42 protein-coding genes and 5 pseudogenes are annotated in these 50846 nt (G+C 67.8%); 41 read left to right on the top strand and 6 right to left on the bottom strand.

Annotated features, from left to right (window positions below):
• A pseudogene (locus KVT45_RS46985) lies at nt 1-467 on the top strand (hypothetical protein); the annotation flags it as partial.
• On the opposite strand, the gene KVT45_RS46990 reads toward KVT45_RS46985, so the two are convergent.
• Nucleotides 425-970 (bottom strand): NUDIX domain-containing protein, encoded by a 546-nt coding sequence (locus KVT45_RS46990; protein WP_254648382.1) that lies wholly within the window; start codon nt 968-970, stop codon nt 425-427. The pseudogene KVT45_RS46985 and the gene KVT45_RS46990 sit on opposite strands and share 43 nt — an antisense overlap.
• Before the next feature lie 943 nt (nt 971-1913).
• Between KVT45_RS46990 and KVT45_RS46995 the strand changes: the two genes are divergently transcribed.
• The 3 genes from KVT45_RS46995 (at nt 1914) to cutA (ending at nt 4163) form a co-directional block, all read left to right on the top strand.
• A complete protein-coding gene (locus KVT45_RS46995) occupies nt 1914-2348 on the top strand; it encodes an NUDIX domain-containing protein (RefSeq protein WP_308311082.1) in 435 nt (144 codons plus the stop codon).
• Between the two features lie 37 nt (nt 2349-2385).
• Nucleotides 2386-3735: a radical SAM protein gene (locus tag KVT45_RS47000; RefSeq protein ID WP_217556684.1), complete on the top strand. Its 1350-nt coding sequence runs from the start codon at nt 2386-2388 to the stop codon at nt 3733-3735.
• A gap of 104 nt (nt 3736-3839) precedes the next feature.
• On the top strand, nt 3840-4163 hold the full coding sequence (gene cutA, locus KVT45_RS47005; RefSeq protein WP_217556692.1) for a divalent-cation tolerance protein CutA: 324 nt from the start codon (nt 3840-3842) through the stop codon (nt 4161-4163).
• Nucleotides 4164-4221: 58 nt separating this feature from the next.
• On the opposite strand, the gene KVT45_RS47010 is transcribed toward cutA, so the two are convergent.
• Complete coding sequence (locus KVT45_RS47010; RefSeq protein WP_217556700.1) at nt 4222-5463, bottom strand: helix-turn-helix transcriptional regulator; 1242 nt, start codon at nt 5461-5463, stop codon at nt 4222-4224.
• A gap of 804 nt (nt 5464-6267) precedes the next feature.
• Between KVT45_RS47010 and KVT45_RS47015 the strand changes: the two genes are divergently transcribed.
• The 32 genes and pseudogenes from KVT45_RS47015 to KVT45_RS47165 all read left to right on the top strand — a co-directional run bounded on the left by KVT45_RS47015 (nt 6268) and on the right by KVT45_RS47165 (nt 39536).
• Complete coding sequence (locus KVT45_RS47015) at nt 6268-6702, top strand: ATP-binding protein (RefSeq protein WP_217556709.1); 435 nt, start codon at nt 6268-6270, stop codon at nt 6700-6702.
• Between the two features lie 572 nt (nt 6703-7274).
• Nucleotides 7275-7940, top strand: a complete 666-nt coding sequence (locus KVT45_RS47020; protein ID WP_217556717.1) for a DUF6415 family natural product biosynthesis protein — start codon at nt 7275-7277, stop codon at nt 7938-7940.
• A 313-nt stretch (nt 7941-8253) separates the two neighbouring features.
• Nucleotides 8254-8742: a response regulator transcription factor gene (locus KVT45_RS47025; protein ID WP_217556725.1), complete on the top strand. Its 489-nt coding sequence runs from the start codon at nt 8254-8256 to the stop codon at nt 8740-8742.
• The gene (locus KVT45_RS47030) at nt 8739-9908 is read left to right on the top strand and encodes a protein-L-isoaspartate O-methyltransferase (protein ID WP_217556727.1); all 1170 of its coding nucleotides are present in this window, start codon (nt 8739-8741) and stop codon (nt 9906-9908) included. The genes KVT45_RS47025 and KVT45_RS47030 overlap by 4 nt, the downstream gene beginning before the upstream one ends.
• Nucleotides 9898-10740 carry an SAM-dependent methyltransferase gene (locus tag KVT45_RS47035; protein WP_217556740.1) on the top strand — a complete coding sequence of 281 codons (843 nt, stop codon included), beginning with the start codon at nt 9898-9900 and terminating at the stop codon, nt 10738-10740. Before KVT45_RS47030 ends, KVT45_RS47035 begins: the two co-directional genes overlap by 11 nt.
• A 264-nt stretch (nt 10741-11004) precedes the next feature.
• Nucleotides 11005-12078, top strand: a complete 1074-nt coding sequence (locus KVT45_RS47040; protein ID WP_217556754.1) for a phosphotransferase — start codon at nt 11005-11007, stop codon at nt 12076-12078.
• Entirely contained in the window at nt 12075-13535 is a 1461-nt protein-coding gene (locus tag KVT45_RS47045) for a phosphotransferase (protein WP_217556762.1), read from the top strand. Before KVT45_RS47040 ends, KVT45_RS47045 begins: the two co-directional genes overlap by 4 nt.
• A complete protein-coding gene (locus KVT45_RS47050; RefSeq protein WP_217556771.1) occupies nt 13532-14755 on the top strand; it encodes an NUDIX domain-containing protein in 1224 nt (407 codons plus the stop codon). Before KVT45_RS47045 ends, KVT45_RS47050 begins: the two co-directional genes overlap by 4 nt.
• A gap of 24 nt (nt 14756-14779) precedes the next feature.
• Nucleotides 14780-15091: a hypothetical protein gene (locus tag KVT45_RS47055; protein ID WP_217556773.1), complete on the top strand. Its 312-nt coding sequence runs from the start codon at nt 14780-14782 to the stop codon at nt 15089-15091.
• A 102-nt stretch (nt 15092-15193) separates the two neighbouring features.
• Nucleotides 15194-16417: a methyltransferase, FxLD system gene (gene fxlM / locus KVT45_RS47060; RefSeq protein ID WP_217556789.1), complete on the top strand. Its 1224-nt coding sequence runs from the start codon at nt 15194-15196 to the stop codon at nt 16415-16417.
• Between the two features lie 58 nt (nt 16418-16475).
• Nucleotides 16476-16682 (top strand): FxLD family lanthipeptide, encoded by a 207-nt coding sequence (locus KVT45_RS47065; protein WP_217556799.1) that lies wholly within the window; start codon nt 16476-16478, stop codon nt 16680-16682.
• An 87-nt stretch (nt 16683-16769) separates the two neighbouring features.
• Nucleotides 16770-19820: a lantibiotic dehydratase gene (locus KVT45_RS47070; protein ID WP_217556807.1), complete on the top strand. Its 3051-nt coding sequence runs from the start codon at nt 16770-16772 to the stop codon at nt 19818-19820.
• Nucleotides 19817-21040, top strand: a complete 1224-nt coding sequence (locus tag KVT45_RS47075; protein ID WP_217556814.1) for a lanthionine synthetase C family protein — start codon at nt 19817-19819, stop codon at nt 21038-21040. Before KVT45_RS47070 ends, KVT45_RS47075 begins: the two co-directional genes overlap by 4 nt.
• A gap of 35 nt (nt 21041-21075) precedes the next feature.
• Nucleotides 21076-22023, top strand: coding sequence for a thiopeptide-type bacteriocin biosynthesis protein (locus KVT45_RS47080; RefSeq protein WP_308311083.1), 948 nt, complete (start codon nt 21076-21078; stop codon nt 22021-22023).
• Nucleotides 22020-23195: a hypothetical protein gene (locus tag KVT45_RS47085; RefSeq protein WP_217556816.1), complete on the top strand. Its 1176-nt coding sequence runs from the start codon at nt 22020-22022 to the stop codon at nt 23193-23195. Before KVT45_RS47080 ends, KVT45_RS47085 begins: the two co-directional genes overlap by 4 nt.
• A 104-nt stretch (nt 23196-23299) precedes the next feature.
• A complete protein-coding gene (gene fxlM, locus KVT45_RS47090; protein ID WP_308311084.1) occupies nt 23300-24634 on the top strand; it encodes a methyltransferase, FxLD system in 1335 nt (444 codons plus the stop codon).
• Between the two features lie 453 nt (nt 24635-25087).
• The gene (locus KVT45_RS47095; RefSeq protein WP_217556818.1) at nt 25088-25282 is read left to right on the top strand and encodes a hypothetical protein; all 195 of its coding nucleotides are present in this window, start codon (nt 25088-25090) and stop codon (nt 25280-25282) included.
• A gap of 207 nt (nt 25283-25489) precedes the next feature.
• Nucleotides 25490-27136: an ATP-binding protein gene (locus KVT45_RS47100; RefSeq protein WP_217556825.1), complete on the top strand. Its 1647-nt coding sequence runs from the start codon at nt 25490-25492 to the stop codon at nt 27134-27136.
• Between the two features lie 90 nt (nt 27137-27226).
• Nucleotides 27227-27703 carry a roadblock/LC7 domain-containing protein gene (locus KVT45_RS47105; RefSeq protein WP_217556833.1) on the top strand — a complete coding sequence of 159 codons (477 nt, stop codon included), beginning with the start codon at nt 27227-27229 and terminating at the stop codon, nt 27701-27703.
• Entirely contained in the window at nt 27690-28070 is a 381-nt protein-coding gene (locus tag KVT45_RS47110; RefSeq protein ID WP_217556861.1) for a DUF742 domain-containing protein, read from the top strand. The genes KVT45_RS47105 and KVT45_RS47110 overlap by 14 nt, the downstream gene beginning before the upstream one ends.
• Complete coding sequence (locus tag KVT45_RS47115; RefSeq protein WP_217556876.1) at nt 28051-28677, top strand: ATP/GTP-binding protein; 627 nt, start codon at nt 28051-28053, stop codon at nt 28675-28677. The genes KVT45_RS47110 and KVT45_RS47115 overlap by 20 nt, the downstream gene beginning before the upstream one ends.
• Nucleotides 28674-29210 carry a GAF domain-containing protein gene (locus KVT45_RS47120; RefSeq protein WP_217556893.1) on the top strand — a complete coding sequence of 179 codons (537 nt, stop codon included), beginning with the start codon at nt 28674-28676 and terminating at the stop codon, nt 29208-29210. The genes KVT45_RS47115 and KVT45_RS47120 overlap by 4 nt, the downstream gene beginning before the upstream one ends.
• A 58-nt stretch (nt 29211-29268) precedes the next feature.
• Nucleotides 29269-30507, top strand: coding sequence for an acyl-CoA dehydrogenase family protein (locus KVT45_RS47125; protein ID WP_217556907.1), 1239 nt, complete (start codon nt 29269-29271; stop codon nt 30505-30507).
• A gap of 389 nt (nt 30508-30896) precedes the next feature.
• A complete protein-coding gene (locus KVT45_RS47130; RefSeq protein WP_217556922.1) occupies nt 30897-31397 on the top strand; it encodes an NUDIX domain-containing protein in 501 nt (166 codons plus the stop codon).
• A 314-nt stretch (nt 31398-31711) separates the two neighbouring features.
• A pseudogene (locus tag KVT45_RS58545) lies at nt 31712-31957 on the top strand (MarR family transcriptional regulator); the annotation flags it as partial.
• 132 nt (nt 31958-32089) lie between these two features.
• A complete protein-coding gene (locus KVT45_RS57070; protein ID WP_254648383.1) occupies nt 32090-32248 on the top strand; it encodes a hypothetical protein in 159 nt (52 codons plus the stop codon).
• A 110-nt stretch (nt 32249-32358) separates the two neighbouring features.
• The gene (locus KVT45_RS47140; RefSeq protein WP_217556953.1) at nt 32359-33165 is read left to right on the top strand and encodes a zinc-dependent metalloprotease; all 807 of its coding nucleotides are present in this window, start codon (nt 32359-32361) and stop codon (nt 33163-33165) included.
• Between the two features lie 486 nt (nt 33166-33651).
• Complete coding sequence (locus KVT45_RS47145; protein ID WP_217556956.1) at nt 33652-34542, top strand: phosphotransferase; 891 nt, start codon at nt 33652-33654, stop codon at nt 34540-34542.
• A gap of 73 nt (nt 34543-34615) precedes the next feature.
• A complete protein-coding gene (locus tag KVT45_RS47150) occupies nt 34616-36517 on the top strand; it encodes an ABC transporter ATP-binding protein (protein ID WP_217556972.1) in 1902 nt (633 codons plus the stop codon).
• An 81-nt stretch (nt 36518-36598) separates the two neighbouring features.
• Nucleotides 36599-37096: an NUDIX domain-containing protein gene (locus KVT45_RS47155; RefSeq protein WP_217556987.1), complete on the top strand. Its 498-nt coding sequence runs from the start codon at nt 36599-36601 to the stop codon at nt 37094-37096.
• A 91-nt stretch (nt 37097-37187) separates the two neighbouring features.
• Complete coding sequence (locus KVT45_RS47160) at nt 37188-38582, top strand: phosphotransferase (protein WP_308311085.1); 1395 nt, start codon at nt 37188-37190, stop codon at nt 38580-38582.
• 27 nt (nt 38583-38609) lie between these two features.
• Nucleotides 38610-39536, top strand: a complete 927-nt coding sequence (locus KVT45_RS47165; protein ID WP_217557004.1) for a methyltransferase domain-containing protein — start codon at nt 38610-38612, stop codon at nt 39534-39536.
• On the opposite strand, the gene KVT45_RS47170 is transcribed toward KVT45_RS47165, so the two are convergent.
• A protein-coding gene (locus KVT45_RS47170; protein WP_217557017.1) for an IS3 family transposase occupies nt 39514-40745 on the bottom strand; the annotation gives its coding sequence in 2 pieces (ribosomal slippage) (nt 39514-40424 and nt 40424-40745; 1233 coding nt in all). The two genes, KVT45_RS47165 and KVT45_RS47170, sit on opposite strands and share 23 nt — an antisense overlap.
• 70 nt (nt 40746-40815) lie before the next feature.
• On the opposite strand from KVT45_RS47170, the pseudogene KVT45_RS47175 reads away from it, so the two are divergent.
• Nucleotides 40816-41022 (top strand): annotated as a pseudogene (locus KVT45_RS47175) (WhiB family transcriptional regulator); the annotation flags it as partial.
• A 342-nt stretch (nt 41023-41364) separates the two neighbouring features.
• Nucleotides 41365-42681 carry a hypothetical protein gene (locus KVT45_RS47180; RefSeq protein WP_217557124.1) on the top strand — a complete coding sequence of 439 codons (1317 nt, stop codon included), beginning with the start codon at nt 41365-41367 and terminating at the stop codon, nt 42679-42681.
• Nucleotides 42682-42852: 171 nt separating this feature from the next.
• Here the strand turns inward: KVT45_RS47180 and KVT45_RS47185 are convergent, their stop codons facing one another.
• From KVT45_RS47185 to KVT45_RS47195, 3 genes are all read right to left on the bottom strand, one after another.
• Complete coding sequence (locus KVT45_RS47185; RefSeq protein ID WP_217557019.1) at nt 42853-43368, bottom strand: hypothetical protein; 516 nt, start codon at nt 43366-43368, stop codon at nt 42853-42855.
• A 223-nt stretch (nt 43369-43591) separates the two neighbouring features.
• Nucleotides 43592-44827, bottom strand: a complete 1236-nt coding sequence (locus tag KVT45_RS47190) for an Nramp family divalent metal transporter (RefSeq protein ID WP_254648384.1) — start codon at nt 44825-44827, stop codon at nt 43592-43594.
• 5 nt (nt 44828-44832) lie between these two features.
• Nucleotides 44833-45549, bottom strand: a complete 717-nt coding sequence (locus KVT45_RS47195) for an SDR family oxidoreductase (protein ID WP_217557030.1) — start codon at nt 45547-45549, stop codon at nt 44833-44835.
• 847 nt (nt 45550-46396) lie between these two features.
• Here KVT45_RS47195 and KVT45_RS47200 point away from each other — a divergent pair.
• The 3 genes and pseudogenes from KVT45_RS47200 to KVT45_RS57075 form a co-directional block, all read left to right on the top strand.
• Nucleotides 46397-47647, top strand: a pseudogene (locus KVT45_RS47200) (ISAs1 family transposase).
• A 593-nt stretch (nt 47648-48240) separates the two neighbouring features.
• A complete protein-coding gene (locus KVT45_RS47205) occupies nt 48241-50361 on the top strand; it encodes a SpoIIE family protein phosphatase (RefSeq protein WP_308311086.1) in 2121 nt (706 codons plus the stop codon).
• A 217-nt stretch (nt 50362-50578) separates the two neighbouring features.
• Nucleotides 50579-50770 (top strand): annotated as a pseudogene (locus tag KVT45_RS57075) (hypothetical protein); the annotation flags it as partial.
• Between the last annotated feature and the right edge of the window lie 76 nt (nt 50771-50846).

Here is a 50846-nt window from a genome sequence, read left to right on the forward strand (position 1 = left end):
AGCCGAGACCAGGCAGCGGCATCAACATACCCTCGCGGCATAACCATCGAGTGTCCGAGATCACGGGCAAACTTCACGGGGAGGCTTTCCCCGAGGTGACCGACACTGTGGTGAAGGAGTGGCTGCCGGCCCACGCCGACCTGACGTGGGCGAACGTGACCGGCCCGGAGTTCTGCATGATCGACTGGGAAGATTGGGGCATGGCGCCACGAGGGCTGGACGCGGCAACGCTATGGGGCCATGCCCTCGCCGTCCCGGCCTTGGCGAAACGCGTGTGGAGCGAGCGTCGGCCAGACTTGGAGACCAGGTCCGGTCGTCTGATGGCACTGTTCGTGTGCGCGAAGATCGCAGGGCCACACGCGCACCCCGAGGATCCCAGGCTGGAGCTGGCCAGGAAGGAAGCCGCGCGGCTCATTGCTGAGCTTCACGACTTCGGGCAACACCCCTGCGGCAGTTGCCCGGACTGACCGTCATCCGGTCCTGGCCAGCCGTCGAACGAAAGGATCGGGCCGCCGTCGAGGTACCGCTTGACAGCGACCAGGGTGGTGCGTGTGAAGGGTTGCGGCAGGTCGTCCGGAGGCACCCAGGCGATGGTGTCGTGTTTGTGCGGCTCCGCATTGTGGGGAGTACCGCTCCACCGATCGGTGTGGAAGACGAAGGCCATGAACATCCCTGGGATTTCCGCTCCCCAGGAGCCATGCACGACGTGGACGAGGCGCAGGTCCGCCTCGGCGGCCACGACGCCCGTCTCCTCCTTCAGTTCCCGTACTGCGGTCGCGGTGATCGGTTCCTGGGGCTCACCTTTCCCGCTGGGGACATCCCACTCGCCAGGCGCGAAGTCCAAGTGGCGGCTGCGCCGCAGGATGAGGAGTCTGCCGCTGTCCGGATCCGTGACGAGAACAGCAGCGATGAGCCGCGTCGTCATCGGTTCGCTCTTCCACCGGGCCGCCAGCTGATCGGACTCAGTCAAATCGCCTTCCTCCAAACGATCTTAAGGCGTGGGAGTGATACATCCAGCGAAGGGGATCAGTCAGTCTGCCGCAGAAGCCGTACGGTTCGCCTCGCCTTTTCGCCGGAGAGCCCGCTGGTCGAAACTGGTACCCCTTTGACGGCGCTTTCGATGCGGCTCTCCGCGAGATGCGCAAGCAGCTGGGCAGCACGTTCAACCCCCGGCCCATCTGACCGCAGGCGCATCTGCGGGGCCAGCGCCAGCTGGCGGTCACCGTGGCCGTGATATTCGGCCTTGGGCTGCTCCGCCCCACAGCATGGCTGCGACCATCGAACAAATGCCTGAATCGCCCGCACGAAAGTGCTCAACACCCTTACGTCACCGGAGATAGACTCACCAACGTCCGGCAACGGGCACCCGAGCGTCGCGGTCACAGACGGCATTGGACAGGATTCGTCGTCCCCAGGAGCGCCGCCTCGTGACGTACACGCCCACGCTTGCGCCAGAGCCGACTCGCAGACGAGCCCACTCGTGCTGGCGTGGAGCACCTCAGCGCGGATCCGGGCCGACTGGAGGCCGCCGCACGCCAACTGTTGGCTGGCCTGTTCCGTCTCGCTGAGCACTCTGCCGCGCGGCCCGACGCCGGGGCCGCGACCCTCGGTCGACGAGCTGAAGCCCCAGCCGCTCCTGCGGGGGAAGCAGATCTGATTCCGACTCAGCGGCAGCGCCTCCGAGGAGGGGCAATGCCGACGCACCGCAAGGGCTGTCGTTTCAGCCCATCTCGCCTATTTCGTAAGCCAGTTCGATCACTCTCGGGCTGTCTTGACGTGCGGTCGCGCGGCCTAGACTCAAGGTCGTTTGCCCGGCGTTGGCCGCCCGTAATCAAGGGGCGCCTGCCGCGCGCCCTAGCTTTGAGGGCCGCCGGGTGCGCGACCGATTCCATCGAATGAAGAAGGGAGTTCTCGTGCCCGAGAAGGTCACCAAGGACAAGGCGCTGTGCTACGTCGTGCGTGACGGGAAGCTGCTGGTCTTCCGGCACACCAACTACAGCTACGAGGAGGTGGGCATCCAGGTCCCAGCCGGCAGCATCCGCGAGGGCGAGACGCCGGAGGCGGCGGCGCTGCGCGAGGCCCGCGAGGAGACGGGCCTGAGGGACTTCAAGATCGTGCGGAAGCTCGGAGAGACCGAGTACGACATCAGCCCCTACCGGTTCGAGCTCCAGCAGCGGCACGTCTTCCACATGGAGCTGACTGAGCCCACCCCGGAGCGCTGGATGAGCCAGGAGGACCACGACGGGGAGCAGGAGCCCACGCACTTCGAGTGCTTCTGGATCCCGCTGGAGGCCGCCCACATCCTGCAGTCCGGCCAGGGCGCCCTGCTGGGACGCCTGTTCGACTGATCCCCCTACCGGTCTCGGCCACCTCGGGAGGCAGCCGATGCACCGCACCACCGAACAGCACGACCCGATAGCCCAGCTGTACAGCGGCCTGGACACCCAGGATACGGACAGCGCCGTATCGGTGATCTTGAAGTTACGCGGTGAGACCTGCGACATCGACTGCCTTTACTGCTACGAGAAACGCAAGGAGGCCCCGGGCGGAGCACGGATCGACGCCAGCCAAGTGCGCCGGCTCGCCGAGCTCTTCCAGGGGCGTCCGCTCGCCGTCGAACTCCACGGAGGCGAACCGCTGACCGCTGGCCGCGACCACGTCGCCGACGTCCTGAGCGAACTCGCCGCCCAGCCCACTGTGGTCCGCGTGTCCATCCAGACCAACGGCCTGCAGCTGGACGAAGAGTGGCTGGACCTCTTCGACGCCCTGTACCTGGGCCTGCAGATCGGCATCTCTCTGGACGGGGACGCGGCTGGCAACGCCTGGCGCGTCGGCTACGACGGTCAGCCGGTTTACCCGCGCGTCGCCGCTGCCCTACGGCTGCTGGCCGCACGCGGCCGGAGGACGGGTGTGATCGCCGCGGTCACCCCGCCCGTGCTCGGCCGCGCCGCGGCTGTTCTGGACCACCTCGCGGGCTTTGAGGCGGTCAACGCCGTCAGCTTCGTGCCCTGCTTCGATGCCTCCGTCCAGCGTTCGACGACCGCTCAGGGGCGGCGCCTCCCTGCGAGCCGACTGCTGCAGGAAGCTGCGGTCCGCGGTTCCGATGGGCCCGCGTGGGCGATCAGCCCGGCCGAGTACGCCGAGTTCGTGCTCGCCGCGGCCGTGTGCTGGATCGGCGCCGGGTATTTCGCCCGGCTGAAACTGGAACCGGCCGTGTCCACCATCCGGCGGCTGCGCGGGCTGGACAGCGGCTTCTGCCACTTCTCCAGCATGAAGTGCGATCACGTTTTCACGCTCTACCCGGACGGACGACTCGGCAGTTGTGACGAACTGCCCTGGCCGGAGGCTCAACTCGGACGCCTGGACCGGATTCCCGACGAGGCCGTGGTCGTCGCCGCTCAGCGGCGGCTTCCGCTGCTCAACAGGAGCAAGGCCCTGATGGACCGATGCACGACGTGCTCGTACCGGTCCGCGTGTGGCGGCGGCTGTGTGGCCACCCGATGGCGCCAGGACCAGGCCGGGGACCAGGACGCCTACTGCGACTACCGGATGCGCCCATGCAGAAGACGACGTGCAAACCGGGCTCGAATGGGTGGAGCTGGAGAAGGTCCCCGGCCTCAACCTGCTGCCCCAGGGCCTGCGGGGTCCGATCGCCGACCTCTCCCACGGCGAGCCTCCCACCCGCTACCTCGGCGACATCACCTGATGGTCCTACACGGGCGACTCCCGGGATGATGAGGACCGCGGCGAAGCCGCAGCCTGAGCACCGTCTGGTACCTGCGCACCCACAGGTAGCCGCTGGATAGGGTCGGGTTACTCCCGGCTTGAAAGGTAGTGGCATGACCGACATCGTGATTGCGCAGACGACCATCGACGACGAGGACCAGGCGAAGGCGCTGGCTCGGGGCGCGGTTGAGAGCAAGCTGGCAGCGGGCGCTCACATCGACGCGCCGTTCACCGCCGTCTACTGGTGGAAAAGTGAGATCGAGACGGCGCGGGAGTGGCGGATCTCGTACATGACGACCGCGGGCCGACTTCCGGAGCTGGAGGCGTGGGTGGCCGAAAAGCACTCGTACGAGGTGCCGCAGTGGGTCACTCTTCCGGTGACAGGCGGATCGGCCGCTTACCTGTCCTGGGTCGTTGACGAGACGACCAAGCGCTGACGCGCTGCGCGACGCGTTCGCGTCCTGAGCAAGCTCCGCGTTGGGTTTGGCGCGAGCCTCAGGACGCGAACTGCCTTAGGTGATCGGCAAGTTCTCGCTCATTGTCTGGAAGCCAGCTCGCGATGGTTCGGGCGCGCTCCTTGCCCATCGTATTGGGCTTGGCCTGACTCGCAGCCGCAAACTGACGTGTTACGTAAACTCCTTGTTCGACATCTCCGCCGCGTAGCAGCGCGGAAGCGAGGTCGCCGAGGACTACAACACCTCCATCCGATAGGCCGTCCCCAAGGCGTTCGACGGCGGTTTCGGCCGTGGCAGTCAGCTCGGATCGCCCTAGCTGTCCGTACACGGAGAGTGCCAGTGAGTCCATGCGGTATGGGGTCACGAATCGGACCCACGCCTGCTCGCTTGTGTGATCCGCAAAGTCGTAGGCGAAACGTGCTCGTTCCAATGCACGCAGTGCCTCTGTGTCGTCGCCGAGCGACGCAGCCTCCTCGGCCTGCCTGCCGAGCACCCAGGCAGCGGCGGTGGCGTTGCCGTGACCTCGAACATCCTGGGCCGCCTGGGAAAGAAGCCTCAGTTTCTCCTTAGGCGTCGGAGCTCCGTAGCTGGCGTAGGTCAGGGCCAGGGCTCTTAGCGGAGGGTGCCCGGCGGCCGATGCACACTCCGACGTGACCTGGTAGTAGGCATCAGCCTTGTTGATCTCCCCTAGGTCCCAGGCCACCCAACCGGCCAGGGCTGCGGTTTCTCCGGCGGCGATAGTGAGAGCCCGCTCGTGCTCGCCGGCACGGGGCAAAGCTGCCGTGATCGCGTCAAGGTGAGACTCGACCGTGCGCTGCAAACGGCGTGCACTGAGGCTGAGTTCTTGGATGTGTAACTCAGCAGCTCGATCGACGAGCGCGGCTGCGGAAGGCGCATCGGTCTTGGAACCTTTACTGAGGGCTAGGGCCAGCCGACCCCAGGGCTCGGCAGCCGTGCTCACGCCGATGGCAGCGCCCCCCAGCAACGTGCGGCGCTTCACGTCCTCCTGGTCCTCCAGTTCACGGGCTTGTCCCTTTCTCCTCCTGGCGCGAGCGGCCTTGGCCTCCCGCCTCAAGTCTTCAAATGAGACGCCGCAGGCCGCCGCGATCTGTTCAAGCGTGTGGTTGGTCGGGACGTTCTCGAACTGCTCGTAGCGGCTGATCTCTCGACGGGTCATGGTGTCCCGGCCGGAGACAGCGTTAATGGCGGCTGCTTGCTGCTCTTGTGTCCGGCCTGCGTCCTTCCGGAGCCGGAGGAGCAGTTCGGCGAACGGATCTGCCATGAGTGTGACCTCTGTCCGGGGGCGGAATCCAATCATGGCCTCAATTCCCCCTCCAGTTTCCCCCCTTGACAGATATTTCCCCCTCGGATTTCCCCTGGTCCGGGGCCCGGACACGCGATGCGATGGACCCATGAAGACGTTCCGCAGGGCGGCGCCGCCCCCGCTCACGAGGAGGACTATCCCGGCGGCCGGCGCTTGGCTGAGGAGAGACCGACTCTGCAATGCGGCCAAGCTGTCGCGGCGAGGCTCTCTCCTTCTTGTCGGAGAGACCGCTGACGTTCTTCCCGAGGACACTCACGGTCTGGTCGGTTTCGTGCGTCCCATGGAGGACGTGCAGGGGATCACCACGCTAAGGCGCCCGTTGAATTGGACGCCGACAACGAGCGCACGCTCGGGCTGGCTCACCACAGCCTCGCCCAGCGCCGAGCTACGGGGCGGCTGTGATGCAGCGGAACCCGCTGTCGTTATCCTTCATCGTGGAGTTGGCGGCGTTCTCAAGCGCCGGCGCGGCCCGCTCGAACGGGCTGGTCAGCGCCAGGGGGAGCAAGTCGTCTACGGACACAGGGTTTCCATCAAGAGTTGCCATGCCACCCACCATGTCAGGGTCGCCTATTCCTCCGGCACCTCAATCGTTATTACTGACGAGTCAACTTCATCGAAACTTCCTTCCCTTTTCGATGCGGCACGCTGTTCGCTTGTCACCGTGCGAACACGCTGGGTGATTGACGGGACGAGGCGTGCCACGCGGCGCAGTGACGCCGCAGGTCGCACACTCCCCCACACCGCCCACCCGGGAGGCCCTCGATGAGCCCCGCTACAGCTGTCGCGCCGGCTGCCACGAACGCGCCGCCGCGGACGCCGCGTGCCTTCGACTTGGCCTTCACCTCTGACCCAGCCCTTGTCAGCCAGGCACGCCTGATCACCCGCGCGTTCCTGGGCCTGTGGAAGGTAACCGGTGAACTGGCCGAGAACATCGTGCTAGCGGTCTCCGAGCTGGTGGCCAACGCCGTCGAGCACGGGACCGGAGACGTGAGACTTCGGCTCCAGTACCCCGACAGTGAAGTGCGGATCGAGGTAACTGACGACAACCCAACGCCCGCCGTACTGCGCCCCGCCGACGACGAGGACGTGTCGGGCCGCGGCCTGTTCCTCATCGCGGTCCTCGCACGGAAGTGGGGCGTCAGCGAAGACGGCGTGACGACGTGGTGCGTCTTCCGCGTCCCTGCGACGAGGTCGTGATGGCCCCAGTCGCACCTGAAGCCGCCGTAGCGCTGAGCCAGCGAAGGTCCACCCACGACGTGAATCCACTACCTGCATCTTTTTCCATGTTCTCAGCAGTGCCGCTTGAGGGTCGGAACAGAACGCCTCAGCCTCAACCGCGTTCTCCCGTTGAGTTCTTTGGCCTCCCGAGCGGCCCAGACAGCGGGACGTCCCAGGACGTCCCGACCGAGTCCTGTGCGGCGGTACCGGCGTCTCCGAGCTCCCTGAACGATGCCCATGTAGCTCGCCGCGCCGTGTCCTCCTTGAACGAACCGCCCTTGTCGGCGAGTGGCGGCTCGAAATGCCTCGGCGGCTCTTCTTGTGGGGCCGCCGAGGCGGCACCCGAGTCGCCAACTTCTGCTCTCACTAATGGAGTTGCCCTTATGCCTCACACCACGACCCCGGCCCACCTGGTCGACGGTCGGCGAGCGGACGGTGTGTCCTGGCCGGAGGGCTCCGTCAGAGAGCTGGGCCGTGGCCTGAGGACCGTTTTGTCGACCCTCGCGCCCGGCCCATCGCCGCTCACAGCACAGGAGGCCCTTCCTCACGAAGTGACCAGACTGGTCTTCGCCGAGACTGCCGCCGTCAGCGATGACCCGGACGAGCGAAACGTGCAACTGCTGCTCATGCGCGGTTACTTGATGCGACTACTCGGAGCAGTCGTACCCGTTGATACGAACAAGCCTCTTCTAGAGAACGATCGGCTGGTCGCACGCGTGCGTGCCCTACTCGACGAGGAGATTCCCGGCGACGCCGTACGTGCGGCGTTCCTGCACCGGCGGATGTCCGAGGTCGGGCGGGAGTTGCTCGCCGTCCACCCTGCTGTCCACGCCTCTGGCGACGTGGTCGACGGCTGGGGCAGGACTGTGTGCACCAGGTTCGATTCGACGCGTATCCGCGAAGCCATTCGTGCGGCGAAGTCCTGGGAGCAGGCGGGGGTGTACCCGCATCCGCACACCCTCGCGGCTGTCACACAAGCACTCAGTGGCTACGTCACGACGCTCGTCCCCTACGTCTCGATCCACTTGGAATCACTCTCCGCCGGGAGTCGAGGATGGTCCGCATGCCGTGAGGCGATCGAGCGCTCGCAGGAGGCCCGCGACGTGGCTCCGGGCGAGGGGCGCATGGCGGCAAGGGAGCACGCATTTCGTCTCGCGGTCCACGCCGAGGTTCTGCTGCGCTACGCCGAACAGGACTGTGAGCGGGACGGTGAGTGACGTGACCGGGTCCTATCGTGCGGCGCACCCTGAGCGGATTCACGGTGCTCCGGCCACGCCGCAGAATTCGGGCCTACCCCGGAGAGACGAGCCGGTGCCAGGGCGCGTTCGACGTGGCTGGCGGCAGGCTCGCGCGCACTGGGGCGCCGTCCTCCTCGCTGCCGCTATCAGCGTGCCCACCGTTTGCGTCCTCGCCGAACTCGCCCTTCAACTCTGCGGCGGTTCGTAGCTCGCGCCCCCAAGGAGCCGACCAGCGAAGTGGGCCGGCCCCGATATGACGACGACTGTGCCACAACACCGAAGGAGTAGGACCATGCCGGCCCCGGACGAGACGATCTCGCCGCCGCTTTCCCCTCAGGAGCGGGAGGCGCTGCTGGGCATCTCTCAGGGAAGGACGACCGCAGAGACAGCCTGCGACATGGGAGTGTCTGACAGCACGGTCAAGACCTACATCCTCCGGATCGGCGGCAAACTCGGAACCTCGGAGCGGGCGGGCATGGTGGACCTCGCCTATCGTCACGGGTACTTGGACGTCCCCAGGCCCGTCGACTGCCTCGTCGAGCTGCCGGAGGAGCAGCACACAGTCCTGGCAGGACTCGCCGGAGGAAGGACCGTCGAGGAGATCGCGGCGAGCGCGAAGCGTCCGCTGGGCGACGTACGCAACGCTCGTAGCCTGCTGCGAGCGCTGGGGGCTTCCTCGGCCGCGCACGCGGTCACGCGAGGGTGGCAGCTCCGTCTCCTGAGCTCCGCGACCGACCGTGAGAGCAACGTAGATGTCGTCGCCATGGCAGGACAGGCATGAACGCCCGCGTCGAGGCCGGCAGTCTGCGACCGGGCAGCGGCCACGTTCACGAGCACGCGGGGGACATGCTCACCTGCGATCGGCGGCAGGACTTCGTGCCCCATGTGATCCGTACACACCGGGGTGGTCGCTGGCGCAGGGTGGACCGGAGTAAGAACGCCGGCGAGTGGGCGAAGTTCGTCCATCGCTCCGAGATGCTCGTCTTCGACGTCGACGACGGTGGGGAGGGCGGCCCCGGCATCGTCACGGGAGTGATCCCGTCCAAAGAAGACGCCACGACGCGCCTGGCCGCGCTCGCTCCGGTACCAGGGGCCGCCATTGCCGAGATCGGCACTGATTGCGGCTGGACGGCAGCCTTGCTGGACCACCTTCTCCAGGACGGACAGGTGGTGACGGTCGCGGACACAGAACGTCTCGCCGAGATCGCCCGGCAGCGCCTACGCCCCTACCCGCGGGTTCGGGTCGTCAGCGGATCGCTGGCCAGGGTCGTGGGACCGGCGGGTTCGTTCCACGGGCTCCTGTCCCATCGTGCGGTACGGCGTGTGCCGTGGGAGTGGGTCACCCGGGTCCGTCCGGGTGGCCGGCTGTGCCTGCCCGTCCGTACCGCGCTGGGCGGATCCAGCACGCTGCTCGTGCTGACCGTGGCGCGGGACGGGGTGTCGGCCAGTGGACGTTTCCACGCCGGACCGGCTCCGCAGACGGCGTGGCTGCGCGAGCACCGGCCTGGTGAGGGCTCCTCCGTGGAGTCCCAGGGCAGCCTGAGGTCGTCCGAAGTTCTGGACGCAAGGGGGGCGCACGTACGGTCAGCGGCCCGGTTGTTCGCCGGGCTGCTTCGCCCTGACCTGCGGATGCAGGTGGTGCGCGGCGTTGCGCAGCTCGAAGGGGACGTTGCCGACCGCCTGCGTATTCATGACCACCAGGCGTCTCGAGCAGTGGTCTTCCTCCACTCCCCCCGGATCTACGAGTGGGGCCCGCGTGATCTCGGCTCCGATCTGTTCGACGCACTCGGTCAGTGGCAAGCGGCTGGAGAACCAGAGGTGGAGCAGCTGGGTGTGACAATCACGGAAACCGAACACACGTTGTGGCTCGGCGCACCGGACGGCCCGTCGTGGCGTCTGCCCGAACTCCGCACGATCACCCGCGGGGTGGAGCGAGATGCGACCTGACCACCCGATGCTCCTCCACCCCTCCGGCGCGGTCGCCGAGTTGCAGTCGCGGCCGTCGAGCGCCCGGATGCAGAACTACCTGCTCGGGGGGCGGGACAACTACATCGTCGACCGTGACGGGGCCCTTCGGGCGGCCGACCGGATGCCGTTCCTGGAGAGCGCCGTCCGCCACGAGCGCCTATATGTCCTTCTGATGGTGCAGGCCCTGGCAATCGCGGGCATCCGGCAGCTGGTCGACTTCGGCTGCGGTCTGCCCCACGACCCCACGCCGGTGGATGTCCTGACCCGCATTCATCCCGACGCCCGCGCCGTCTGCATTGACAACGACGTGCTGGTGCACGCCTACGCCGACGAGATGATGACGGCAAAGGCGCCCGCCATCGTCAAGAGCCTATGCGCCGACGTGCGCGACCCCGAGTCGGTCCTCGCTTCCAGAGAAATCCTGGAGACGATCAACTGGCGAGAACCGGTCATCCTTCTCCTCGGTAGCGTGCTCCATCACATTGAGGACACCACAGCGCAGCCCCTCACCGTCCTCGTCGACCAGTACAAACACGTCGCCGCCACCGGCAGCGCTCTCGTCATAACGCACGCCACCGCCGACCTCTCTGGCAAACCCGTACGCAGATTCGCCAAGACCATGACGGCAGCCGGCTGCCCCGTCCACCTGCGGACGAAGGAACAGATCGCCCAGCTGTTCGACGGCTGGCAACTAACCTCCCCGGGCCTAGCCGCACCACAGACACTGGCACTCGAACATCCGGTCCTGCCCCAGGCCGCCTCGTACGCCGGCACGGCTCGAAAGGAGTCCGCGTATGGCCGAGCTGTCTGATCAGCAGACCGGCGTGATCAAGCCGGTGACCAGCCAACTCCCAGCGCTGTCCCGGCTAGACTCCGTGGCGTCCGGAAACGGGCACCCGGGCGTCGCGGTCACTGACGCTGGACGTCACGTCTGCACCCCGGAGATCCGCATGCCCAACCACCTCGTGTTCCCTCACCTTCCCGTAAACCCCTTCGTGGGGCCGTTGGCCGACGCCACGCCCCGGTGCCCGAACGCGACAGGGCACCGGCCGCAGCCCCATCTGGCAGGCCGGCCGTGAACGGGCAGACAGCCTCGCATCGCGGCGGGGACGACGCGGCGCAGAGCGAGTTCGTACACGCCGCGCTGCTCCACAGCTTCGGGGCGCGGGCAACCTCGGTGATGCGTGTGCGTGCTGGGACGGACACCGTCAACCACCGCGCCATACTCGACGACGAGCGGCAGGTCTTCGTTAAAATCATGCGCCCCGGGCAGGCCGAGGCAGAGGTACGTGCAGCGACGCATCTGGCCTGCTTCACCCGCAGCGGGGGCCTGCCGGTGCCGCGGTTCTGGCTCGGCCGCGACAGCATGCCCTTCGCCCGGCACGGCGGCCGTCTCATCACAGTGCAGGACTACATCGACGGCATCCCGGCCTCCTCCCAGCCCCTGACGATCGCCCTGGCCGAGGAGATCGGGTCCGTCATCGGGCGTCTTCACCGCCAGCTGGCCGCCTACCCCGGCGCCCTGCCGGTCCTGTCCGCCCGCTGGTGGACCGACGCGGGCCAACAGCGCTTCGACAACGACTACCAGCGGCTTCGCGACGTACTCGCCGACCACGAGGGCACGGCAACCGCAGCGCATGCGCAGATGCTGGAAGAGCGGCGGCAGGATCTGCTCGCCCACGCCGATTCTCTGCGGAAGGGATTCCCGGCCGATCCGGTGCGCCAGCCGTTGCACGCCGATCTGACCACACCCAACGTGCTGTTGAGCCCTGCCGGGCGAGTGGCCGCGGTCATCGACTTCTACGCGCGCACGGGGCCGGCGGCGTGGGAGGTGGGCCGGATCGCCCTCGACCCGCGGACCGTGGCGAGCGAGAGCGACTGGGTGCCCGTCGCCCTCGCGATGATCACCGCTTACCGGGAGGAGAACCCGTACCTGCCCCGAGAGGACCTGGTCGCATGCATCCGCATGGCTCTGCTCCACGCGCTGCACTCGCTGTTCGGGCTGTACGAGCACTACGTCGAGCCCAGCACCTACGACGTCGGGGACGTACTGCGCTACTGGGAGCAACGGCACGTCATGACCCGCCGTGTCCTCCCCCAGCTCGGCCTCCTGGAAGACGAAATCCGAGCCGCGGCAGGCGCGCGATGAAGCCCGGCGGACACGATCACGCCAACAGCGAGTCCGGCGTTCGGCACAGCACGGGGCACGGGAACGCCGCCGCCCCCCTGGGACTCTCGGCTGGCTCACGCCACCGCGAACCCGTCGACGTCCATCTCATCCTGCGGCGTAGCGACGGGGTGCTGCTGAGCCGGCGGGCGGGCGACACCTACGCCTCGGGCCTGCTGCACATGCCCTCCGGGCACCTCGACGGCGACTTCGAGGACGTGGTCACCGGAGTGGTCCGGGAAGCCGAGGAGGAGCTGGGCATCATCATCCGACCGGCCGATGTCCGTGTCGCGCTGGTGATGCAGCACCGCAGCCCCCAGGGCCATAACCGCACCGGCTGGTTCTTCGAGGTCACCCGGTGGATCGGCGTCCCACGCATCGCCGAACCGGACCGCTGCTCACAGCTGGACTGGTTTTCCCTCCGTGACCTGCCCGACGACATGGTGGCGTACTGCCGGGCCGGCCTGGAGGCGTACCGGGACGGGCACACATTCGCCCTGCATCTCCAGGAACCCGACGACTCGATCGCCTACGCCCCGAACGGGCCAAACCGCCTGACCCCCTTGCCCCCGCGGGCCCAGAACCCGCGCGCCGTCCTCGGTGAGCAGCTCGGCACGTTCGCCGAACAGACCATCGGCCCGCTGATGGAGGTCACGGACGCCTCCTGGGCGCGGGAAGCCTCCCGCGTGTGGCGGCTGACCGGACGCGACGGCGGGAGCTGGTTCCTGAAGGTTCACCAAGGACCCAAGTTCCACCAGCGTGAGGTGGGTGCCCTGAGAGAGTGGGCCCCGGTCCTCGGAGCCGGCCGCGCCCCACAGCTCGTCGCCGCCGACCCGGAACAGCTCGCCGTGATCGTCAGTGCGCTTCCCGGCCGCATCCTCCACGGCACCGACCTGAGCATGGACGCCTGGCAGTCGGTCTACCGCCAGCTCGGGCAGCTCTTGCGGGCACTTCACCTCGGCGAGCCGCCGATGATGGCGCAGGCCCTGGGCGGGCTGGCCAAGCTGGAGCGGCACCTGGCGGCAGCCGACGGACTCCTTGAGCCTGGAGAGGAGACGCTGGTGCGGTCCCTCGCCCTGCAGCTGCCCCAGGTACCCCCCGTCCCCCATGGCCGTCGCCACGGTGATGTCCAGAAGCGCAACCTGCTACTCGACGACCACGGGAACCTGGCCCTCATCGACTGGGAACGCGCGGAAATCGGGCCCCTCGTCAGCGACTTCGTCCGCATCGCCGACACCTGGACTGACGCGCCCGAACTCAAAGCCGCCCTGTTCGACGGGTACGGCCGCACGCTTTCCCAGGATGAGGTCCAAGCACTCAAGGGTCTGTCGGCCCTCGACGCGGTCAGCGGCATCCAGTACGGCGCCGCGCACGGCGACCCCGAACTCGTCGAGCGCGGGCAGCGCACCCTGCACCGGCTCCGGAAGGAGGCAGCATGACGACATCCGGCAACACGGCATCGGAGCGGGTGAATGAGGATGCCTGGCGTGAGTACGGGCGCAGGCAGCTCGACCGCGGCTACCAGCCCCCGGAAGTCACCAAGATCGACTGGGGGTTCTGGGGCACCGGCCCCGGCACCAGCATCCTCGGCGACATCGCCGGTTACCGCGTACTGGACCTCGGCTCCGGAGCCGGAGTCCACGCCGCCCATCTCAATCGCGACCACGCGGCCTTCGTCGACGCCATCGACATCTCCCCCACCCAGCAGCAGCGCGCCCTGGCCCGGTTCGGGCCCCTGGCAGGCGGGCGATTCCTGACCGGTGACGTCGTCGCGCACTTACGCGAGAGCGAACCCTACGACCTCGTCTACTCCGTGCACGGCCTGTCCTACATCGACCCGCACCGACTGCTACCCGCACTGCGCGATGGAATCCGGCCGTACGGACGACTGGTCTTCTCCACCCTGCACACCAACCTGAACGGCCTGGAGCCCTCCCACACCGTCACCGCCCGCCAGGAGGAAGTGCGGCTGGCGAGGACCGCCCCGATCCCGGTGCAGATGTGGATCCTCACCCCCGAAATCTGGGAGCGGCTGCTGGGCGAACACGGCTTCGCCGTCGAGTCCATCGACCTCCTGCACGCCCCGGGCTCCGACAACCCGGTCGTCTGCCAGCTCATCCAGGCCCGCCGCCTTCCACAGGCCAACGCGCCCAGGGTAGAGGCTCGGGAGCGAAGCCTTCGGCCGCCCCTCGCCCAGGCTGCCCTAGGGGTCGGCATCATCGTCACCAACCCAGACGGCCACGTGCTGATGGGACAACACCGTCTGGGCCCCTATGAGTTGCCCGGCGGCAAGGTGGACGCACGCGACGGTGTCGGCGAGTCCATCGAGACCGCCGCGATCCGTGAACTCGCCGAGGAGACCGGCCTCGTGGCACACCCCAAGGACGTCCAGGTGCTCGCCGTGCTCCTCGACGCACGGCACAACCTCAACCGCCTCACCGCCGCCGTTCTCATCCGCCGCTTCCAGGGCACCCCGACCGCCAACGAACCGAAGGTTGTCGCGCAGTGGCAGTGGCGCCGCCTGGACGATCTGCCCAGCCCGCTGTTCGTGCCCTCCGCCCAGGTCCTCACCCACTGGCGCCCCGACCTGCCCATCGACCATCCCCCCGCCCACCGCTATCCCATGCGTTTCTCCCCGTCCGCCTCGGCCGCGCACTGACCACGACGCAGAAGGAGTCCCGCCGTGACGCCGGCGCTGTTCCGATTCGGCACGTACAACCTGCTCGACCTGCAGATACCGACCACGCCCGACGAGAAGCGGCGCTACGAGCTGATCGCGGAAAACATCCGCTCCGTCGTCCAGGACCGCACGGGCGTCCTCGGCATCCAGGAACTCCTCGGCCACACCAAGGCCGAAGTCCGGCGGCTGCTGCGCCACGCCCGCCATCACGTGACCGTGTGCGTCACGTCCGGGTGGCCGGTGATGGAAACCCAACATCCCGACCGCCACACCTGCACCTTCGAACGTATCCAGGAGCTGCCCCTGGGGCGCTGAACGACAACTGGCCGCCGCAGGCCAGCATCCATCACCGCACCACCATGCAGTTGGCGCCGACGCCGGAGGCGAAAGCGCACGAAGCCCCGTAAGGAACCCTCTATGACCGATGTGACCGTGGACCCCGACGAGGCCACCCAGTTCCGCAACAAGGTCGTCGACCAACTCAAGGAGGACGGCACGATCGTGTCGCCCGAGGTCGAGGCCGCCATGCGCAAGGTGCCCCGGCACCTGGCCGTGCCCGAGGCGCCGCTCAGCGACGCATACAGCACGTACAACGCCGTGATCACGCAGGAGGACGAGCACGGCAATCACACCAGCTCGGTGTCCGCACCGCAGATCCAAGCAATGCAGCTGGAGCAAGCCGGCATCCGTCCGGGCGACAACGTGCTGGAGATCGGCACCAACGGGCCGAACGCCGCGTACCTCGCGGAGCTGGTCGGGCCCACAGGGCAGGTCACCACCGTCGACATCGACCCGGCGCCCGCCGACCGAGCCAAGCGGTTCCTCACCGAGGCCGGCTACACCAACGTCAACGTCGTGGTCGCCGACGCGGAGATCGGTGTCGCCAAGTTCGCGCCCTACGACGCGATCGTGGTAACCCTCGGCGCCTGGGACATCCCGCCCGCCTGGATCGACCAGCTCAAGGACGACGGCCGGCTCGTCGTGCCGCTGCGCATCAACGGCCTGACCCGTACGTACGGGTTCATCCGGCAGGCTGACCACCTCGTCGCCACCAGCGCCCACGTGTGCGGGTTCGTAGCGGCGCAAGGCTCCGGCTCCCACGCCCAGCAGATCATGCAGCTCCCCGGAGAGGACGGCGTCACGCTGCGCTTCGACGAGGGCCTGCCCGCCAACCCCTCTCTGCTGGACGGCGTCCTGAACAGTGCCCGCGCCGAGACGTGGACCGGGGTGACCGTCGCCAGCCAGGAGCCCATCGGCACCCTCCAGATGTACCTGTCCACGCAGGTTCCGACGTACTGCTTCATGTCCACCAACCTCGAGTTGGCCACAGGCAAGATCGGCCCCACCGGCAACAGCTGGTCCATGGTCGCTATCGACGGACCGCACTTCGCCTACACCGTCGTGCGCCGCGACACCGAGAAGAAGACCGCGGAGTACGGCGTCCACGCCTTCGGGCCCGACGCGGCCGAATTCGCTGAGCGAATCGCCGACATCCTCCGCACCTGGGGCGAAAAGCTCCGCGGCACGGACGGCCCGCGCATCGCCGTCTACCCGGCGGGCACGCCCGATGACCTGATCACCGGCGACCGGGTCATCGACAAGAAGCACAGCCGGATTTCGATCTCCTGGCCGGCCGTCTGAACCGCGGCGCCCGGCCAGGGTGTTCTGCACCATCCCATCGGACAAAGAGAGTGATCGCATGACCACTGCCACACTCAGCAACGTCACCGCGTCGACCCTGCTGCCGGTCGACGGACTCGCCGACGACGACTTCGAGCTGGACATCAAGGTCGTCATCGCCGAGAGCCCCCTCACCGTCTTCATGTGCCCCACCAGCGACGGCTGCGGCAACACCTGCGAGAACGGGGCCAGCGCCTGCCAGTCCTCCATCGAGGACGCCGCCTGACACGCGGCATCCGCCGGGGTGGCAGCCGATCATCGCTGCCGCCCCGGCACCACCCGTCCGCGCGCCCCACAACAGGAAGGGACACCGGTGGCCCACGCACTACCCCTCACGTACCAGTGGCAGCCCGGCATGCTGCTGCGCGCCTCTACGGCTTCCCGGCCGATCCCTGTACCGGACTTTGACCTGCACGGCGACGACGCCACGATCCGCGGTCGGCAGTGGCTAGAGGAGGTATGGCGCGCTCCAGTGCCGACGGCACTGTCCGCAGCCAGCCCCGTCCTGTGTCAGCGCATCGCCGAGATCCTGAACGGCACCGTCACCGACGGCCGCCGCATCAGGCGGGCCGTCCGGTCTGTTGCCGCGTACCTCCTGCGGTGGAACCACCGGCCCACCCCGTTCGGGGTATTCGCCGGCGTCGCCCCCGCTGAGCCCGCTCAAGCCGCCCACGTTCTGTGGGGTGACGGGTACCGGACTGTTCTGCGGCCCGATTCCGACTGGCTGACGGACGTCATTACCCGCCTGGAGAGCCACCCCGCTCTGTTGGCCAAGCTGACGATCGCGGCCAACAACACCGGCCGCTCCCGTGGCGGCCGGCATGTGGTGGAGGGCATGCCGGCCGACACGCGCACCTCCGGCTACGCCCCGATCGAGCTGTCAGTCCGCCTGACCCGGCCCGTGGCCGCCGTACTGGAGGCGGCCGGCGCCCCCATTCCGTACGACAGGCTCGTGCATCAATTGGCCCGCCAGTTCCCTACGGCGCGCCCAGAACAGCTCACCGGCTTGATCTCCGACCTGTTGAGCAAGAACATCCTGATCAGCAGCCTGTGGCCCCCGATGACCTCGGTCGACACCCTCGCACACATATGCGACGAGCTGGAGAAAGCCGATGCCTCCAGCATCCCCGGCCTCGCCGAATTGACCTCCCAACTCGCCTCAATCCGGGCTAACATGAACCAGCCCGGCACAGCCGCCCCCTGGACGCCCAGCGACCGGCTGACGCAGAGCATGCAGCGCGTGAGTTCCACCGGCCGCGTCCCCCTCCTCGTGGACGCCGCACTGGACTGCACCGCCCACATCCCCGAAGCCCTCCTGGCCGAAGCCGCCGAAGCCGCCCAGGTCATGCACCAGCTGTCACCCCATCCGTACGGGTATCCGCAATGGCGCGACTACCACCAGCGGTTCCTCGACCGGTACGGCAACGAGGCCCTGGTGCCCGTACTGGATTTGGTCGCGGACAGCGGCCTCGGCCTGCCCGCGGGTTTCCTGGGCTCCGAGCGCGCCCGCCCGCCATATCAGGTGACCGACCGGGACGAGAAGATCCTGCGCCTGCTCCAGGAGGCGATGCTCGACGGGAGGCGTGAGCTGGTCCTCACCCCGGCGACGATCGCCGACCTGACCGCCGACCACTCCGAACCGCTGCTGCCCCTGCCCCGGGCTGAGATCGCCGTGGAGATCCACGCCCCCACCCCTGATGCCGTGCAGTGCGGCGACTATCGGCTGCTGGTCACCGGCGCCCCCCGGCCCGGCAGCAGCATGCTCGGCCGGTTCGCACACCTGCTCCCGCCCTCCGCACAGACCGCGCTCACCGACTCCTACGCGACCGCCGGCCCCGGCGCCGTCGCGGCGCAGCTGTCGTTCACCCCTCGGCGGCGCCGCAACGAGAACATCGCCCGCACCGTGCAGGTCCTGCCCTTCACCATCCCTCTCGGCCAGCACCACGAGTCCGGCCCCCACGTGATCCCGCTCGACGACCTGGCGGTGACTGCGGATACTCGCCGGTTCTATCTGGTGCGCAGGTCGACGGGGCAGCACGTCGAGCCTCGCGTCACCCATGCGCTGGAAGCGTCCGTCCACACGCCGCCGCTCGCCCGGTTCCTGGCGGAGATCACCACCGCCCGCAGTGCCGCCTACAGAGCGTTCACCTTCGGCGTCGCCGCCACCCTTTCCTACCTGCCACGCGTGCGGTACAAGCGGACGATCCTGGCGCCTGCCCGTTGGCTGCTGTCCGCCGAGGAACTGCCCGGCCGCTCCGCCCCCATGGCCGACTGGGACAAGGCACTGGCCCGGTGGCGCGAGCGGCTCTGCGTTCCCGATCACCTTGCTCTGGTCGAGGACGGCCAACAGCTGCCCCTCGACCTCGACCAGCGCATCCACCGGGCGCTGCTACGCGCTGGCGTGAACCGCAACCGCGTTGTCGAACTACGCGAAAGCACAACTGCGCAAGACTGGGCATGGATCGGCCGCCCCCACCAGCTCTTGATCCCCCTGGCGAACTCCACCCCCGCCGGCCCACCAAGCCTGCCTGATGCCGCTGCCGCCGCCCCCGGGAAGCCCAGCCAGTCCACAGTCCTGTATGCCCGGCTGTTCGCGCACCCCCAGCGGTACGACGAGATCCTGACGGGCCACCTGCCCACTCTGCTCCGCCGGTTCGCCACCATGCCGCTCTGGTGGTTCAGTCGCCATCGCGACACAACCCGCCCCGACTCCGACCAGCACCTGGATCTGTACCTGCGCCTCCCCGAGCCGGCCGCGTTCGGTCCAGCCGCCCAGCTAGTCACCGACTGGGCAGACGCGCTCAACAGCCACCACCTCGTGTCCCGACTGGAGTTGGCCCCCCATCCGCCGCAGACCGGCCCGCACGGGCACGGCCCCGCTCTGGACGCCGCGCACCTGGTGTTCGCCGCTGACTCAGCCGCCGGCGTGGCGCAGATCCGTGCCGCCGCAGATGACCTCGCCGCCGGACAGGCCCTGACCGCTGCGAGCATGTTCGACCTGACGGTGCGGTTCACCGGCAACGCAGACCAGGCATCGAACTGGTTGACCCGCGCTCTCCCTCAAGAACACGGCCCCATACCCAGGGATCGAATCACCCTGGCCCAGGCTCTGGCTGATCCCGATCACACCGCTCTCCAAGCCCTGCCGGGCGGCCCCGATGTCATTGCCTCATGGCGGCAGCGCGCTGCCGCCCTGGCCGCCTACCGGCAGCAGCTGGCCCCCGGGCACAACTCCGACAACGTGCTGCGGTCGCTGCTCCACCAGCACTGCATCCGGGCGCTGCCAGTCGACCCTGATCACGAACGCGTCACCGGTCGGCTCGCCCGGGCCTGCGCCCTGCGACACCGGGAGCGGCAGCCATGACCACCGCAACCAGCCCGGCCTTGCTGGCGCACACCTTCGCCCGCCACCTGACCACCCCCGTCCCACCACCCGAAGACCAGCCCTGGGCGGCGCAGGATCTGGCCGTCGGCGCCGCGGGAACCGCGCTGCTCCACATCGAGCGCGCCCGTACCGGAGACGGCACCTGGCAGCAGGCACACCCCTGGATCAAGACCGCCGTCGCCACCCCCGTCACCGCCGCCGACACCAGCGGCCTGTACCTGGGGGCGCCCGCCGCAGCATTCATGCTCGACTGCGCCGTCACCTCGGAGGCACCCCGGTACCAGGGCGCGCTGACAACTCTCGATCACCACGTGACCCAACTCGCCCACCGTAGATGCGATGCGGCCCAGACACGTATGCGCCACGGGCGTCCAGCCACCTTCCACGAGTACGACATCTTCTACGGGCTCACCGGCATCGGCGCGTACCTGCTGCGCCGGTCCCCGTCCGGCACAGCGATGGCACGCGTCCTGGCCTACCTTGTACGACTCACCCGACCCATCCGGCACGGCGACCAGGGCGTGCTGCCCGGCTGGTGGGTCGATCATCAACCCGACCTCACCCCGTCCACCGTCCCCGCCGGCCACGCCAACTTCGGCGCCGCCCACGGCATCACCGGCCCGCTGCTGCTCCTTGCCCGCGCCCTGCGCCAAGACGTGAGGGTCGACGGACAGGAGGACGCCATCGACACCATCCTTGACTGGCTCGATACGTGGCGGCAGGACGGCCCCGCCGGCCCCTGGTGGCCTGAACACCTCCGCCTCGGTGAACTCCGTACCGGCCGTCCCACCCAACGCGGCCCGGCACGGCCCAGCTGGTGCTACGGCACCCCCGGCATCGCCCGCGCCGGACAGCTCGCCGCTCTCACCCGCAGCGACCCGGCTCGCCAGCACCTGTACGAGGACGCCATGGTCCGCTGTCTGACCGATCCCGATCAGCTATCCAAGATCACAGACGCCAGCCTCTGCCACGGCTGGTCGGGCGTCTACCAAACCACCTTCCGCGCAGCCCACGACGCCGCCACCCCAGCCCTGCGCGCCAGCCTGCCCGACTTGGTCGCCGCCCTAACCCAGCACGCCCACCCGTGCCGTGCCCCGGGCCTCCTGCAAGGCGACGCGGGCAGCGCCCTCGCCCTGACCACCGCAGCCCACGACGCCGCGCCGACCTCGGGATGGGACGCATGCCTACTGATCGACTGATCCAGCCCGTCCGTCTGGAAGCGACCCTGCACGCCGTGCTGGCCGTCCTGGCCGGCACCACCACGGACACCGCTGCAGCCCGCGCCGGACTTGAGCCCGCTGACCTGCACGCCGCCGTCGCCGTCTACCAGCAGGCCGGGCAACAGGCCCTCGCCCAGCAGGCGGGATCCCCGGCATGGCGTCAGCTGTACATCCAATTCACCGCCTGGGACGAGGCCGAGCAGACCGCCGCCGACCGCATCGCCCCCGTCCTGGGCCTGGCCCAACAGGATGGTCTGATCACCGGGTGGTGGTTCATCCGAAAGCACCCCTGCTGGCGGATGCGGCTGCTTCCTGCCATCGGGACGCAGCTCCCCCAGGCTTTGGCCGACATGCTCGACGAACTCACGGCAGCCGGGCGAGTCCACCGCTGGTGGCCTGGCATCTACGAGCCCGAAACCGCAGCGTTCGGCGGCGAGAGCAGCATGAGCATCGCCCACACGCTGTTCCACGCTGACAGCCACGCCATTCTCACTACAGACCATGGCGAGTTGGGCCGCCGGGAGTTGTCACTGCTGCTGTGCGCCACCCTGATGCGCACGGCTGGACTGGAGTGGTACGAGCAAGGAGACGTCTGGCATCGCGTCGCCCGGGAACGGCCTCTGCCCTCAGACGTGCCGACGGCCAAAGTCCATGCAATGGCCGACAGCATCCGACAGTTGCTCATCGCCGATACCAGCCCTTCTGGCCCCATGCTCCAGTCGGACCGCACCCTCAAGTCCGCCGCGGACTGGGTGAGCGCGTTTCGTCAGGCCGGAAGAGACCTCGGCACAGCCGCCCGGGGCGGGGCCCTCGACCGGGGCCTGCGCGAGGTCATCTCCTACCACGTGATCTTCCACTGGAACCGGATCGGCCTGCCCGCCCGTACCCAGAGCGTTCTCGCTCACGCGGCACATACCGCGATCCTGCGTCCGGTTGACGCCGCGGAGAGGCCGATGCCGTGATCGCACCGCTCCAGCACCCACAGGCAGGGCTCCGTCGGCTCTCCAGGCGATTCCCTCTGGTCAGCCGGCCCCACCTCGTCTACCCCAGTTTCGCCGCCAGGATCGACGAAGTCCGCTCCTGCGGGGAGAAATCGGTGCAGGACGGGCCGCTCCGCGACCGGATCAACCGTGCGTGCGCCACTTGGAACCTGTCCGCGCTGATCGCCTCCGACTGCGGGTTGACCGAGCTGGCGACCGACCTCTGTCTGCGTCAGCTTCGTCTCTTCCAGACGGCATGGCCCGTCTCCGGGGACACTGCCATCGCCAGCCTCCAGCCCATCGTCAACCTCGTACGGCTGACCGCCCGAACTGGAAACCCGCAGGCCGCCTATCAGCAGCTCATGAGCGTGCACCGCGCCGCACACGACGGCGGCACCGTGACCGTCCACGGACAGGCCATCGACCTCACGAGCATCACCACCAAGGCCACCCTGGAGCGCATCCAGCCTTGGCTCAACGACCTCTTGCTCGACGACGGAACCCGGCTCCTGGTCGCCACAGACCAATGGCAAGAGGCAGCAGAGCACGCGACCGCCTACGACCAGGAACCCGAGCGACTGTACGGCAGCAGGCAAGCACGCGTCGTGGCGAGTCTGCTCGCGGACGCTCTGGACACGGCCAACGCCCTTATCGGCAAGGCCACGATCACCGAGCCGTGGGAGGAAGCCGTCGCGCAGATCCTCCGCCACTACGCCGACCGCCTTGCGGGCCGCGCCACAGCAAAAGGGTTCGCCGCCGCGGCACTCGCCGTGCGCGATGCGCTGGAGCCGGCCCCGCCGCACCTGCGAATGTTCCGGGTGAGGCTGGTCCTGGCTGTGATCGACCTGGTTCCGGAAGGCTGCGAAGCCCTCGTACGCCCCCTGTACGACGCGATCGTCAGCGACACCACTCAGGCGTGCGACGCGTACGCCGCGCACGCAATCCTCCGGAACCCGGTCCTACCGGCCAGCGAACGGTCATGCCGGGAACTGGAAGCCATCGTCTACGACGGCGGCCTCGGCCGGGGCACCCTGCAAGCATCGGTGCTGTCCACGATGATGCGGGCTGTCAGCACGGCTGGCGAAAGCCTCGTTCAGTGCCTCACCGAGGAAGGAGGGGTATCGCCGGATGCGAGACGGCCACACGTCAGTTGATGCAGGGACCGCCGGCGCTTGGGGGCATGGGGTGCCTGCCGCCCTCGCCCAACACGCAATGCCGGCCAGCGACCACGCCGGAACCCTTCAGCAAAAAGGAGGCTGTGGCACCGCCCGCCCTGCCAAGTCTCCTGCAGGGACAAGGAAAGCATCGCTGCGCCTCCCCGCCATTTCATCCCGATAGCCCCTACCTCACGCGAATGGAGACCTCCGTGCCGCCCGTCACTGATCCCGCCGCATGGCGCGACGATCTCGTGAGCCGCCTCGTTGACACCGGCCACCTGCGCACCCCAGAGGTCATCGCCGCGTTCCGGGACACCGAGCGCCACCGGTTCCTCCCCGGTGTCGACCTTCAAAGTGCCTCCGTCGACGACGCCGTGGCGATCAAGCACGACGCGACGGGCACGATGCTTTCTTGTATCTCGGCCCCCTCCGTCGTCGCCACCCAGCTCGAACAACTGGGCGCCCAGCCCGGGCACAAGATCCTCGAAGCCGGGGCCGGCACCGGCTACAACGCCCAGCTGCTGTCCAAACTCGTCGCTTCGGACGGCCATGTGTGGACCGTGGATGTCGACCAGGACCTCGTCGACGGTGCACGGAAGAACCTCGCGCAGGCCGGGGCCGCCAACGTGGCCGTCGTGCTGGGCGACGGCGCCGCGGGTCTGCCCGAGCACGCGCCCTTCGATCGCATCCAGTTCACGGTCGGCGCCGGCGACATCCCGGTGCGGATTCTCGACCAGGTCGCCCCCGGTGGACGCCTGGTCATCCCGATGCGGATTCGCGGCAGCATCTCCCGAAGTTTCGCGTTCGAACGCGACGGCCAGACCTGGAGGACGGTCTCAACGGAGATGATGACGTTCGTCCCCCTGCGCAAGGGCATCTGCGACGACGTCCGCACCATGGTCGACATGGCGGGCGAGGGAGACGTGCGCCTGGAGACCTACAGCGAGCAGATCGTCGACCGCGAGGCGATCCGCACCGTCCTGGACCAGCCCCCGGCCGAGATCTACACCAGCGTGAAGTTCCGCAAGGGCGACCCCTACCAATGGCTCTACCTGTACCTGGCATACGTGTTGCCTAACGGCCTGTCCCGGATGCCGGGGTCCCGCTCCGGCCTCGTCCCGAACTTCGGCTGGGGCTCGATGACCGCACTCGACGGTGACACCTTGGCCTACCTCACGAAACAGGAAGACGATGACGAGCACGGCCATTTCTGGCAGATCGGCGTCATCGGCCACGGCCCGCGCGCCGCCGAACTCGCCGGCCAAGTCGCCGCCGAAATCGGAGAGTGGGACAAAAACTGGGGCAACAACGCTCCCGAACCCAGCTTCCGCATGGCCGTCGGTAGCGCCCGCGACCGACTCACAGCCTCCGAGTCACGTTTCGTCATGGACAAGCCCTGCAGCCGCCTCGTCGTCGACTGGCCGCACAGGAGTTGAGCCGACGATGCCATCACAGCAAAGGAGAGGATTTCAGCCCGGTTGACCACCTGCACCGAGCGTGCACGGTTCTGGTATTTCCCGTTCTGCCTGTCAACTCCCGTGTGCTCCATCCATATTTCACAGGTTTCTGACCTGAGACCGTCGATTACTTCCCTGGTTTACCTGTAAAATCAATGAAGGCCGGAAACGGCCACCCGGGCGTCGCGGACATGACGCGAGACGACAAGTCTGCGCCCCCGGAGGACATCGTGCCCGCCCTGTTTCCCGCCTTAGCCGGTATGACGGCCCATCTCGGCCGCGCCCGGACCAATGCGGTTGCGAGCTGCGCAGGAGTGCCATCCGTCCGACGCGCCCACGTCTCAAATCCCGCGGCCCCGTCGGCCATTGCCGCCAGCGCGATTGGCAGCACGGGGCCCCCAGGACGCACGCACTCGCCAGAAACCCAATTCCGTGAGCATCGCTGTCTCCCTGGCTGTTGTGCTGGCCATCATGGTGTGGCTGCTGATCCGCAAAGGCGGCCTCAAGGCCGGCCATGCGATAGCGGCCGTACTCCTCGGCTTCTATCTCCACGACAGCTCGCTCGCTCCGTCCATCAGCCGCGCCGTGCAGAGTGCGGTCGAGATGATCAGCGAGATCCGCGTATAGACCGGCCGCCGGGGCACCCTCGTGGGCCCGGACCGTACGCCGCCTCCCCCGTCGGCTGCGGTCTGGCGCGCGTGCCCCGGCGGCCACTCCCACCCAAGCACCGGCCCGCTCACTGCGGCTCCGGCGCTCGGTGCGGGTGCGCTGCCCGCCCGTTCCCTGCCAGCCACGCCCTCCCCCCTGTCAGGACCACGTTCCGCGAGGTCACCAATGTCTGATCTGTCATGCCCGCGACCCATCGGTCACCGACGTGGCCAGCGGCGGCGCGCCCGCGGCGCTGATCCACTACGCACCGAGAAGGGACTGCGGCTGCGGCTGCGGCTTCTGGTGCTCGTGCCCACCCTGATGGTCACGGCGATCTTGTGCATGGCTGCCGCCGTCGGCACGACGGCACGCGTCCACATGGACGGCTGGATCATCGGGGCGGTGGCAACAGCTGCCGGCCTGGCCGTGCTGGCCTTCGCGGACTGGCTGGCCGTCCGCACGGCGACTGAGCTGCACCGGCAGCGCAGCGAGTACAGCGAGTCCGTGCACGGCTGGCTACGCCACTTCCAGTCCGGTGTCGACGAAGGACGCAAGAACATCAGCGATGCTCTGGAGCAGCTCGACCGGGGCGAGCGGCCTTCCCCACCTGACTTCAGCGCAGCACAGGCGATCTCCGACGGCAACCCGTGGAACGAAACCGAGACCGCTCTGTTCCAGCTGCATGCGGAGACGTGGCGGGCGGTGGTGAACGGGCGCCAGACCGAACTGACACAGGCGCTCGTCTATCTCGCCGGGGGCTTGACTCTGCTGCTCGTACGGGCGCTCGGCACCGTGACGGAGCTGACCAAGCAGGTCCAGGACCCGGACGTGCTGTACCGGGTGTTCGATGTCAACAATCTCCTCAAGCGCATGCGGCGGTCGGCCGGGCGCCTCGCGGTCCTGGGCGGAGTGAAGGCCCGCCAGCTCAACCAGCCGATCGGGCTGGTGGATCTGCTGCGTGGCGCATCGGGAGAGATCGAGAAGTACGCCCGAGTCCGCATGCATACGTCCTCCCTGGACGTGCAGATACCGGGCTTCGCGGGGCCGGACCTCATCCACCTGCTGGCCGAGCTGGAGGAGAACGCCACGCTCTGCTCGCCACCGGACAGCAAGGTCATCGTTCGCGCGACGAGGGTCACCGCGGGCCTCGCCGTGGAGGTCGAGGACCGGGGCATAGGCATGGCTCAGGGCGAACTCGACCGCTACAACCGGATGCTGGCCAACCCGCAGGACAGGGACTTGGCCGAGCAGCTGGCTCAGCGCCAGACCGGCCTGCTCGTGGTGGCCAAGCTCGCCCGGCGATACGGCATCCACGTGCAACTGCAGAAGAATCTCGTGCACGGCACCACGGCGCTGGTTGTCGTGCCGGACAAGCTCCTGCTCTGGCAGAACGAGCTGGCGGCCCTCTCACCAGCTCAGCCTGCCGCATACACGGCTGCCGCACCGGGCCCGGAGGCGGGCTCTGCGGGGCGCCCTGGCCCCCGGCCGACAGGCGGTCCACGGCCCAGTCCCCCCGCGCCGGCCCCGGCAGGGATGGCGGCGCTGCCCTACCGTGCCGCACAGCCTGGCCCAGCGCAGCACGTCGCCGCTTCGGCAACGATCAGTGCAACGCCACCGCCGGGCCCAGGACACGACACGCGTCCCAGGCTGCCGCAGCGGACCCCGCATGCGACGGTTCACGAACCTGCGGCGCCTGCCGCACCAGAGGCCGCACCCGCCTCAATGGCGCCGCCGGATCCGGCCTTCGCCAGCAACTTCGCCCAGGGCGTGCACCGTGCGGAGCAGGCCGAGGCAGACGGCGTGGCGCAGCCGTCCGGGGGAAGCGCGGGATAGCCGCCGGCATCCGCCTCCCCACCACGTCCTTCGTGCCCGCCTTCGCGCCCGGGCACCAGCCGTACAGCGTACGGAGATACGGAGATTTCGATGACCCCCGACTCGATGACGGTCCCGCCGGAAGAGGTTGTGGACGAACTGCTCACCGACCTTGCCAAGGTGCCGGATGTGACCGGAGTCCTGCTCGCCTCGCAGGACGGTCTGAGGCTGGCTCATGCAGGACCGGGAATGGACGGCACCCTGGCCGACCGCCTGGCCGCAGTGATCAACGGCCTGTACTCGATCGCCAACGGCGTCGACGACGGCACAGGCCGAGTCCAACAGGTCCTCGTCAGGAAGAACAACTGGATCCTGTTCATCATGAGCGCCGGAAGCCCGCCGGCCGTCGTGGCGCGCAACGCGGGACGCGACCCGGACAAGGTCGAAAGCGTGCTGGGCGTGCTGACCAACACGCGGGCGGACGAGGGTGCCGTCGGCTTCGCGATGGTCAACCTGATCAAGCGAATGGGCGAGTTGCTGGCCACACAGGCACGCGTCGGCGTGGACCCTTCCGGTGACGGCCAGTGAGATGGCGGCCGCAAGCGGCCCGGCCTGGACCGTCGAGGACACCGAGGCCCCCAGCCTTTATGTCCTGACCGGCGGCCAGACCAAGCCCACACACGACTTGCAGATCGAGACGCTGCTGTGGGCCGAGGGAGAACCGCCCTCCGGCCAGCCGCCAGAAGCTGAGCAGGCCATGGCGCTGTGCCGCAAGCGGCCCCTGGCCGTCGCCGAGATCGGCGCCCTGGTCGGGCTGCCGTTCCAGATCACCAGGATTCTCATGTCCCGGCTGATCGACATCGGTGCGCTGAGCGCCGTGACCGCCACAGGCTCCGCTGACCTTCCCGACGTTGCTCTCCTGAAGGCCCTTCGCGATGGACTCCTCAAGCTCTGACCTCGCACTCTTGCGCCCGCTCGGCGGGAATCCCACCTGTGTCAAGATCGTCGTCGCCGGCGGGTTCGGGGTCGGCAAAACCACGTTTGTGGGCGCCGTCTCCGAGATCACCCCGCTGCGCACTGAGGCCGTGATGACCGCCGCCTCCGAGGGCGTAGACGACCTCACGCTGCTGTTCGACAAGAAGGCGACCACCGTCGGCATGGATTTCGGCCGGATCACCTTCCCGCAGTTGAACACCATCCTGATGCTGTTCGGCACGCCAGGGCAGACCCGGTTCTGGTTCATGTGGGACGAGCTCACGCGAGGAGCCCTCGCCGCGGTGGTCCTCGTCGACACCCGCCGTCTCGACGAAAGCTTTCCCGCAGTCGACTACTTCGAGCGTCTCAAACTCCCCTTCCTGGTCGCCGTGAACGAGTTCGACAACGCCAGCCGCTACGACCCCGACGAGGTCTCCTCCGCTCTCGCTCTGCCGGCCACAGTTCCGGTCGTGCTGTGCGATGCCCGTAAGAGGGCGGACGCGGCCGGCGTACTCGGCCGACTCGTCGACCACGCGCTCACCCGCGCGCATGCCCCCGCCGATCTCCTTCAAGGAGCACAGTTGTGAACCCCCACGCTCGGTCCGACTTGGTGTCCGTCACCGGCCAGGACATCGACTGGCAGAGCCACCTGCCCGAATTCTTCGACCCCACAGCTCCTCCCGTCGGTGCCTTCGACGCTTTCGCCCAGCAGGTCGCCAACGCGGCCGGCACTCCGTACGCGATGCTCAACTGGGTCGGCAACGAGCAGTTCTTCCTCGGTGTCGCCAACCCCAGCGGAGGCGAACTGCCCGTGGTGGGCCGCACCATGCCGCTGACCCACGGCTTCTGCCCGCACGTCGTCCAGCGCCGGGGCTCACTCCTGCTGACCGACGTCCTCGACTTCGACGAGTTCGCAGGCAACCCGGTCGTCGACGAGATCGGGGTCCGCTTCTACGGAGGAGCCCCCCTGATCGACAAGCGCACGAACCACGTCTGGGGCACGGTCTGCGTGGTCGGCACCGAGCCGCGAGAACGCTCGGAAGGCCGCCCGTTGTGGGCCCTCATCGATCACTACCGCGACCAGTTCATGACCGAGTTCTACCGGCGCACCAGCGCCTAGCAGCACCCGCGCGACCGGCCGCACCACCCGCGAGCACCACCCCGAGGGGGAGACAGCGATGCCCACGATGTCGTCCACGACTCCGGATCTCACGCCCGACTACGAAGCCCTGGTCCAGCACTTCGACGATTTCGCCACCGCGGAAGTCGCTCCCCGAGTCCAGCGTATGGAGTCCTTCCCCCACGCCGTGGAACGCGACCTGGCCCTGCTCATGGCCGAGCAGGGCTGGTTCGGTGCCACGATCCCCCGCCAGTACGGCGGCATGCATGCCGGACACCTCGCCAAGACCCTCATGATCCAAAGGATGGCGCGGGCCTCGGGCGCAGCCGGCGCCATCCTTCAGGCGAGCCAGCTGCCCGTATCGATGATCATCCACTTCGGCAGCGACGAACAGAAAGCCTTGCTGCTGCCCCAGGTCTCCTCCGGGGACACGCTGCTGTCGATCGCGGTGACCGAGGAGGAGACCGGCAGCCACGTCCTCGGAATGGAGACCACCGCCCGCCGCGAAGGCAGCGACTGGATCATCGACGGAAGCAAGGTCCACATCGGCAACAGCCACATCGCCCACATCCACTGCGTCGTGGCCCGCACCGACTCCGCCGAGAAGGCCGGCTCCCGAGCCCTGACCGCCTTCCTCGTCGAACACGACCGCGACGGACTGACCGTCGAACCGCACCAACCCGCCCTCGGCCTGCACGGCTTCAGCTTCGGCAAACTCACCTTCGACGGCGTACGAATACCCGAGGCCAACGTGATCGGCGACGTGGGCGACGGCAAGGACATCGCCTACAGCAGCAGCATCCTCTACGGCCGGCCCAACCTCGCCGCAGTGTCCCTCGGTATCCACGAAGCGATCGTGGAATGCGCGACCGGCTTCCTTGAGGGACGACGCCGCTACAACAGCACCCTCGCCGACCTTCCCGTCCTGCGCGACCGGATCGGCGACATGAAGTCCCGGCTGATGGCCAGCCGCGAACTCGCCTACCTCGCCGTACGCATGCTCGACTCTGGCCGCACCTGCGACGACCGGCTCATCAACTCCAAGTACCTCAACCACAAGTGGGCCGTTCAGTCCGGCCAGGACGCCATGGAACTGCATGGCGCTCACGCCCTGCGCACGGACTACTCCCTCCAGCGGCTCTGGCGAGACATCCAGCACACCTACTCGCCCGCCGGAACCGGTGAAGTACAGCGCCAACGACTGGCCGAAACCGAGCTCGGCGCCGCTCCCGTCCAGTGGTCCGAACGGCTCGCCGCCAAGACTTCGCTCTTCCCGCGCACCACCCCAGCCACCTGACGCCCGACCGCTTGCGCGCCGCCGAGGGGCACACCGAGGTGCCCTACGGCCACGTCACAGATGAGGGGCTGAAACTCGGGGACTGGCTGAGACACCAGAGAGGGAAGCTGCGTAACAACACCATCAGCGCAGACCTGGCCCGGGACATTCTCCCGGTTTGGCGTGCGAGCCGTACTCCGCAAGCCACCGGGTCGCGGCTAATACCGAAACGCCCACCTCTGCGCCGATCGGCTCGCTCAAGGCACGGCCTCAAACGGAGCGAGGCAGCCGCGTCGAATCCATTGCAGCCCCAGAGCGGGCGGGTAGGCCGGCAGCCGCTCGCGTGGGGCGGCCGACGCCTGTGCACAGGAACCCGCACAACCATCACCATCGAAGCGAAGGAGCCTGTCATGCCCGAGGAACAGGACCCGTTCAAGAACCCGCCGCCCCGCCGAACGGGCGTCCACGCCCTCATCACGAGGGGCCCGCATCTACTCATGGTAAGCCGCCCGTACGCCGTGGCCGTCTCCCAGTGGGGGCTCCCCGGTGGCTCGGCAGCCGCGAACGAGCTTCCCTGGCGCGCCCTGAGCCGTCACCTCGACGAGCGGCTGGGCCTGCGTGCCAGCGCCGGGCGCATCCTGGCCCTGGACCACGTCCCCGAGCAGCCGGGACACCACCGTGAAGGAACCAACTACGTCTACGAGGTCTTTCTCCCTGACGACGCCGAGCCAGCCGTCACCGAAACCGGCGGCTTCAGCGAGGTGCGCTGGGTGGAGCGCGCCGAGGTGAGTAACTACGCCGTCGACCACTCCCTGCGTCGTATCCAGCAATGCATCAAGGCCGCTGAGACCGGACAGGTTGTCGAGCTGCTTCTGGGGCTGCCCCGCGGCAGCAACGACCAGACCGCCTAGGGCACAACGGGAAGCAGCTCCGCGAACCCTCTCGACCAGCGATCCAGCGGGGCGGTACGGGCGCGGCGCCGCCCCGGTCCCTCCGCACCGCGTCGGGACCTGCCGCTTCACCGCCTCACCTCATCCGTCAGCGCGGCGGAGCGGCAGACCGCGCCGGAGTCGATGCGTGCCTCCCGAGCCTGCTGTAGCCAATCAGCCCAAACCGTCTTGCAGCAGACGCCGGACGATCGCTCCGCCGCCGTCCGTCAGCGGAGCAGCGCAACCAGCTCACGAATCAAACGCACCTTCTAATTGAACTATCCAGGAAACCCGTGATGACTGATGATCTCCAGGATCCGAGCGAGGGCAGAAGCCCGAGCACAGGAAACCCCGGTTACCCGCCCGAGGGCGTGACAGACCGGCAGTTCCGGATCCTCAACCACATACGCGAGACGGTCCGGCAGCGGGGTTTCCCTCCGTCATGTCGGGAGATCGGCGCTGCTGTCGGCCTGACCAGCACGTCATCTGTGGCGCGTCAGCTCAAGACGTTGGAGAGGAAGGGACTGATCACTCGCCATCCGCGCAGTCCCCGGTCCTTTCAGATCGTTGCCGATGCGTCGGCGGCGCAGAGCGTTCCGGCGCTGGCCTACATCGGGTGCCCCCTCCTGGACGGCGGGAGTGAGAAGTCGGACGGCGCCGTTGTCCTCAAGGTCATGCTCGATCCCGCCGTCGCCCGTGCCCTTGAGGCCGGGGCCCTGCTGACCGTGAGGCAACTGCCCGTGCCATCCGGCGGAGCCAGGACGGTCACGGACGCCGCCGTACTCGGCCAGGTCACTGCCGTCGCCCACCCGATCGGCAGCCCACACACCTGACCACTGCTCCATCCGGCTGTGGTCCTGCCGTCAGCACGCCGCATCCGTCACGAAGACAGCGACCACCATCATGCGCCCGCACACCATCCACACCGACCAGGGATCTTCAGATGAGCACCATCCGCGTTACCGGCGAGACCGATCACTGCGAGGACTTAGCCGACCAGATGGCCGATCTTCTCCACACGGCGGCGCCGTATGTGGAGAAGGCCACGGGACTGGTTCTGCCCGATGTCAGCGTGCGTCTCGTCGATATCGGCACCGCAGCCCGGGAGTTCGGGGCATTCGTCCGGCACCGCTTCGAACACGGCACCCCTCGTCCTGGCGTCTCCGCCCGGGAACGCGACTGGGAGAACGTGTTCGTTCAGGGGACGGAATGGACCGTGCGCATGCAGTGGGCGACGACCACGTCGCTCACAATCGCGAATCCAGACCGGGACGGCCTGCCGGAGACACTGATGGTGCCGGCGACGCTCGCATGGCAGAGGCTGTCCTGCGATCGCACCCGGTTGTGTGCGCTGATGATCGAGATCCTGACCAAGCAGGCCCAGGTCGCCGCGTGCGGCGGAAGCGTCATCCCGGGCAAGGGCCGCCTTGTCGCCCTGCGGGAACAGGATCCGGCGTTCCATCTCGGGGAGGGCCACGCCCAGTGGACAAGCCTGCAGGTGAGTCCGGTTGTCCTCAGCCAGCCCGTCCGGCGCCGTCACCAGTGGCACATCGACGTGGTCCGCGCCTCCCTCGCCGGAGACGTGGGCGGCGCGCGGGCGTGGAAGCGCCGCGCCACCTCGTTCGTCGATACAGTCCTGGCCGCTGTCGGCACAGAGGTCTTCAATCGCATGTGGGTGCGGCACGAGATGCTGCCCACGCTTGCGGAGTTGCGGCACCCGGCCCGGTGGATCCGACGGCAGAACTGCTGACCCTTGTGTCGGGCATCCCGGCTTGGTCCGCCCCGGCCGCTCCCGGGATCGCTCCTTGCGGGAATGCTTGCGTCACTCCTGTATCGGGTCACGGCGATTCGGCCACGCTCCGTGCTCACAGGTCCGCACAAGCAAGCGGTCGGGCCGATACCGGCCCCGGAATCACGGGCTGAGGACGCGACTCAAACACGCGCGTTCGAGTCGGGCTGCCGGGTCGTTGTCCCGGTCATCATCAGTCATCCCCAACGCGGCTCGCATGTACGGCTGTTGAAACAGCCGCAGAGCAGTCGTGTCCTGCAGGGATCAACACCGTCCTGCCCGAAGGGCCATCCCACGACTTGCGGAGAAATTCATGAATCCCGTTCCCGTTCCTGTCCCACTCCCTCCTGTTCCTGCTCGTTGGACTCCGGGCGCCCCCGTGCACAGCGGCGGCAGCATTCCGGTGGCCGTCGCAGGTCGATCACGCACGACACCGAGGTGGGGAGCATGACCGAATCCGTCCTGCTGCCCGAACCGGTACGCATCTGGGCCGAAAGGAGGCTGGGCAAACTCCATCTCGTACACGACGCCGCGCCGGACGCATCGGCACGAGGGGTGTGGCGCGTGATCCGGAGCAGTGACCGCGACCGGTTCGTCATCAAGATCGCCCGAAACCCCGTGGGCTACGCCCGGGAGACGTTCGCCTACCGGCACGCGGTTCCCGCCCTCGGAGCGGGCAACGCGCCATGCCTGCTGGCCACCGCCCCGTCCCACCTGGCCCTGCTCCTCACCGACCTGCCCGGCACGCCCCTTACTGACCTTCACCTGAAGGTCACCGCGCTGCGGCGGATCCACTGGCGCTGTGGTGCGCTGGTCTCCCAGCTCCACCGCGCCGGCAAGCCGACGGCCGCCGACGAGGAAGAGGCGTCCACGGCCATGTCCCGCCTGGCCGATGACGCCCGAATCCAACTCGACGCGGCCCGCGACCGGCTCACCACGGACGAGCAGAAACTCGTCCTGCACCTCGCGGACCGCCTGCGCGTTCTCGGGCCACTGCCGCTGGGCTTCGTCCACGGCAGTCTCGAACGCAGTCTGATGTGGGGGCCCGGAGCCCACCTGTTCGTCCACTCCTTCGAAGCAGCGGGTTTCGCCCCGACCGTCGTGGACTTCGCTCGTCTCGCCTGCGGCCCCTGGGCGACCCATCCGCATCTGCGCCTCGACTTCTTCAACGGCTACGGCCGCGCGTTGAAGAGAGATGAGCGACTGGCCCTGCGCGCCCTGACCGCGCTGCATGCCGTGCGCGTGCTGGCCGCCGACGGAAGCGGACACAGCGACCGCCGGGCTGCCGAGAGCGCCCACATGATGCTGGCCCGGCTGGCAGAAGAGGTGGCGGTATGACGCCGACGCCACCTCCAGCAGACCACGTGGCACCGGCTATTCGCCGTCCCGGGCTGCTTCGGGGAGAGCGCCGATGAATCTCTCCTCGCCGCCGAAGACGACGGGCGCGGTAGGGGCTGGGCGGGTATCGCCTCCGCTGCCCGCCCAGCTGCGGTACACCGGCAAGTACAGCAAGAACCCGCTCGAAGAGGCGGGGTTCACGGCGATGGTCCGCAAGCTGCCCGCGGTGCTCGCGCGGACCGCGAGGATCGCGTGGGCCATCGACCGCCACGCCGTCATGCTGCTGGCCGGCTGCCAGCTGGCCGTCGGGGTCAGCGCTGCCGTCCAGCTGACCGGCACCGCGCACGCGATGCGTCAGGTCCTCGCCGCCGGTCCGGTCGCGGGCAGGCTTCACCAGGCGCTGCCCGCTCTGCTGGTGATCGCGCTGGCCGCGATGACCGGCAAGACGGCGACCGCCCTGTCCTCCTACGCCGACGGAAGGATCACACCGCTGCTGACCACGGAGGCGGACAGCAGTCTGGTGGAGGCGGTATGCGGCATCGAAGCTGCCGCCCGCGCCGAGGACGGCTGCGCGGACCGGCAGGAGGCCGCGGAGATGGGCGCGGTCCGCGGTCATGTGATGGTGCAGGACGCCACCCGCCTGACCGCCGCCCTCATCCGTCTGGTCGCCGCGAGCGGAGTGCTCACCGTTCTGCATCCGCTGCTGCTGCCCCTGCTGCTGCTCGCCGTCGTCCCCGCCGGTGTCGGCGCCGTGCTGCACGCGAAGGTCACCTATCAGACGCACTACGCGAACGTGGGCGACCGCAACGTCCGCCACAATCTGCGAGGCTGGGCGACCAGCGTGAAGTTCACCGACGAGATCCGCGCCAACACCATGACCGGCTATCTCAGCTTCTGGTACCGGTCGATCTCAGAGCGGATCGACGCCCGTACCCTGGCCGCCGCGCCCAGCATGCTCAGGATCGTCCTGACCAGTTCGGCGATCGGGGGAATCTTCCTGGTCGTCACCTGGGCCGCGCTGGCCTGGCTCGCCGCCACCGGCAGGATCGAGCCCGCGGTCGCGGGGACCGCGGTCATCGCCGTGCAGACCAGCCTCGCCGCGCTCAGCCAGGTCGTCATCTACGGCGCGGCCATGTTCCACACCTCGCTCTACCTCACCGACATGGACGCCTTCCTCGCCTTCGCCGCCGAGCGCGCCCCCCAGCGAGGTGAGCCGGCCCTCTCCGCTCCGGTGCAGGAGGTCCGGGCCGAGGAGGTCGGCTACCGGTATCCGGGCAAGGAGAAGCGGGCTCTGAACGGGGTGTCGCTGCGGGCGGGCAGGGGCGAGATCATCGCCCTGGTCGGCGAGAACGGATCGGGCAAGTCCACCCTGGCCCGGCTGCTCGCCGGCATCTACCTCACCGACAAGGGCAAGGTCAGCTGGAACGGCAAGGACGTGGCAGGTCTCGACCCGGAAAGCCTGTGGGTCATGTCCGGGCTGGTCCCGCAGTCCTTCGCGCAGTGGCCGCTGTCCGTACGGGACAACGTGACGCTCGGCCAGCCCCACGAAGACGGTGATGCCCTCGTCTGGGAGGCGATCGACGCGGTCGGCCTGAGAGAGGCCGTCGAAGACCTCCCGGCCGGACTGGACACCTTGCTCGCCCGGGAACTGTGGGGCGGCAGCGAACTGTCCGGCGGCCAGTGGCAGCGACTGGCCTGCGCCAGGGCCCTGTACCGCAAGGCGGGTCTGCTGATCCTGGACGAGCCGACCTCGGAAATGGACGCCCGCGGCGAGCACACCATCCTCCAGAAGATCAAGGCTCTCGCCGGTGACTGCATCACGATCGTGGTGACCCACCAGCTGGTCAACTGCAAGATCGCCGACCAGATCCTCGTCATGAAAAGCGGCCGGATCGCGGAACAGGGCACCTACGACGCCCTTGCCGCTGGCGGCGGCCTCTTCTCCGAACTCCTGACCCTGTCCACCAACCGCTGACACCCCGGCGCCGCGCCGCTTCCGGCCCAAGCACGGCGCCCCGGTTCCCGTCGCACCTCATCTGTCCGCGTGGAGAATCCCATGACTGAGCCGCCCCCGGGCACCCCGTTTCCCGCCCTGCGCGTCCGAGCCCAAGAGACCAGGACCGTGGCCAACGTCATCGGCGTGCACCTGTATGCGGAACGCGATGGCCACGCCCTGCTCGGGCTGCGCCACCCCGACTCCCCGTACGCGCCGTCGCACCACCACTTCCTGGCCGGGCACTGCGAACAGGAGTCCGCCATCGCCTGCCTGATCCGCGAAGCCCAGGAAGAAGCCGGCCTCGTTATCGCGGCCGACGACGTCGAGTTCGTCCACGCTGTCCACGTCCTGGACGCGCCGGGCGCCCAGCCGCGTATGCAGCTCGTCTTCCGGGCCCGAGCGTGGGTGGGCGAGCCCCGCGTCATGGGACCCGACAAGTGCGTCAGCTGGGACTGGTGGCCCGTCGATGCTCTCCCGGAGCCCACCGTCGAGTACGCCCGCGCCGCGATCGACGGCGTCCGCCACGGCCGCCTCTACACCGAAATGGGCTGGACCTGACGTGTCATCCCGCGCCGCATCTGAAGACGACGACAACCATGCCGCTGACCCGCCACGCGAAAGACGCACGGCGACCGGGCCGCACAGCACCGTGCAGAACGCGGAGTACACGCTGGTGGTCGACGTCCACATGTTCCTGCGCCAGGACGGCCCAAGCCCGCTGGTCCTGTTGTCCCGTCGCGCGGGCCCGGTCTACGCGACGGGTATGTGGCACGCCCCGTCCGGCCGACTCGACGGCCCTCACGAGGATGTGATCGACGCGGTCATCCGCGAGACCCGTGAAGAGACGGGTGTTCTCGTCGACCGTCGGGACGTACGGCCAGCGGTCACCGTCCACCACCGCGCGCCGGGTGGCATCGCGCGCATGGGGGTCTTCTTCGAGGCCCGGCGCTGGCAGGGCACCCCGCAGATCATGGAGCCGGACCGGTGTGACGCCATGGACTTGTTCGCCCTGGATGCGCTCCCCGAGCCGATGGTGGCTTACTGCCGAGCGGGTATCGACGCCTACCGCGCCGGGGTCACCCTCGCCGTGCACTTCCAGGAAAGCGGCGATCCGATCGCCTACCGGCCGGCCAACGACCGGCTGACCCTCGCCATCAGTCTTCCGGCCGACGGCGAAAAGGGGCCGGAGGAGGCAGTGCGTGATTTCGTCGAGCGGGCGGTCGGCCCCATCGCCGCCTGGTCGGGCAGCTCATGGCCCCGGCCGGAAAGCCGGGTCTGGCGGGTCACCGGGGTACGCGGCGGCGCCTGGTACGTCAAGCAGCACCAGAACCAGCGGTTCCATCGACGTGAGGTACATGCTCTGCGGAACTGGGCCCGCGCACTGGGCGCGTGTGCCCCGCGGCTCGTCGCGGCCGACGACACGCAGCGGGTGGTGGTCCTCTCCGAACTGCCGGGGCAGCCGCTGCACGGGCAGGTCCTCACTCCTGAGGTGGAATGCGAGGTCTACCGACAGATCGGCGAACTCACTGCGCTGTACCACCAGGCAGCCGCTCCCGCTCAGGCTGCGCCACCGGGGCCCGGCAAACTCCACCGCCACCTGGACGCCGCCCGGCCCATGCTGGCCGAGGGCGACGAGGACCTCGTGTTCGCCCTGGTCGCCCTGCGCGACACCCTGCCCATTCAGCCGTGGGTGCCGACCCTGGGCGACCTCCAGCCCCGCAACACTCTCATCACCACCACGGACACCGCGGCCCCTGCTTCTGTGCGGGTCGGGCTGATCGACTTCGAACGCAGTGAACTCGGACCTGCCGTCCGCGACTTCGTCCGGCTGGCCGACACCTGGCAGGGCCGGCCGGACCTGTACGAGGCACTGTTCACCGGCTACGGCCGCACCCTGACCGACATCGAGCGTCAACGCCTGTGCTGTGAGGCCGCGTTGGACGCAACGAGCGGCATCGCTTATGGCCGCGCCCACGACGACCCCGAACTCATCGAACGCGCACTGCGCACGCTGCGCGCTCTGCGCATGCACACCTTCATCTGACCCGATCCCAGGCAAGGAGCCTTCCCGGTGGCCTTCACCACGCCCAATGAGTGGGACGCGCACTACACGAGCGGCAAGACCTTCCGGCCGCTCGGTGACGCCGAGCGGCAGCTGCTGGCTGAGCACACTCCGGCCCCCGACCAGGGCCTCGCTCTGGACGTCGCCTGCGGTCTGGGGGAACTCGCCCGCCACCTCGCCGACACCGGCTACACCGTCGACGCCATCGACTTCGCCCCCGAAGCCCTCACCCGCGCCCAGACCCACACTCCCGCTCGCATGCCCCGGGCGGTCACCTACCTGGTGCACGACATCGAGCGCGACGGCACCGAGGGCCTGCCCCACAAGGCGTACGACCTGATCACCATCCGTCTGGCCTGGGCTTTCGTCGGCGACCGGACGCGCGTGATGAACCGGCTGCGAGAACGCCTGCGCCCCGGTGGCGCCCTCGTCGTCATCACCCCCGTCACCGCGAACGTCACCGCAGACCGGCGCAGCATCGCTCTGGACGAGGACGAACTCGCGGTGCTGGGCGAGGGCTGGCAGACCGCCGAACGCCACGACGCCGACGGGCTCGTCGTCCTCGTGCTGCGCGACCCCTCCCCCACCCACCCCGCCTGTACGGAGAAGGGCGAGCCCTCCTCCCACAGCCTGCTCGGCGGTGGCGCCGTTGTCACCGACCCGGTGGGGCGGATCCTGCTGGGCTGGTCCGCCCGACACGGAGTCTGGGAGCTGCCAGGCGCAGGGCAGGACGCCGGCGGGGACTTCCTTCATGGCGCTGTACAGGCCGTTCAGGATGAGACCGGCCTCATGGCAGATTCGGCCGGGGCCCGACTGCTGGCCCTGTTGATGGACACCGTCCACGGTGTCGCGCGCCTGACCGCCGCAGTCCGCATGGGCCTTGTCCCGGAGGGGTGGACACCTGTTCGTGTCGCTATGCGGCGAGTGTCAGGGTAGCTGACTGCTGCTCGTAGGCGATCGGTGCCTGCTGTCCGTTCGCGGAGTGCCGTCGGCGGGTGTTGTATCGGGTGGTCCAGCGGAAGACGGCCAGGCGGCAGGCGCGGGCCCCGTCGAAGCGGCGGGCGCCGCGGAGCGTCTCGCGTTTGAGGGCCGCGTTGAAGCTCTCGGCGAGTGCGTTGTCCGCGCTCGTGCCGACCGCGCCCATGGACTGCCGCACGCCCAACTCGGCGCAGATGACGGCGAATTGACGGGAGGTGTACTGCGCTCCGTGATCGCTGTGGAATACGGCTCCGGCCAGGCTGCCGCGGGTCGCGGCGGCTGCCCGGAGCGCGTCAGTGACCAGCGAGGTGCGCATGTGGTCGGCGATCGACCAGCCCACCAGCCGGCGTGAGAAGCAGTCGATCACGGTCGCCAGATACAGGAACTCGCCGTCACCAACCGGCAGGTAGGTGATGTCGCCGACGTACTTGGTGTTCGGCGCGCTCGCGGTGAAGTCGCGCCGCAGCAGGTCCGGCACGGGCGTGGCGGACGGTTCGGGCACGGTGGTGACCTGGCGCTTGCGTAGCCGCAGCCCGGCGATGCCGTACTTGCGCATGACCCGTCCGACGCGCTTGTGGTTCACACGCTCACCGTCGTCGCGCAGCTCGGCGGTGATCCGGGGCCGGCCGTAGGTGCCGTCCCACTCGGCGTGCACGGCCCTGATCCGCTCGGCGAGCCGGGCGTCCGCCCGCTCACGCGCGGCGCGGGCCTGACGGCCGGCCCGCCATTTGTAGAAGCTGGAGCGGGCGACCTCCAGCACGTGACACAACCGCTTCACGCCCCAGGCGTGGTGGTGGTCCTCGATGAACTTGAAGCGGTTCACCAGTTCATCTCGGTGGCGAAAAACTTCGTCGCCTTGCGCAGGATGTCCCGTTCGGTGGCCAGTTTCTGGTTCTCCTTGCGCACGGTCTTCAGCTCCGCGCGCAGGGCCGCTATCTCGGCCTCCAATTCCTGCTTCGTGGCCTCGCTCACCGGGAATTCCTTCGTGTTGGTGCTCGTCGTGCCGCGCTCACCACGGCGGGCCCGCTCGGCCCGCACCCAGTTGCGCAGCGTCTCCCGGCTGATGCCCAGGTCCTTGCCGATGCCCTCGAAGGTGTGGCTCGGGTCCGACAGGTACAGCGCGACGGCGTCCGCCTTGAGCTCGGGCGAGTAGACCTTCATCACCATAAGAGATCCCTCCTCCCCGGCCCCTACCGGGGCCCGGCTCAGAGGTGTCCACCACCCGGGGACAGGTCCCTGCCTGGCCTACGCCCTGGACAACCGCATCGAGCATGGCGTTTGGGGCGGGATGACCGAACGCGAGCGTAGGGCGCTCCTTCGTCGCCGGCCGACCGTGACGTCGTGGCGTCGTCTCCTGGAGACAGCCCGCGTGGAGCATGAGCAACAGGTCCATGCCGCCGTCCCGGCTGAGGACAGCCCCCTGGTGCTGCACGAGGCCTGCTGACCGAACATGCACGTGGGCGTGGCCCGTCGAGCCGCTGTCCGAGAACGTCACTGCGGCCGCCGGCCCGGGCGCGGCAGTGGCCGCCGCAGAATGCGGTAGCGCGCGAGGAGCGGGCCGAGGCGCTTGGGCCACGGGCCTGGTCCCCACAGGTCGACGAGGCGTTCGGTCCAGTACTTCTCGACGGTCAGCCGACCATACTCTCGTGCGTCCGTCGCGTCGGGAGGCTGTTGGCCAGTCAGATAGCGTCCGTAGACCGGTACTTGTGCGACCGCAGCCTGCCGCATCGCACAGACTCGGTGCTAGGCCGTTGGTGAGGGAGTCGGAGCCTTCGTCCCACCAGATGTGGTCGCCGAGCAGCCGCCGGGCCCACTCTCGGTCCCGAGGGCTGAGGTGGTCCATGGCGTAGAGCTCGCTGGCTCGGTTGGGTTCCTCGTCCTCGTCGACCTCGGCGAGGGCCAGCACGGCCTCGGTGATGGCCTGCCAGTCGGCCTGGTGGTACGGGCAGGCCGTGAACTCCTCTTCGGTGAGGCTGGCGAACAGTTCGGCGTGGGCCGTTTGGTCGGCGTGGCGGCCGCCGGGGTAGGTCTGCGCGAGTTGCTTGCCACGGTCGGCGTACTTGCACTTGAACAGGCCGTGCGGCCAGGGCAGCGCGGCGGCGGGCACCGCGCGCACTCCTGTGACGCCGTCGAGGTAGAGGGTGCGGCGCTCGGGGTTGGAGAAGAGGGAGGAGTACAGACGGACTTCGTCTTCGGGAGCGGCGGGCCGGTAGGCCGCGTCCTGTGCGTCTTGGAGGCCGGGGTCCGGCTCGACGACGTCGGTCAGCTCGAAGAAGGGCCCGTCGTGCCAGACCTCCTTCTCGTCGCTGCGGACTCGTTCGATGTTGGGCTGGACCAGGACCCGAACGTCGGTCTCCGGCAGAACGAGCATGCCTGCCAGTCCGTGAACGCTCACCAGGGTGACGGTGCAGCCCGCCCAGGCGGGGTCGGCAAGCAGCCCGGCGATTCGCTCGCCGGTGAGGTGGCCGGTCCACTCGACGCGGTGATACCCCTCGTCGGTCCCTCTGTCGCCCTCGGGGAACTGTGTGTGGGTCTGCAGGTAGTCGCCGGTGCGCAGGGTACTGGCCGGTTTGGTGAAGGAGGTCGCCCGGCGGGCCGGCGGCTCGCCGACCTTCTTGGGGGCGACGCCAGCTGGGCCGGCGAGGTCGCCGCGATCCCAGTGGACTTCCTGCGGGACCTGGCCGCCGACGAACACCGGCTTGCCAGCGGGCCAGCTCAGATGTTCCGCGTCCCAGGCGAGACGCTCGGGGTCCACTTCGGTGAGCACCCACTGGTCGCCCGCCCGCAGCAGCACTGGCCCGGGCATCCCCTGGCAGCGTACGGCGACGATGGTGTCGGCCATGTTGGTGTACATGTCCGTGGAGTCGGGGTCGAGGAACGAGGGGCCTGCGATGTGCTCCAGGCCCTCGATACGTGCGTAGCCCTCTCCCGGCCGACGGCCTTCGGGGGTCATGCGGTCACTGACGACCGTGAGGTAGTCCCCCACCTGGAGCGCCTCGGCCAGGCACACCCCTTCCACGTCTGTCCTCCACTCCCGTCGACGCCCGAGGCGCGCCGCCCCGGTTTCCGGCCGGCGCCGCTCCATGCCGTACGCACGGGTTGAGATCGGCGGGGCGCTGGCCTCGATCGGAGGCCGACGCTCTTGCTGCCCGTGCAGTGATCACCGCGTTCAGCTTAGAACTGTCAACCAGGTGAAGACCGTTGTCGAGAAGGTTCGGTCACCGGGATCCAAGGCAGAAGAAGCTGACTCCGGCCCCCGCAGGTTCTCGGGGGATCACGTTCGGACCCGGAGTCCCCCTTGGCCGGCCGGCAGGCGAGTGGCGAGGCGACGGGGCTTCTGCTCTGCGGCGGCGAGGGCGAGCGGGTCGAGTCCGGCGAAGTGGTAGTTGAGGAAGGCGATCAAGATGGACAGTACGGCCGCCCGCCGGGCGGGGTGAGTCTGCCGGAGGTGCTCCCAGGCGCGATCCGGCTCGCCGGACAAGCTCATCTGGATGACCTCTTGTGCCAGCAGCATCATCGGTTCGTCGGCGGCACTTCCAACGGAGACGACCAGGCCGTCGGGCCGGGTATCGCCGGCCAGCATCCGGCCGGCGATCTCGAAGGCGGCACGCAGGTCCGCCTCGTCGCCGCGCACGAGTTCCAGCAGCAGCGCCGTGTTGGCCGCTCGACCGGTCACCGGATCCACGGCAGCCATGCGGCACAGCACGGGAATGACGGAGCGCTGTGATGGCAGTACCGTGGCGGCGGCCGCGGCCAGCTCCTCCGCCTGCTGCTCGTTCAGGTCAGGCACGCCGTGCAGCATAGGCCGACGGCGTCTCCCGAGCCGGGCGAAGATCGCGTAGTCCACCTGATCGAGTGGGTCAGCCAGCGGTATCGGCCCGCTCGTGCCTGCTGCCCCTCGTGGAGTGGAGGGTGCAGGTAGGACTGGTTATCCCGCAGGGCCGGCGAGGCGTGGCCTCTACTCACCTACTCGGTGAAGAGTCCGGACCGTCCCTCACCAGCACCAGGCTGACTCAATATCCCCGCAGAGTCAGCACACTCAGTGCGATGTTGAGTGCGGTGATGATCATGGCAACCATGCACGCGATGAGAGTGGTCGCCCAGTGGTTGACCAAGTCACCCATTACACGTTGTGAGGCGGTCAAGCGAACTAGCGGCCACAACGCACAAGGAATACCGAAGCTGAGTACAACCTGGGAGACGACCAGCGCCCTGCTGGGATCGATGCCAACCGCAAGGATCACCAATGCTGGCAGCAGGGTGAGCAGGCGGCGTACGGCCACCGGGATGTGGCGTTGCAGGAACCCATCGAGAATGACAGACCCAGCGGATGTGCCGACTGATGATGAGGCAAATCCGCTGGCCAGCAGCGCAAGCGCTAGCAGCAGTGCAGGCAACTGACCTAGCTTGTCGCCGATCTCACCATGCGCAGCACTCAACGAGGCAGCTCCGGTTCCTTTCAACGCAGCCCCAGCCAGCACAACCATCGCAAGGTTGACAGCACCGGCCAGGGTCATGGCAACAGCTACGTCGATGCGTGTGGCGCGCAGAATCCGAGTTCTGCCCTCAGTTGAACGGATGGCTTTCCCGTGGCGTTCAGTGACCAGCGCTCCATGAAGCCAGATCGCGTGCGGCATCACCGTTGCTCCAAGCATCCCTGCTGCCAGCACCAGCGAAGCGGTTCCGTCTAGCCTCGGCGCCAGGCCATCAACGATCTCAGCTGAGGAAGGATGCGACTCGAAAGTGGAGACACTGAACCCGATCAACACCACGGCAAGGAGCCCAATAATGACAGCCTCGAAAGGCCGCTGTCCATGGCGGGACTGGTACATCAGCAGGGCGAATGACACCACCCCGGTTACCGTACCCCCCAGAAGCAGAGGTGCCCCAAACAGGAGATTGATTGCAATCGCCCCACCTACCACCTCAGCAAGGTCAGTCGCGATGGCGACCAGTTCAGCCTGCAACCACAATCCGTTTGCGGTAGGCCGCCTGAAATGGTCGCGGCACAGTTGGGGTAGTGTCCGGCCGGTCGCAATGCCTGCCTTCGCTGCCAGATACTGGACCAGCACCGCCATTAGGTTCGCTCCGATTACCACCCAGCACAATAGATAACCGTACGTCGCGCCGGCGGCGAAGTTTGTTGCAAAGTTTCCCGGGTCGACGTATGCGACCGCGGCCACGAACGCCGGCCCGAGGAGTTGCACGCCTGCCCGATTCATCCGTCGCAATGGCGCCGTCGTATACATGTGGTCTACAACCCCTGGACACGTCCGCCGTCAACGATGACAGCGGTCCCGGTCAGGTAGGAGGTGTAGGCAGAGCATAGAAAGGCGATAATGTGGCCGAAGTCGCCCGGATCGCCGATGTAGGAGCGGTCCTGACGGCCGAGCTCGATCACCCGCTCCGTGGTATGGGCTCCGGGGCAGACGATATTGAGGGTGACCCCAGACGCGGTGAGTTCGTTCGCTGCGGTCTTGGCCCACCCCCAAAGTGCAGGACGCGCCACGTTGGACAGCACCAGGTTGTCCATGGGCTGCCGAGCTGAGCCGGACGCGATCAAGCAGACTCGACCCCAGTTCTGTTCGACCATGACAGGCCGTGCTGCACGCACCAGACGGATCGCTGACAGCGTGTTTGCTGTCAGCGCATCGAGGATCTGCTGGTCTGTAACTTCAAATGCTCCAGCCGGTGCGGGGCCGGCGTTGTTGGCCACCACGATGTCGAGCCGACCGAAGCGCTCGAGCGCCCGATTAACGAGCATCTCCGGCAGACGTTCGTCGTTCATGTCCCCGGCGACAATCTCGACTTCCACTCCGGCTTCGTCGCGCAGTTGCTTCAGCTGGTCTGCTGAACGCGCGTTGACGACGAGGCGCACGCCCTCGGCCGCCAGGGCCATTGCTGTCGCCCTGCCGAGCCCTCGCGAGGCCGCAGTGATCACTGCCACTCGATCCGAAATACCCAAGTCCATGACGCTAGAATACTTAGCTCGTGTACTAGCGGCAAGGTCTTTGCATCGCCGGCTTTGGGTCGCTGGCTCCTGGTAGGCCTGAAGCCCGTCTCGGCGGCGTTGCGGCGCACAGGGGTGGGTGGCCAATCTTTGGTCCATCTAACTCGCCGCCATCGAACGGCGCAGGTTACACGGTCGCTTCGGATACAGGCCTAGCACAGGTGGTCGGCCTCGGGGTCGCCCGCCGGATGCCCTGCTGCTCGTCAGGCGGCTCTCCCGCCACCGCACCGCGTGCGTTCGATTGTCGGCGGTCGCTGAACCCGGTTCAAAGCACGGCGACATTCGATAGCGGCGATGCAGCTGACGAGACCCGGCAAACCAGGACACTGTGAGCCCAAGGATCCGCCGATCCTCACCAGCGCATGATGGTCCGCTGTAATCTGTCCGTCCCCGCTGAGACCGACCTCTACCTCGCCTACACGCCCGCTGGCGTCGACCTCGATGAGCTGACCCCCATCGCGAGCACTTGCAGCACCAGCCAGGAGTGCTCCAGGCCGAAGAGGCGATTACAGCTTCGGCAACCTATCTCTGTTGGTAGCGGCGCGGCACCGCGGTCAGGCCTGCTCACGACGTCTTCGCCGTCCCCACCGCCCGGCCCGTCGACGTTGGAGGCCCGCACAAACGGACCAGCCCCCAGGGCCCCGGCGAGTGCCTGGATCATCCCGTTCTGGCGTGTTGATCTCGGTGGTGGGCCCGGGAAGCAGGTGAACACGGCACCTGTGGATCATGGAGTTCTCTACGCTTCAAGATCCATGAAGGTGCCGTGTTCGTTCCTCTATCATCCCCTGTGGCTGCCCCCGCCTGAGCAGTGCCCCGCCTGGAAGCCCTTGGCGAGGGGGCCGCTAACGATCAAGTCCGCGGCCTGGTCGCCGAGTTCGGGTCGGTCACCGACCCGAGAGGGACTTGCGGGGTGCGCTACCGGCTCTCCTCACTGCTGGCCCTGATGGTCTGCGCGATGACTCCGTCCGGCCATGACTCGATCACCGCGGCGGCGGAGTGGTGCCGACGTGCGACGCCGGAGGAACTGGCCGCCTTCGGCCTGCCCTACCACCCGCTGCTCGGCCGCTACCGGGTGCCGAGCGAGAAGACCCTGCGCAGCGTCCTGGGACGCCTGGACCCCGGCGAGATCAGCGCGGCGGCCTACGACTACCTTCGGCCCCTGCTGTCCGCACAGCCCCGCCGGCCGGAGCCGGTGATGCCCGACGGCGGCACCGAGCGTGAACAGCGCCGGGCCCACCGGGCAGCCGCCCGCGCCGATCCGGTACGAATCCGGCGGCGGGCGATCGCGGTGGACGGCAAGTGCCTGCGGGGCGCCCGCCGCCCGAACGGCAGCCGGGTCTTCGTCCTGTCCGCCGTCCGCCACGGCGACGGTGTCACGCTCGCCTCCCGCGAGATCGGCGCGAAGACCAACGAAATCCCCGAGTTCGCACCTCTCCTCGACAGAATCGACGACGCGGATCTCGCGGGGACGGTCGTCACCGCCGACGCCCTCCACGCCCAACGCGACCACGCCACCTACCTGCACGAACGCGGCGCTCACTACCCGCTGACCATCAAGAACAACCACCGCGCACAAGCCCGTCAGCTCCACGCCCTGCCCTGGAAGAAGATCCCCGTGATCCACCGCGACGACGCCCGGGGCCACGGCCGCCACGAGCAGCGGCTCGTGCAGGTCGTCACCGTCGACGGCCTGCTCTTTCCGCACGCGGCCCAGGTCCTGCGCATCCAGCGCTGACGCCGCCTCTACGGCGCGAAGAAATGATCCAGCGAGACCGTCTACGCCGTCGCCGACCTGCCCGCCGAGGAAGCGAACGCCGCCGAGATCGCCTCCTGGGCTCGCGGGCACTGGACCGTGGAAAACACCGTCCACTGGTGCCGGGATGTCACCTTTAACGAGGACAAGTCCCAAGTCAGGACCCACAACGCGCCCGCCGTACTCGCTGCCCTCCGCGACCTGATCCGCAGCGCGCTCAAGCTCGCCGGCTACGTCAACACCGCCGCCGGACGCCGAGCCCACACCGAACGCACCCGCGTCCTCACCCTCTGCGGCATCACATGATCAAACCGGACGATCCAGGCATTCGCCGGGGCCCTGGAGCAGCCCCCGTCCGACTCGCCGTGTCAGGGGTCCGCCGCCTGCTGGATGGTCTCCTGCCGCATCCCCGACCCATCAGGACAGGTGTCTACCTGGGTTGGTGGCCCACCCTCGCAGACGCCGCCAAGCCACAAGTCGCGCTGCTACCACCGATAAGAGCGCCGGAGCGAAATCACCGAGCCGGTCTTTGGATACGCCACTCTGATGAACATAGCGACAGTACTTGTGTTGAACATGTATAGGGACGGGGCCACACTGATGAGGTGAGCGCGCACCATGTTCCTTCGGCGGGCGGGGGCAGCCCGCTCGCGGAACCGCGAGGGTCGCTTCTCACCGTCGTGGACGAACGATCACGGGTGCTGATGTGGACCTCTACGGCAGTTCAACGCCTTGGCCACAGCGCAGCTGAGACCGTAGGTCGCGATATCGGTGAAGTTCTCGGAATCGATCTTCCCTGGGGGCCTATTCCTCGGGATTGGCGCGGAACGTTGCTGGCGCGGCATCGAGGCGGTCGACATCTGAGACTCCCGCTCGCATGCTATGCACTGGCGCGGAATGTGGGTCCCAAGGCGTTGTGGCTCCTGATTCTTGAGGATCAACCGGACAATATGGGGAATCAGCAGGAAGAAGCACTGTCGAACTGGGTTCTCACAAGCTCTCCAATTGCCGTATCGGTTTACGATACGAACATGAATTGCGTGCGCCAAAACGTTGCCATGAGGAAATTGTCTGGCCTTCCAGATAAGGCCAGACTTGGACAAGGGCTGACTGCCGCTTTCAGGGAAGTTCAGGCAAGCGAATGGGGGGCTCAAGCACGCAAGGTACTGAAGAGCGGAAAATCGATAGAGGGAACGATCCGCGGGTATACAGCGGCAGACCCAGACCGTGATCATATATTCCGCGTCACGGCTTCTCCGCTTCGCGCCCCCAATGGAGATGTCGTCGGGGTGTGCACCACGGCCCTCGACGTCAGCGAGGAGTACCGAACCCGGCACCGCTTGGCTCTGTTGAACACGGCGAGTACGCACATCGGGAGCACGTTGGATGTAAAGCGTACCGGAGAGGAGCTGACGGAAGTAGTGGTTCCGGAGCTGGCAGACTTTGTCGGGGTTGACCTGCTGGAAGCACTGTTGAGCGGTGAGGAACCAGTCCACGGGCCCATCACTAGCTTCACCGTGCTGCGTAGGGTTGCTCACGCATCCGTGAGAGCGGGTATCCCAGAGGGTGCAGTCAGGATGGGTGACGTCGATCGATACTCGGCCAACTCACCACAGGCCCGTTGCCTGGCCACGGGAAAGTCGGAACTGCACCGTGTGGTGGATACCGATATCCGAAAGTGGATGGAGGAGGATCCGATTCGCGGCCTCCTCCTTGAGGAGGGGGGGCTCCACTCCTGGATGATTGTGCCGGTGATTGCGAGGGGTACCGCTTTGGGAGTCGTTATCTTCATTCGCGGCCAGAGGGCGGAGCCGTTCGAGAACGAGGATCTCGCTCTAGCCGAGGAGCTGATCTCACGAGCCGCAGTCTGCCTGGATAACGCACGACGCTTTACGCGTGAGAGAACGACCTCCCTCACCCTGCAACACAGCCTCCTACCGCAGCGTATACCAAGGCGTTCCGCGGTGGAGACCGCCTACCGATACCTGCCAGCAGTACCTCAACCGGGCGTGGGAGGCGACTGGTTCGACGTGATTCCCCTTTCGGGGGCCAGAGTGGCACTCGTTGTGGGTGACGTCGTCGGCCACGGTATCCATGCTTCGGCCACCATGGGACGTCTACGGACCGCTGTGCAAACCCTCGCCGATGTCGACCTGGCTCCTGATGAGCTCCTAACCCAACTTGATGACCTTGTCATTCGACTCACTGCGGACTCAGAGGCGGACACAAGCGCCGCAGAGCCAGGAGACGTAGGTGCCACCTGCCTTTACGCCGTCTACGATCCTGTTAACGGCTCCTGCTGCCTTGCTAGCGCTGGACATCTCGCGCCCGCACTTATCAGTGCAGACGGAGAAGTCACTTTCGTGGATCTCCACGCGGGTCCCCCTCTAGGCCTGGGAGGCCTCCCTTTCGAGGCTGCTAACATCACGCTTCCCGAAGGAAGCGTGCTAGCTCTCTACACAGATGGCTTGATCGAGTCTCGTGAACGCTCAATGGATGATGGTCTGGACGAGCTACAAAGCTGCCTGAAGCCTCAGGCAGAGTCTTTGGACACTCTTTGTGACCAAGTAGTTGAAGCAATGCTCCCAGTGCGGCCCACGGACGACGTCGCCCTCCTGCTGGCACGAGTACGACGTCTCAACAGTAGCCAAGTCGCAGTCTGGGACGTACCCACGGATCCTGAGGCAGTTGCGGGGATGCGGTCCGAAGCCATGCGCCAACTATCTCTGTGGGGCATCGAGGTGGCAGGGTTCGTCACCGAATTGGTTGTCAGTGAACTGGTCACGAACGCCATCCGGTACGGAGGTACCCCCATTGAGCTCCGCCTCATCCGCGACGAAACGTTGATCTGCGAAGTTGCTGATGGCAACAGCACCGCACCACATATGCGCAGAGCTCGGGATTTCGACGAGGGCGGTCGGGGACTGATGCTCGTTGCCCAGCTCACCCAGCGATGGGGCACGCGTCAGACGACGAACGGCAAGGTGATCTGGTGCGAGCAAGTCATCCCGCCGTCGTGACACCGTGAGCTTGTTCCGCTTTTACGGACACCATCGGTGTGGTGGTCAGGCTGCGAGTGCGGTCTCGTATTCGGCGGGGCTGCGGTAGCCGAGGCTGCTGTGCAGTCGGTGCAAGTTGTACCAGCCCTCGATGACCTCGTTGCCCAATTGCTTATGCGACGAGGTGTCGGCGTACGACCTAAGCTCCCCAGGCGCGTACGGATGAATGTCCCCAGCTATGTCGAGAGCAAGAGCACGGTTGCGCATTTTCGTTGAGGTCGTCGGCCAGGCCAGAGACACTCGCACGATGAGTGTTAGCGCATCGCCCGGATCGGTCGAACGGGGTTGGGACGGGCCGTGGTATCGGGTTCGCACGGACGCCTTCGAGGCATCGTTCCTGCCCAGTCCGGACGAGGAGCTGGACGCAGTGTGAACCGCTCCGGGTTCGGTAGAGAGCTGGGATGTCACGCGCTGACGGGTTCGTTGGCGTGCGTGTGTTGGTGATG

It is taken from the genome of Streptomyces sp. GbtcB6, assembly GCF_019091475.1.
Classification (GTDB): domain Bacteria; phylum Actinomycetota; class Actinomycetes; order Streptomycetales; family Streptomycetaceae; genus Streptomyces; species Streptomyces hyaluromycini.

Bases quoted from the DNA above. Each gene is read 5' to 3' on its own strand.
- KVT45_RS47000 (WP_217556684.1), top strand. From the start codon at position 2,386: ATGCACCGCACCACCGAACAGCACGACCCGATAGCCCAGCTGTACAGC.
- cutA (WP_217556692.1), top strand. From the start codon at position 3,840: ATGACCGACATCGTGATTGCGCAGACGACCATCGACGACGAGGACCAG.
- KVT45_RS47010 (WP_217556700.1), bottom strand. From the start codon at position 5,463: ATGGCAGATCCGTTCGCCGAACTGCTCCTCCGGCTCCGGAAGGACGCA.
- KVT45_RS47015 (WP_217556709.1), top strand. From the start codon at position 6,268: ATGAGCCCCGCTACAGCTGTCGCGCCGGCTGCCACGAACGCGCCGCCG.
- KVT45_RS47025 (WP_217556725.1), top strand. From the start codon at position 8,254: ATGCCGGCCCCGGACGAGACGATCTCGCCGCCGCTTTCCCCTCAGGAG.
- KVT45_RS47030 (WP_217556727.1), top strand. From the start codon at position 8,739: ATGAACGCCCGCGTCGAGGCCGGCAGTCTGCGACCGGGCAGCGGCCAC.
- KVT45_RS47035 (WP_217556740.1), top strand. From the start codon at position 9,898: ATGCGACCTGACCACCCGATGCTCCTCCACCCCTCCGGCGCGGTCGCC.
- KVT45_RS47045 (WP_217556762.1), top strand. From the start codon at position 12,075: ATGAAGCCCGGCGGACACGATCACGCCAACAGCGAGTCCGGCGTTCGG.
- KVT45_RS47050 (WP_217556771.1), top strand. From the start codon at position 13,532: ATGACGACATCCGGCAACACGGCATCGGAGCGGGTGAATGAGGATGCC.
- fxlM (WP_217556789.1), top strand. From the start codon at position 15,194: ATGACCGATGTGACCGTGGACCCCGACGAGGCCACCCAGTTCCGCAAC.
- KVT45_RS47065 (WP_217556799.1), top strand. From the start codon at position 16,476: ATGACCACTGCCACACTCAGCAACGTCACCGCGTCGACCCTGCTGCCG.
- KVT45_RS47075 (WP_217556814.1), top strand. From the start codon at position 19,817: ATGACCACCGCAACCAGCCCGGCCTTGCTGGCGCACACCTTCGCCCGC.
- KVT45_RS47100 (WP_217556825.1), top strand. From the start codon at position 25,490: ATGTCTGATCTGTCATGCCCGCGACCCATCGGTCACCGACGTGGCCAG.
- KVT45_RS47105 (WP_217556833.1), top strand. From the start codon at position 27,227: ATGACCCCCGACTCGATGACGGTCCCGCCGGAAGAGGTTGTGGACGAA.
- KVT45_RS47115 (WP_217556876.1), top strand. From the start codon at position 28,051: ATGGACTCCTCAAGCTCTGACCTCGCACTCTTGCGCCCGCTCGGCGGG.
- KVT45_RS47125 (WP_217556907.1), top strand. From the start codon at position 29,269: ATGCCCACGATGTCGTCCACGACTCCGGATCTCACGCCCGACTACGAA.
- KVT45_RS47130 (WP_217556922.1), top strand. From the start codon at position 30,897: ATGCCCGAGGAACAGGACCCGTTCAAGAACCCGCCGCCCCGCCGAACG.
- KVT45_RS57070 (WP_254648383.1), top strand. From the start codon at position 32,090: ATGCTCGATCCCGCCGTCGCCCGTGCCCTTGAGGCCGGGGCCCTGCTG.
- KVT45_RS47140 (WP_217556953.1), top strand. From the start codon at position 32,359: ATGAGCACCATCCGCGTTACCGGCGAGACCGATCACTGCGAGGACTTA.
- KVT45_RS47145 (WP_217556956.1), top strand. From the start codon at position 33,652: ATGACCGAATCCGTCCTGCTGCCCGAACCGGTACGCATCTGGGCCGAA.
- KVT45_RS47150 (WP_217556972.1), top strand. From the start codon at position 34,616: ATGAATCTCTCCTCGCCGCCGAAGACGACGGGCGCGGTAGGGGCTGGG.
- KVT45_RS47155 (WP_217556987.1), top strand. From the start codon at position 36,599: ATGACTGAGCCGCCCCCGGGCACCCCGTTTCCCGCCCTGCGCGTCCGA.
- KVT45_RS47190 (WP_254648384.1), bottom strand. From the start codon at position 44,827: ATGTATACGACGGCGCCATTGCGACGGATGAATCGGGCAGGCGTGCAA.
- KVT45_RS47195 (WP_217557030.1), bottom strand. From the start codon at position 45,549: ATGGACTTGGGTATTTCGGATCGAGTGGCAGTGATCACTGCGGCCTCG.